Origin of the sequence: Streptomyces sp. NBC_01707 (assembly GCF_041438805.1) — a bacterium.
Classification (GTDB): Bacteria; Actinomycetota; Actinomycetes; order Streptomycetales; family Streptomycetaceae; genus Streptomyces.
In genome coordinates this window covers 2064706-2122208 of sequence record NZ_CP109190.1, presented here as the reverse complement: position 1 = coordinate 2122208, position 57503 = coordinate 2064706, and the positions used below count along the sequence as shown (strand labels likewise).

Sequence of the window (57503 nt, the reverse complement as noted above, 5' to 3'; positions counted from 1 at the left end):
CGACTCTCCGAGGACCCCACGGTCCGGGTCGCGCTCGTCGAGTCGGGCGGGCGCGACCGAAAGCCTGAGATCCGGATTCCGGCCGCCTTCCCGAAGCTCTTCAAGACCGCGTACGACTGGGACTTCAGTACGGTGGAGCAGCCGGCCCTCGGTGGCCGGGAGCTGTACTGGCCCCGGGGTCACACCCTCGGCGGATGCTCGTCGATCAACGCCATGATGTGGGTACGCGGGCACCGCGACGACTACGACGCCTGGGCCGGGTCCGCCGGCGCGGACTGGTCCCACGACGCGCTCGTGCGGTACTTCCGCCGAGCGGAGCGGTGGACCGGTCCGACCGACGAAGGCACGGTGTACGGCACCGAGGGCCCCCTCTTCATCTCGCCGCCCCGTGCCCCCAGCCCGCTGACGGCCGCCTTCCTCGACGCCTGCGCGTTGGAAGGCCTGCCCTTCCTGCCCGAGCTGAACGCTCCCGACCACAGTGGCAGTGCCCTCACCCCGGTGAGCGTCCGCCGGGGCCGCCGCTGGAGTGCCTCCGACGGCTACCTCAAGCCGGCCGGCCGCCGCGCCAACCTCGACATCCTCACCGGAACGCGCATCCGCAGCCTGGCCTTCGACGCCGACGACTCCACCCGCGTCACCGGCGTCGTCGCCGAACGCGGCCACGGGGCGGCCACGCTCACCGCACGCCGCGAGGTCATCCTCAGCGCCGGAGCCGTCGGATCACCGCATCTGCTCCTTCGCTCCGGCATCGGCGACCCGGACCAGCTGCGCGAGTCCGGCATCGAGGTGCGGGCGGCATCCCCGGACGTGGGCCGGCACCTCCAGGACCATCTGTCCTTCGCCGTGACCGTGCACTGCCCGCAGCCGGTGACCATGACCGGCGCCGACAGTCTCGCCAACGTCGGCCGCTTCCTGTTGGCGCGCCGCGGGCCACTCACCTCTAACCTCGCCGAAGCGGTGGCGTTCATCCGCTCCACCCCGGAACTCGCCGCCCCGGACCTGGAACTGATATTTGCCCCGGCTCCGTTCATCAACCACGGTCTGACCGCCCCGACCGAACACGGCATCACCATCGGCGTGGTCCTGCTCCAGCCCGAGAGCGCCGGCCGCATCACCCTGGACCCGGACACCGGCGAGAACGCGGACGGCACCCGGGACATCCGAATCGACCCCGGCTATCTGACCGCCGACTCGGACCTGCAGCGCATGATCGCCGGAGTCCGCCGCGCCGAGTCCCTGTTCGCCGCCGCGCCCCTGGCCGCGCACAGCTCGGGCCCGATGGGCCCGTACCCCGGTCCGGTCGACGACGCGCGCCTCGCCGAGGCGATCCGTACCGGAGCCGAGACGCTCTACCATCCCGTCGGCACCTGCAGGATGGGCGAGGACCCCGAATCGGTGACCGACCCCCGGCTGCGGGTGCGCGGCGTGTCGGGGCTGCGCGTGGTCGACGCCTCGGTGATGCCTCGCATCACCCGCGGCCACACCCATGCACCCACGGTGGCCATCGCCGAGCGGGCGGCCGAAATAATTCGTGAGGACGCACGGGTGGCAGCTGTCTGAGGGGCGCCTCGCAGTCCAAGGTGGATCGGCGCCGGTGTCGGATGCGGTGCATCGCAAGGCGGAGGGGCGTCATCGTACGGGGCGTACTCGGGCGTTCCGGCGACGCGGCGAGATGCCGTAGCCGTCGTCGTGCGCCCCGTCAGGGATTTCGGGAGAGCCCTGTGCCGCCTGGCCGGGCGGAAACGTGGACAGCGTTCACCGGGCCGTTCATGGCACTGGTGACGGGTGGTGGCTGCGCACGACGCAGTCCCCGCCGCATGCCGATGTCGCCGTCCCTGGCGGACCCAGCTGCGGCTGGCGCGCCAGCATCCGGTCCCCGACGTGCGCGACGCCGCCTACGCAGAGGTGACGGCCCACGAGTGAGCGGGCTCGTGGGCCGTCGGTGGGACGTGGGGTCGCGGGGCCGTGGGTCAGGCGCCCGCGCGGGCGGCCATCCGCGCCTTGCGCGCGGCCAGCTTCTCGTCGAACTTGGATGCCTCGCTGTCCAGGCCGCCCATGTACAGACCCAGTTCCTCCTGCGCCTTGAGCCCGTCCGGGCCCAGCCCGTCGATGTCCAGGACCTTCAGGTAGCGCAGCACGGGCTGGATCACGTCGTCGTGGTGGATCCGCATGTTGTAGATCTCACCGATCGCCATCTGCGCGGCGGCCCGCTCGAAACCGGGCATTCCGTGGCCGGGCATCCGGAAGTTGACCACGACGTCGCGCACGGCCTGCATCGTCAGGTCCGGGGCGAGCTCGAAGGCCGCACCGAGGAGGTTGCGGTAGAAGACCATGTGCAGGTTCTCGTCGGTGGCGATGCGCGCCAGCATGCGGTCGCAGACCGGGTCGCCCGACTGGTGACCGGTGTTGCGGTGCGAGACGCGGGTCGCGAGCTCCTGGAAGGCGACGTACGCCACCGAGTGCAGCATCGAGTGGCGGTTGTCGGACTCGAAGCCCTCCGCCATGTGCGCCATCCGGAACTGCTCCAGCTTGTCCGGGTCGACCGCGCGAGAGGTGAGCAGGTAGTCGCGCATCACGATGCCGTGCCGTCCCTCCTCGGCGGTCCAGCGGTGCACCCAGGTGCCCCAGGCGCCGTCACGGCCGAAGAGGGAGGCGATCTCGTGGTGGTAGCTGGGGAGGTTGTCCTCGGTCAGCAGGTTCACGACCAGGGCGATCTTGCCGATGTCGGAGACCTTGGACTGCTCGGCCTGCCAGGCCTCGCCGTCCTCGAAGATGCCCGGGAAGTTCCTGCCGTCCGAGAACGGTACGTACTCGTGGGGCATCCAGTCCTTGGCGACCTTGAGATGGCGGTTGAGCTCCTTCTCCACCACCTCTTCCAAGGCATACAGCAGCTGGGCGTCTGTCCACGCCTGCGAACTGCCGAGGTGGGGAGAGGTGATCGTCACGGGGGCTCCTGGGGACGGGAGAAGTACTTACGGCCTCGTAGGTTACGAAACCGTAGGTTAAGGCGGGAGTAAGGTCCCCGCCAAGCCCACTCACCCGAAGTTCGCTTACGTACCGTTATGTACGCAGGTCGCGCTGGGTGCACGGAGAGGTACATCACGCAGTCGCCGAGTGTTGCGAACTCACCGACGCGGGCGTACGGCGGCCGGTACCGCACCCCCGTGGCGTGAACTGCCACCCCACGTGCGGTCCTCACCCGTCCGCCGATCCGCCGACGTTCCTCACATCTCCGCGCGCACCGCCTCGGCTGTGGTGTCACGCAGTTCGCCGTCGAGGAGCAGCCAGCGCGTGATCCCGATCGACTCCAGGAACGGTACGTCATGGCTCGCCACGATCAGCGCCCCCTCGTACGACTCCAGAGCCGCCGTCAGCCGGCACACGCTCGCCATGTCCAGGTTGTTCGTCGGTTCGTCCAGCAACAGCAGTTGCGGCGACGGCTCGGCGAGCAGCAGCGCTGCCAGCGCCGCACGGAAGCGTTCCCCGCCCGACAGTGTTCCCACGGGCCGGCCGGCCCGCGCTCCCTTGAACAGAAAGTGCGCCAGCTTCGCCCTGATCCGGTTCTCCGTCGCATCCGGTGCGAACCGCGCCACGTTCTCCACGACGCTCAGCCCGTCGTCGAGCACGTCCAGGCGCTGCGGAAGAAAACGCAGCGGCAGATGGGCCGTAGCCTCACCGGACACCGGGGCCAGCTCGCCGGCCAGGGTGCGCAGCAGAGTCGTTTTGCCCGCGCCGTTGCGGCCCACCAGGGCGATCCGCTCGGGGCCGCGTACCTCGAACTCGCCGCGCACCCGCGCCCCGTGAGCGAGTTCCAGGTCGCGCAGTACGAGTACCCCCTGGCCCGGATGGACCTTCGTGCGGGGCAGTTCGATCCGGATCTCGTCGTCGTCGCGTACTGCCTCGACAGCCTCACCGAGTCGCTCCTTCGCCTCGGCGAGCTTCTCGGTGTGCAGGACACGGTGTTTGCCGGCCGACACCTGGGCAGCCCGCTTGCGGTTGCCCATGACCGCCTTCGGCTCGCGCTTGGTGTCCCACATCTTCTGCCCGTAACGCTTTCGCCGGGCCAATTTGAACTGGGCGTCGGCCAGCTCGCGCTTCTGGCGTTGTACGTCGGCCTCGGCGACCCGCACCATGCGCTCGGCCGCCTCCTGCTCCACGGCGAGTGCCCTCTCGTACGCGGTGAGGTTCCCGCCGTGCCAGGTGACCTGGCCGTCCCGCAGATCCGCGATCTGGTCGACACGCTCCAGGAGTTCACGGTCGTGACTGACGACGACCAGTACACCGGTCCAGGCATCGATCGCTTCGTACAGCCGGCGGCGGGCGTACAGATCCAGATTGTTCGTCGGCTCGTCCAGCAGCAGCACCCCCGGACGGGCCAGCAGGAGCGCGGCGAGACGCAGCAGCACGCACTCGCCGCCCGACAGCTCGCCGATGGTGCGGTCGAGCCCGATGTGACCGAGGCCGAGCTGATCGAGGGTGGCGCGGGCGCGCTCCTCCACGTCCCAGTCGTCACCCACCGCCGCGAACCACCCCTCGCGGACGTCACCCGCCTCGATGGCGCGCAGTGCGGCCCGGGTGTCCGCGACACCGAGCGCGGCATCGACCCGCAGTGCCGTGTCGAGGACCAGGTTCTGCGGCAGGTAGCCGATCTCGCCCGACGTTCGCACACGGCCTTCGGCGGGGGTGAGTTCACCGGCGATCAGCCGCAACAGCGTCGACTTTCCACAGCCGTTGAGACCGATCAGGCCGGTCCTTCCGGGGCCCACGGCCAGCTGGAAGTCGTCGAAGACGGCACTGCCGTCCGGCCAGGCGAAGGAGAGCGACGAACAGGCGATGTGAGTCATGGGGGCAGACATAGGGATCTCCCGGTTGCGAGGAAGGGAAGGAGGCAACGGGTGAGACACCGGTCCAGGGCGTTCCACGGACATGGCACACGGCCAAGGAGGAGCCCCGGTTGCGGAGGACGGCTCGAAGAGCTGAGGTCACACCCGGGCGCGCGGAAATGACAGACATGAACGGGCATGAACTGTCCGGACACGGCGCGCAACGCGGTGTCTCACGACCTCAGACGAGCAACGTCCTTCTCCGATCCGACGACAACAAGGACGTCACGAACGGTACGAGCGGACCTCGCGGCACAGCAAGCGATTTACGTCGATCCCGGCCGCGCCGACGCGCGGCGGAACCCGGCCGATCGAACCGGCGGGGGAGTCCGGGTCAGCAGGTTCCGCCGAGCAGGTCGGCCAGACTGCGGTCGAGATCCAGGTACCGGTGCTCATCGCCCGGCGCGACCAGCGCCTGCGCCCGCTGGAGGAAGCGGCGCAGCTCCCCCGTGCGGACATGCACCATCGCGATGCCCTCGGCGGCATGGAATTCCAGAACCGTGCGGTCGTAACCGAACGGCCTGATCCGTACGTCCCCGACACCGGCCGGCGCGTCCATGCCTGCCGACAGCAGTTCGCGGGAGAACTCCCAGGCCACCTCGGTGCCTTCCAGCGTCGCCGGGGCTGGGAACGCCATGCGTACGGCGAACGGGTCTCTGCGGTCGTACTGCAGCGTGGCGGGAAGGGTCTCCATACGCGGCGCGGACGCGACCATGCGGGCCTGCACGGACTGCTCGATAACGATGGACACGACCTGCTCCCCCTCGGGCCGGATGAACGGTAACCGGCACCGACAGAGACGACAGAAGTCGCCGAATCGTGCACTGGCGACAGCGTGAGCTACGTCACCGTGCGATGCCGCAGCGATCGAATATCCCCTTCGAGGGGGCGCACCCTGGACGGCGCACTGACGGTCGGTTAGCTTCCTGCGCCATGAGGCTCAAGGGGAAGACGAGACGACTGATGTCATGGGGAGTGTGCGGGGCGGCGCTGACCGCCGCACTGGCCACTCCGGCCGCGCAGGCGACACCGGGGGAGGGGCACGGGCCCGGCCACCGGCCTGCCTGGACGCTCACGGAGACGGGAACCGACGCCCGCTTCCGCGGCCTCGCCGCCGTCAGCAGCCGCACCGCCTGGGCCGCGGGCTCGAAGGGCACGGTCCTGCGTACCACCGACGGAGGCCGTCACTGGCGCGACGTGGCGCCGCCCGGCGCGGCGGAGGCGGCGCTGGAGTTCCGCGACATCGAAGCCTTCGACGCACGGCGCGCGGTGGTGCTGGCCATCGGGGAGGGCGACGCCTCCAGGGTGTTCCGGACGGACGACGGCGGGGCCACCTGGACCGAGTCCTTCCGCAACACCGACGCCCGTGCGTTCTACGACTGCCTCACCTTCTTCGACAGCCGGCACGGCCTCGCCATGAGCGATCCGGTGGACGGAAAGTTCCGCATCCTGTCCACCGCGGACGGCGGCCGCAACTGGAAGCTGCTGCCCACGGCGGGAATGCCGGACGCCCAGGCGGGCGAGGCGGGGTTCGCCGCCGGCGGCCAGTGCCTGGTCAGCTCGGGGCCGAAGGACGCCTGGCTGGCGACGGGCGGCGCGGCCACCGCCCGGGTGCTGCACTCCGCCGACCGCGGGCGGACCTGGACGGCGACCGAATCGACGATCCCGGCGGGAGACCCGGCCCGAGGCGTCTTCGGCCTGGCGTTCCGTGACCGTACGCACGGCATCGCGGTCGGTGGTGACTACCGGGCCGACCAGGCCTCACCGAACGCCGCTGCCGTCACGGGCGACGGAGGCCGCAGCTGGCGGCAGTCCACCACCCCGCCGCCCGCCTACCGCTCCGGAGTCGCCTGGATTCCGCACACCCGCTCGACGGCACTGGCGGTCGGCCCGACCGGGACGGACCTGACGACGGACGGTGGGCGCACCTGGCGCACGGTCGACACCGGTTCGTACGACACCGTGGACTGCACACCGGGCGGCGGCTGTTGGGCGGCCGGAGAGAAGGGGCGGATAGCCCGGCGGGGTTAGGGCCCGGAGTCAGGGCAACTGCTGCCGGTACGGCGCGAGTTCGTCCGACGTCTTCGTCGCGATGAACTCCGTGATCCGGTACGCGCACACACCCTCGGCCGCGAAGGGGTCGGCCGCCGCGATCTTCTCGATCTGCGTGCGGTCGTCCCCCACGGCGAGGATCACACCGCCGTCGCGCGGGTTCTTGCGGCCGGACGCGATGAAGACCCCGGCTGCGTACTGCGTGTCCAGCCAGGCGACATGCGCCTCCATCAGCCTGTCGACACGCTCGACGGGGGCGGTGTAGGTCAACTCGAGTACGAACATGAATGTCACCTTATCGACACCGCTTCGGAGCCCGCCCGGACGGGACTTCTAAGCTGGTCGGCACCATGACGACCTTCCGCACCCCCGCCGACGCAGCCGAAGCCCGCGCCATTCAGGACACCCTCCGCGCCCGCGTGGTGCTCGACGAGCCGGGGCCGCCGCCCGGGACGGGACGGGCGACCGGTGTCGATGTCGCCTACGACGAGGAACGCGATGTCGTGGTCGCGGCGGCGGTCGTGCTCGACGCTGCGACCCTGGACGTCGTCGCGGAGACCACCGCCGTCGGACGGGTCACCTTCCCCTACATCCCGGGACTCCTCGCCTTCCGGGAGATCCCGACCGTGCTGGCCGCGCTGGAGGCCCTGCCGGTCGACCCCGGTCTCGTCGTCTGCGACGGATACGGCAGGGCGCACCCGCGCCGCTTCGGGCTCGCCAGTCACCTGGGCGTCCTCACCGGACTCCCTGTCATCGGCGTCGCCAAGAACCCGTTCACCTTCACGTACGAACAGCCGGGCCTCCGGCGCGGCGACTCCTCGCCGCTCCTCGACGGGGACGAGGAGGTGGGCCGGGCGCTGCGCACCCAGGACGGCACCAAACCGGTGTACGTCTCGGTCGGACACCGGACCGGCCTGGACAACGCCTGCGCGCACACGCTCCTGCTGGCCAGGGACTTCCGTCAGCCGGAGACCACCCGCAGGGCCGACGCGCTGTGCAGGCAGGCGCTCCGGGAAGCGACGGCCTGAGTGCGCGCGACCGCCCGCACCTGAGTATGTGTACGGATACCGTCTGCCGATCATGACCGGCACCCTGGTACGCATGAACGATCATCGAACGTCCGCACGTACCGGCACCATCTATGTCGCCCAACGGCGCCTCGCCGTGGGAATGACCCTCGGCGTCCTCGCGGGCGTCGTATGGACCGTCGCGATGATCTGCACGCTCGTGTCCTGGATGTTCTGACCGGCGGCTCCGTCCTGCCGACTCCTCCCGCGACGGGCCGAGCGGCCGGGTCCGCTCAGCGGACCGCCGCGACCCGGAAGCGCAGCCCGGCCCCACGAAGCCGCTCGAGCAGCGCATCGCCCATCGCGACGGCCGTGGTGACCTGCCCCGATGTCGGCGGAAGCTCGTCCAGGGCGAGGCAGAGCGCCGCCTGTGCGAGCATCTTCGCCGTCTCGTCGTAGCCGGGGTCGCCGCCGGACACCTCCGTGAAGACCCGGCGGCCGCCGCCCTCGCCGACGAAACGCACCGTGAACCAGCTCCGCCTGCGGCGCTCCCCGTCCGGGCCCGCCCCCGGCTCGTACCGGCCCATCAGCCAGTTCCGTGCGGCCGGCAGTTGAGCCGCGCCGAGGAGGGCGCCGATCGCGGCCGTGCCGCCGAGCGCCACCGGCAGATGCTTCACCGAAGCGAAGTGGCGGTAGCGGAAGTCCGGCCCGTACCGCGCCAGCCGCCGCGCCGAGCGCTCGACGACCTGTGGGTCCAGTGTCGGCAGGGGCAGCGCCCAGGTGCCGGTCTCCGCACTGAAGTGAGGAGTGCCGAGCGATGCGCGGGCGCGGCGGCCGACCAGGCGTGGTTCGTGCAGCCGGCGCTCCTGGGCGGCGCGCAGCATCTGCGGGCCGCGGCCCATCGCGGTGAGTGCGGATGCGAACGTACCGCCGGAGAAAACGGCGTTGCTGCGGACGAAACCGTCGATCGTCAGCGGCACGTCCTGCGGCAGTTGCTTAACGGTGAAGTACGCCCCGAGGTCGTGCGGTACGGAGTCGAAGCCGCAGGCGTGCACGAGCCGGGCCCCGGTCTCGCGGGCCCGCGCGTCATGCTCCAGATACATCCGGTCGACGAATTCGGCTTCGCCGGTCAGGTCCGTGTAATCCGTCCCGGCCTCCGCGCAGGCGGCGACCAGCTTCTCGCCGTACCAGACGTACGGGCCCACGGTCGAGGCCACCACATGCGCCGATTCGGCGAGTTCGCGCAGCGCGTCGGGGTCGTCGGCGTCGGCGGTCAGCAGCGGAAGGTCCTCGCAGCGCGGATCGATCGCGGTCAGGCGGTCGCGCAGCTCGGTCAGCTTGGCCGGGCTACGGCCGGCCAGCGCCCAGCGGCAGCTCTCGGGTGCGTGGGCGGCGAGATATTCGGCGGTGAGGGCACCCACGAAGCCGGTGGCACCGAAAAGGACTATGTCATAGGGGCGTTGTGCCCCGTTCTGCCTGTTCACGAGTGCCTCCGCAGGGGCCGGCGCCGATGTAGCAGGCAGAGGTTAGCGGAGGGGGCCGTGGCGGTGTACAGCCGGGCGGCGATCGTGAGGGAGGATCCAGGGGAAAGAACTAAGCGCTTGCTCGGCTCAAAGGGTTGTGCGGAGCGCAGCACGTTCTTAGCATCATCGCTGTTACATCAGTTGTGTCACACCGCTGGGGGCTTGATGGCAACGACAGAGCACGGCCCACTGGCGGGCGTCCGCGTGGTGGAGCTGGCGGGCATCGGTCCCGGCCCGTTCGCCGCGATGCTCCTGGCCGACCTCGGCGCCGATGTCGTCAGGGTCGACCGGCCCGCCGGCCCGGGGCTCGGCATCGATCCCGCGTACGACCTCACCAATCGCAACAAGCGCTCCGTGCTCGTCGACCTCAAGGCCGAGGACGGCCCGGACCGCGTCCTCGACCTGGTCGAACGCGCCGACATCCTGATCGAGGGTTACCGGCCGGGCGTCGCCGAACGCCTCGGCGTCGGCCCCGACGCCTGTCTCGCCCGCAATCCCGGGCTCGTCTACGGACGGATGACCGGCTGGGGCCAGGACGGGCCGCTCGCCGAGCGGGCCGGACACGACATCGCGTACATCGCCCTCACCGGCACGCTCTCCATGATCGGCAAGCCCGGCGAGCCGCCCATCGTCCCCGCCAATCTGGTCGGCGACTACGCGGGCGGCTCGCTCTATCTCGTCGTCGGCGTCCTTGCCGCCCTCCAGCACGCCCGCACCCCCGGCGGCACCGGCCAGGTCGTGGACGCGGCGATCGTCGACGGCGCCGCCCATCTCGCGACGATGATCCACGGGATGCTGGCGGCCGGCGGCTGGCAGGACCGGCGCGGCTCCAACCTCCTGGACGGCGGCTGTCCTTTCTACGGCTCCTACGAGACCGCCGACGGTCAGTACATGGCGGTCGGCCCGTTGGAGCAGCAGTTCTACGACGAGTTCGTCAAGCTCCTCGGCATCGAGGACCGGGTCCCGGACCGCAAGGACGTCACCCGCTGGGAGGAGCTCCGCACGGTCGTCGCCGGCCGGTTCAGGAGCCGGACGCGCGCGGAGTGGACCGAGGTCTTCGAAACCACGGACGCCTGTGTGGCCCCCGTCCTCTCGCTCCGCGAGGCCCCGCATCACCCGCACCTCGCCGCCCGCTCCACCTTCGTCGAACACGGCGGCCTCACCCAGCCCGCCCCCGCACCCCGCTTCTCCGCCACACCCGTCTCCGTACGCAGCGGACCCGCGCGGCCCGGCGCGGACACCGAGGACGTCGCCCGCGACTGGGACGTACCGAGCATGCACCGGCCCCGGAAGGACACCACCGACTGATGGAACTCTCCCTGCCGCTGAACTACGCGGGCGACCCGCGCGAGGCCTGCGACCAGGTCGCCGCGCTGGAGTCCGCCGGACTCGACGCCGTCTGGGTCGCGGAGGCCTACGGCTTCGACTCGCCCACCCTCATGGGCTATCTGGCCGCCCGCACCGAACGCATGAAGATCGGTGCGGCGATCCTCAACGTCTACTCCCGCACCCCCGCCCTGATCGCCCAGACCGGCGCCGGACTCGACGCGATCTCCGGCGGCCGGGCGCTGCTCGGGCTCGGCGCGTCCGGACCGCAGGTCGTCGAGGGCTGGCACGGAAAGGCGTACGACAAGCCACTCGGCCGGACCCGCGAGACCGTCGAACTGTGCCGCCGGATCTGGCGCCGCGAGGTCATCGACCACCACGGCATCACCGACATGCCACTGCCCAAGGAGAAGGGCGGCCGGCTCGGCAAGCCGCTGAAGATCCTCACCCGTCCGGTGCGCGAGGAGATTCCGCTCTACATCGCCTCGCTCGGTCCCGCCAACGTCCGGCTGACCGCCGAGATCGCCGACGGCTGGCTGCCCACCCTCTACCTCCCCGAGAAGGCGCAGCAGGTGTGGGGCACCGCCCTCGCCGAAGGCGCCGCCGAGCGTGACCCGGCGCGCGGCCCGCTGCAGACCGTCGCCGGCGGACTCCTTGCCATCGGCGACGACGCGGCCGCGCTCAGGGACCTCGCCCGCCCGCAGATCGCACTGTACGTCGGTGGAATGGGTGCCAAGGGCAAGAACTTCTACAACGACCTCGCCGTCGCCTACGGGTACGAGAAGGAAGCCGCGCTCATCCAGGAGCTCTACCTCTCCGGGAAGAAGAGGGAGGCCGAGGCCGCCGTCCCGGACGAATTCTGCGAGCTCATGTCGTTGTGCGGACCCGAAGGGTACGTACGCGACCGCGTCGAGGCGTTCCGCGAGTCCGGCGTCACCATGCTCAACGTCATCCCGGTCGGCCCCGATCCGGCCCGGCTGATCTCCACCGTCAAGAACTGGCTCTAGGGGGCCCGCAGTGCAGCGGCAGATCTTCACCGAGGAGCACGACGCGTTCCGTGAGACCGTCCGGACCTTCCTGACCAAGGAAGTCCTCCCGCACTACGAGCAGTGGGAGAAGGACGGCATCGTCTCGCGCGAGGCCTGGCTCGCGGCCGGCCGGCAGGGACTGCTCGGCTTCGCCGTGCCCGAGGAGTACGGAGGCGGCGGCACCACCGACTTCCGGTACAGCGCCGTCCTCGCCGAGGAGTTCACCCGGGCCGGCGCCCCCGGACTCGCGCTCGGCCTGCACAACGACATCATCGGCCCCTACCTGACCGGGCTCGCCACCGACGAACAGAAGCGGCGCTGGCTGCCGGGCTTCTGCAGCGGCGAGATCATCACCGCCATCGCGATGACCGAACCCGGCGCGGGCTCCGACCTCCAGGGCATCCGCACCACCGCCGAGGACAGGGGCGACCACTGGCTGCTCAACGGCTCCAAGACGTTCATCTCCAACGGCATCCTCGCCGACCTGGTGGTCGTCGTGGCGAAGACCACCCCGGAGGGCGGCGCGAAGGGGCTCTCGCTGATCGTCGTCGAACGCGGCACGGAGGGCTTCGAGCGGGGCCGCAACCTCGACAAGATCGGTCAGAAGTCCCAGGACACGGCCGAGCTGTTCTTCAACGACGTCCGCGTCCCCAAGGAGAACCTGCTCGGTGAGCGCGACGGCGCGTTCATCCACCTGATGACCAACCTGGCCCAGGAGCGGATGGGCATAGCGGTCGCCGGGATCGCCGCCGCCGAGTACCTCCTGGAGATCACCACCGAGTACGTCAAGGAGCGCGAGGCCTTCGGGCGGCCGCTCTCCAAGCTCCAGCACATCCGTTTCGAGATCGCCGAGATGGCCACCGAGTGCGCCGTCACCCGGACCTTCGTCGACCGGTGCATCGTCGACCACTCGGACGGGAAGCTGGACGCCGTGCACGCCTCGATGGCCAAGTGGTGGGCCACCGAACTGCAGAAGCGCGTCGCCGACCGCTGCCTCCAGCTCCACGGCGGCTACGGCTACATGGCGGAATACCGGGTCGCCAAGGCGTTCACCGACGGCCGCATCCAGACCATCTACGGCGGAACGACCGAGATCATGAAGGAGATCATCGGCCGCTCGCTGCTCGCCTGACCCCGACGAACGATCACCCCCGAAAGGCTGCTGTCTTGAGTACCGAAGCATTTGTCTACGACGCGATCCGCACCCCGCGCGGCCGCGGCAAGGCCAATGGCGCCCTGCACGGCACCAAGCCGATCGACCTCGTCGTCGGCCTCATCCACGAAATCCGCAACCGCTTCCCCGGGCTGGACCCGGCCGCCATCGACGACATCGTCCTCGGCGTGGTCAGCCCGCTCGGTGACCAGGGCTCCGACATCGCCCGGATCGCCGCCATCGCCGCCGGACTCCCGGACTCGGTGGCGGGCGTCCAGGAGAACCGGTTCTGTGCCTCCGGTCTGGAAGCCGTCAACCTGGCCGCAGCAAAGGTCCGTTCCGGCTGGGAGGACCTGATCCTCGCGGGCGGTGTCGAGTCGATGTCCCGGGTGCCGATGGGCTCCGACGGCGGCGCCTGGGCGATGGACCCGATGACCAACTACGAGACCGGATTCGCCCCGCAGGGCGTCGGCGCCGACCTCATCGCCACCATCGAGGGCTTCTCGCGCCGCGACGTCGACGAGTTCGCCGCCCTCTCCCAGGAGCGGGCCGCCGAGGCGTGGAAGGACGGCCGCTTCGCGCGCTCCGTCGTCCCGGTCAAGGACCGCAACGGCCTCGTCGTCCTCGACCACGACGAGCACATGCGCCCCGGCACCACCGCCGACTCGCTGGCTGCCCTGAAGCCGTCCTTCGCCACCATCGGCGAGCTGGGCGGCTTCGACGCCGTGGCGCTGCAGAAGTACCACTGGGTGGAGAAGATCGACCACGTCCACCACGCGGGCAACTCCTCCGGCATCGTGGACGGCGCCGCACTCGTCGCCATCGGCAACAAGGAGACCGGCGACCGGTACGGCCTCACGCCGCGCGCCCGGATCGTCTCCGCCGCGGTCTCCGGCTCCGAGCCGACCATCATGCTGACCGGCCCCGCCCCCGCCACCCGCAAGGCCCTCGCCAAGGCCGGACTCACCATCGACGACATCGACCTTGTCGAGATCAACGAGGCGTTCGCCGGTGTCGTCCTGCGCTTCGCCCGGGACATGGGGCTCTCCCTCGACAAGATCAACGTCAACGGTGGCGCCATCGCGCTCGGACACCCGCTCGGCGCCACCGGCGCGATGATCCTCGGCACGCTCATCGACGAACTGGAGCGCCAGGACAAGCGGTACGGCCTCGCCACCCTCTGCGTCGGCGGCGGCATGGGCGTCGCCACCGTCATCGAGCGTCTCTGACCGTCCCCGGCCACCCCTTGCCTACGGAGAACACAGCAATGACCGAAAGCACGACCATCCGCTGGGAACAGGACGAGACCGGCGTCGTCACCCTCGTACTCGACGACCCCAACCAGTCCGCCAACACGATGAACCAGGCGTTCAAGGACTCCATCGCGGCCGTCGCCGACCGCGCCGAGGCCGAGAAGGACGCCATCCGCGGCATCATCTTCACCTCCGCCAAGAAGACCTTCTTCGCGGGCGGCGACCTCAAGGACATGATCAAGGTCGGTCCGGAGAACGCCCAGGACGCCTTCGACGTCGGCACCGACATCAAGCGCTCGCTGCGTCGCATCGAGACCCTCGGCGTCCCCGTCGTCGCCGCGATCAACGGAGCGGCACTCGGCGGCGGTTACGAGATCGCGCTCGCCTCCCACCACCGCATCGCGCTGGACGCGCCCGGCTCCCGCATCGGCCTGCCCGAGGTCACCCTCGGCCTGCTGCCTGCGGGCGGCGGTGTCACCCGGACCGTACGCCTCATGGGCGTCGCCGACGCGCTGCTGAAGGTCCTCCTCCAGGGCACCCAGTACACCCCGGAGCGCGCCCTGGAGAACGGCCTCGTCCACGAGGTCGCCGCCACGCCCGAGGAGATGCTCGACAAGGCGCGCGCGTTCATCGACGCGCACCCCGAGTCCCAGCAGCCCTGGGACGTCAAGGGCTACAAGATCCCCGGCGGCACGCCGTCCCACCCGAAGTTCGCCGCCAACCTTCCCGCCTTCCCGGCCAACCTGAAGAAGCAGCTCGCGGGCGCCCCCATGCCTGCGCCGCGTAACATCCTGGCCGCCGCCGTCGAGGGCTCCCAGGTGGACTTCGAGACCGCGCTGACCATCGAGGCCCGGTACTTCACCGAGCTCGTCACCGGCCAGATCTCGAAGAACATGATCCAGGCGTTCTTCTTCGACCTCCAGGCCGTCAACTCCGGCGCCAACCGCCCCAAGGGCATCGAGGAGCGCCAGGTCAGGAAGGTCGCCGTCCTCGGCGCCGGGATGATGGGCGCCGGCATCGCGTACTCCTGCGCCCGCGCCGGTATCGAGGTCGTCCTCAAGGACGTCTCCACCGAGGCGGCCGCCAAGGGCAAGGCCTACAGCGAGAAGCTGCTCGCAAAGGCGCTCTCCCGGGGCCGTACGACCGAGGCGAAGCGCGACGAGCTGCTGGCCCGCATCACCCCGACCGGCGACCCGGCCGATCTGGCGGGCTGCGACGCCGTCATCGAGGCGGTCTTCGAGGACACCGCGCTCAAGCACAAGGTGTTCCAGGAGATCCAGGACATCATCGAGCCCGACGCACTGCTCTGCTCCAACACCTCGACCCTGCCGATCACGGTCCTCGCCAAGGGGGTCACACGCCCCGCCGACTTCATCGGTCTGCACTTCTTCTCGCCCGTCGACAAGATGCCGCTGGTCGAGATCATCAAGGGCGAGCAGACCGGCGACGAGGCCCTGGCGCGCGCCTTCGACCTGGTCCGCCGGATCCAGAAGACGCCGATCGTCGTCAACGACTCGCGCGGCTTCTTCACCTCGCGTGTCATCGGCCAGTTCATCAACGAGGGCGTCGCCATGGTCGGCGAGGGCGTCGAGCCCGCGTCGGTCGAGCAGGCCGCGGCGCAGTCCGGCTACCCGGCGAAGGTTCTCTCGCTGATGGACGAGCTGACGCTGACCCTGCCGCGCAAGATCCGCAACGAGACGAAGCGCGCGGTCGAGGAGGCGGGCGGCACCTGGGCCGGGCACCCTGCGGACGCCGTCATCGACCGGATGGTCGACGAGTTCGGACGCACCGGCCGCAGCGGGGGCGCGGGCTTCTACGAGTACGGCGAGGACGGCCGGCGGGCCGGGCTGTGGCCGGGGCTGCGCGAGCACTTCGCCAAGCCGGACGCCGATGTCCCGTTCGATGACATGAAGGAGCGGATGCTCTTCTCCGAGGCACTGGACAGCGTGCGCTGCCTGGAGGAGAACGTCCTCATCTCGGTCGCCGACGCCAACATCGGATCCATCATGGGCATCGGCTTCCCGCCGTGGACCGGAGGCGTTCTCCAGTACATCAACGGGTACGAGGGCGGCCTGCCCGGCTTCGTGGCACGCGCCCGGGAACTCGCCGAGAAGTACGGCGACCGGTTCCTGCCGCCCGCGCTGCTGGTGGAGAAGGCCGAGAAGGGCGAGACCTTCCACGACTGATCGGCGTCCTGGCGGGCCAGGCCGGAGCTGCCGTATCCACGTCCTCCGGCCGGAAAATACCGGGTGGACAGCGGGACACCCTGCTAGCGTCGAAGCCATGAAGCGCGCTGCCATGACGACGACGCCGGAGAGTGTCCCGGCGCGCTGACAGATGTCTCAGTCCGAAGCCCCGGGGCGAGTGCCCCGGGGCTTCGGCACGGGGTCCCTCACCGCTCGAGCGAAGCCGAGAGCGTGCGGGAGGTCACTCGCCCGACGACCGCGAGGAGACCGCCATGCACGACCACCGCAAGCTCGGCCGCGAACTGGCCCTGTTCGACACCGACCCGCTGATCGGCGCGGGACTTCCGTACTGGCTGCCCGACGGGGCGACCGTGCGGCACACCCTGGAGGAGTACATCCGCACCGCCGAGCGGCGGGCCGGCTACCGGCACGTGTACTCGCCGGTGCTGGGAAAGCGCGAGCTGTACGAGATCTCCGGTCACTGGTCGCACTACAGCGACGACATGTTCCCGCCGATGGAGCTGGGATCGGAGCAGGTCGTCCTGCGGCCGAGTCTGTGCCCCCACCACGCGGTGATCTACCGCTCCCGTTCCCACAGCTACCGCGAGCTGCCGCTGCGCATGGCCGAGCTGGGCGGCATGTACCGCTCCGAACTGTCCGGCGTGCTCGGCGGGCTGACCCGTGTCCGGGCCATCCAGCTGAACGACGCGCACATCTTCTGCACCCTGGACCAGGTCGCCGACGAGGCGCGGGCCGCCCTGGAGATGATCCGCAGCGCGTACGAGGCACTGGGCATCCGCCCGGCCCGCTACCGGCTCTCCCTTCCCGGCCCCGGCGGCAAATACGTGGCCGCGCCCGAGAAGTGGCAGCGCTCCACCGCCCTGCTCACCGAGGTACTCGACCGCTCAGGCCTGCCCTACGACTCGGCGGAGGGCGAGGCGGCGTTCTACGGTCCGAAGATCGACGTCCAGGTCACCGACGGTGCGGGCAGGGAGTCCACCCTGTCCACCGTCCAGGTCGACTTCCATCAGCCCGAGCGGTTCGACCTGCACTACATCGGGGCGGACGGCGCGAAGCACCGGCCGGTCATGGTCCACCGCAGCATCATCGGCAGCGTGGAGCGGGCCGTCGCGCATCTCGTCGAACAGCACGGCGGCGCCTTCCCCGCCTGGCTCGCCCCGACCCAGCTGGCGATCCTCCCGATCTCCGAGGCGGAACTGCCGAACGCCGTTGCGCTGGCCGAGCGCTGCGCCGACCGCGGGCTGCGGGCGGAGATCGCCGGGCCGGAACGCGGCACCCTGGGCGCCCGGATCCGGGAGGACCGCCTGGTGCCGTATCAGGCCGTGATCGGAGCGAGGGAAGCCGTCGACGACCACGTCGCCGTACGGCTGCGTGACGGACGCCGCCTCGACCCGCAGCCCGCCGACGCCTTCCTCGACCGGATCGGCGCACTCATCGGCGCCCACACCACCGATCTGTGGGACGACGCCGTCTCGTGACGGACCACATGCCGGGAAGGGGCTGCGGCCGCCTGCGGCGGGGGCTCACTCCGCCGTGAACGCGGCCCGCAGCTCTTCCCTGAGCGACCGCTGGAACGCGGTCACCAGCGCCTGCAGCACCATCGGCTGCATATGGGCCGACAGCGACTTCATGGCCGCCACATGCTCCGGGTCCGACTCGCGCTCCCGGTACGGGTTCCACACCTCGTCCCGGAACAGTCGTGTCAGCTCGTGTGCAGCGGAACGGGTGTGCTCGAGCAGCACCGCGCGCGCCGCGAGGATCGTCTCGTCGGTGATGGGCACGTCGAGCAGCTCGACCCCCAGCCGCAGCATCCCCGGATCGACCCGGAAGCTGCCGTCCGCCGCCTCCGCGCGCTCCAGCGCGCCCATCGCGGCCAGCCGGTCCACGTCCTCCTCGGTCAGCGCCCGACCCGCACGCCGCTCCAGCTCCGCCCGGGTCATCTCCTCCGCCGAGTCCGGCGCCCAGGACGCCACCAGCGCCCGGTGGATCGCCAGATCGTGGGCGCTCAGATCGGGCGGCAGCTGCTCCAGATAGCGTTCGATCGCGGCGAGCGTCATGCCCTGGTGCCGGAGCTCCTCGATCAGCGCCAGACGGGACAGGTGGTCGTGCCCGTAGTGCCCGACCCGGCGCGGCCCGATCACCGGGGGCGGCAGCAGCCCTCGGGTGCTGTAGAAACGCACGGTGCGTACGGTCACGCCGGCGCGCGCCGCCAGCTCGTCGACAGTGAGCGTCGGCTCCTCGGTCCCGGTCGCCATGTCTGCTCCTCGCTGCTGACCGCTGGGCACTGCCGTCCCCGGTAACGCCGGTACCGACGGCACTGCCCGCATCCGTGTGCACCCGGTCCGGTTCAACAGTATTGCTGTCTCACCACTGTTGTGAAAGCCTCCGGCCCGACCGAGGCGCGGTCGAACCCGCTGTACGCGCCGTGGGGCGCTCACCGGCCCGGGAGCCGCCGGGTGATCCACAAAGAGTACGCAGCGCTCATCCAGGTGCTGGACACGACTACGAGCAGGGTGCGGGCGCCGAGCCCGCGTCACCGGTGATCCGACGCCCGCCGTAGGCTCCCGGCATGCGAACCGACAGCGCTCCGGGGGCCCGCGCCCTTCTGATCACCGGCACCGTCGGGGCCGGTAAGACGTCGGTGGCCGACGCTGCAGGAGACCTGCTCACCGGCTCCGGTGTGCCCAACGCCGTCATCGACATGGACTGGCTCCGCCGGAGCTGGCCCGCGCCCGCCGACGACCGCTTCAACTTCGCCCTGCTGCTGCGCAACCTGAGGTGCGTGGCCGGCAACTACCTCGATGCGGGCGTCACCCGGCTCGTTCTCGCGGGCGTCGTCGAGGACGCGGAGGACCGGCGGCAGTGCGAGAAGGCGGTGGGTGTCGGCCTGTCCGTGTGCCGGCTCCAGGTCGAGCTGCCGGTGGTCCGGCAGCGGCTGTCCCGGCGCCACGCGGACGAGCCCGGGGCGCTGCGGTGGCACTTGGACAGATCGGGGGAGCTCGACGGGATCCTCGACCGGGCCCGGGTGGAGGACTTCACGCTCGATGCCACCCACCACCGCGTCGACGAGGCCGCGGCCGCGGTGCTGGAGGCGGCCGGCTGGCGGTGACGGGCGGAACCGCCCTCCCGGGCAACAGTGGCCGCCGGCCGAACCGGTACCGCCACCCCCCGCTGCTCGTCGGCCCGCCCGCGATCGCATACTGGAAAACACATCTGCCGGGCAGCTTGGACCGCACGCCCGTCGACTGCTGGGAGCCCCCGCATGAGCAGCGAAGCACCCCGGGGCAGGGACCGGAAGCGGGAGCCCGAGCCGCCGCCGCCCGGCGGAGTGCTCTGGGGTCTCGCCGGCGACGTCCGCGCCCTGCTGATGCTGCCCGCGGCCCTCACCCTTCAGGTCGCCCACCCGGCGGTCGGCGCGGGCGTCGACGATCACTCGGTGTTCCGCACGGACCCGTGGGGGCGCGGCGAGCGGTCCCTGCGCTCGCTCCAGCTCTGGGTGTACGGGGGTGAGGAAGCCGCTGAGGAGGGGCGCAGGCTCCGCAAGCTGCACCGCACCATTCAGGGAACCGACACACGCGGGCGCCGCTACCACGCGCTGTCACCCGCGAACTATGCGTGGGTGCACGCCACGGGCTTCCCCATCTACCGGCACGGCACGCGGTATCTCGTCCGCCCGCTCACCGAGGCGCAGGAGCGGGCCCTCTACCGGGAATGGCTCCAGGTCGGCCGGATCCTCGGCATCAACGACCGGGACATGCCACAGTCGATCGAGGAGTTCTGGCCGTACTACCGCAAGGTGCTCGCCGACGAGATTGAAGCCACCGTCGTCGTCGAGGAGCTGGTCGCCACCGACCGTCCGGTACCGCCGCCGGACCGGGGTCCGTGGCCGGTCAGGCTGCTGGTCAAGGCCCTGTGGCCGGTCCTGTTCCCGCCGCTGGCCCGGTTCCGCAGGTTCATCACCATCGGGCTGATGCCGCCGGAGGCCCGCGAGGCGATCGGTCTGGAATGGACGGACGCGCAGGAGCGGAAGCTGCGGCGGTTCTGCCGTGTCGTCCGGGCCGTGGTGCCCGTGCTTCCCGAGCGGCTGCGCTATCTGCCGTACGCACGCCGGGCCCGAGCCGCGCACCGGATGCGGAGCACCCGCTGAGCTCACCCGGGCCGCGTGGTGTTCAGCTGCCCGATGCGCTTTCGGTGACCGCGGGCGCCTGCCCGCCGACCGTGGTCGCGCGGGCCCGTATGCGCGCGGGGGTGCCGGTGCCGATGGCGTCTCCCGGCCGGACGGATCAGGTCGAGGCCCGTCGGACCAGCTCGGTCGGTGTGATCACCGAATCGGTCTCCAGCCCCTCGCCGTTCAGCCTCTGCATCAGCAGCCGCACCATCAACCGTCCCATGCCCTCGACATCCTGACGGACGGTCGTCAAGGGAGGATCGGTCGCTTCGGCGACCTGCTCCATGTCGTCGAAGCCGACCAGCGCCACGTCCTCCGGCACCCGGCGGCCGTGCTCGCCCAGCACCCGAAGGGCACCGGACGCCATCAGGTCGTTGGACGCGAACACGGCGTCGAGGCCGGGGTGGCGCTCCAGCAGCTCGGCCATCGCCCGGGCGCCGCCCTCGACGGTGAAGTCACCCTCCACGACCAATGACGGATCGCTGTCGGGCAGCACATCGCGGTAGCCGTCGATCCGGTCGAGCGCCGACGTCTGGTCACGGGGCCCCGCGATGTGCCCGATCCGCTGCCTGCCGAGAGAGACCAGATGACGTACGGCTTCGCGGGCGCCGCCGCGGTTGTCGCAGTCGACGTAGGGGACGGCGTGTTCCGACGCGTCCCCCGGCGTGCCGGGGCGGCCACCGTAGACCGTGGGCACCCTGAACCGACGGATGACGGCAGGAAGTTCGTCGTCGGTGTGCAGCGAGAACGCCAGCACGCCGTCCACATGGCCACCGGCCAGATAGCGGGTGACCCGGTCGAAGTCCCCGCTGCCCTCCACCAGGAGGAGCACCAGCTGGGCGTCGTACACGTTCAGTTCCCGGCTGATGCCACGGATCTGCCGGGAGAAGAACGGGTCGGAGAAGATCCGGAACTCCGGCTCGTCGATGATCACGGCCACCGCGCCGTTGCGACGGGTGACCAGGGTCCGCGCGGCATGGTTCGGTATGTAGCCGAGCTCCTCGACCGCCTTGCGGACCTGGTCCACCAGCGGCTGCCGCACCCCCGCCCCGCCGTTCACGACCCGGGAGGCCGTCGCCCGCGAGACTCCGGCACGGGCCGCCACGGCCTCCAGCGTGGGGCGGGCATCACAGGAGGAAGGGGTCGGACCGGGCAAGGGACGCTCCTCGTACGCGCGGGAACCGGCCGGAGTCGGCCGAGGCTGGCGGAACAGCACGAACCCCACAAGCGTAAGCGCTGTCCCTGGATCCCTGGCGGGCGCCCGAGGGCAGTTACGGCGCCTCGCCGTGTTGTCGGATCGTCCGCACGCGTCCACTGTGCGGACGCCCCTGCGTCTCCCGATGCACCGCATCCGACGCCGCGCGCCGATCCATCGCGGATTGCGGGACCGCCCTCAGATCCTGGTGTGCGCCGGGTCCCGCCCGACCGGTGCCACCGGCACCCGACCGGGCGCCACCCCCGCCCCGGGGACAGGGGGCGCCGTCCGGGCCGAACCCCTGGGGTGCGAGGTGTTCCTGATGACTGCTGTCACACGGTGCGCGGTCCGGCCGTCATGGCAGCTCGACCGCTCTCACGTCACGTAGCCGCGGAATCGCCCCCTGTTGCCCAGGAGTTGACCGGGGTACCTTCCGCAGATGCCGATACGTGCGCGGGGCACCCGCTTGACGTACAGATCGCTGGTGGTGGCGGCCTCGGCCGCCCTGATGACCGTCCTGCTCTCACCGGCAGGCGCGCAGGGCGCGAGCCCGCGGGAGAGCAGACCCGTCTACTCGTACGGGAACGCCGTCCGTGAGTCCGTCTGGGTGGACACCGGACTGGACGGCGACGGCAACGGAAAGAGCGACCGGGTCGCCGTCGACATCGTGCGGCCGCGTGAACCCGCAGCACAGGGCCGGAAGATACCCGTGATCATGGACGCCAGCCCGTACTACTCCTGCTGCGGGCGCGGCAACGAGAGCCAGCTGAAGACGTACGACAGCCAGGGAAATCCGGTCCGGTTCCCGCTGCACTACGACAACTACTTCGTCCCGCGCGGCTATGCGTTCGTCGCCGTCGACCTGGCCGGTACCAATCGCTCCGACGGATGTGTCGACGTCGGGGGCCGCTCCGACATCCAGTCCGCCAAGGCGGTCATCGACTGGCTGAACGGCCGGGCGCGCGGCTACACCACCCGCACCGGCACCGAACGCACCGGAGCCGGCTGGTCCGACGGCCGCACCGGAATGATCGGCAAGAGCTACGACGGCACCATCGCCAACGGGGTGGCGGCGACCGGAGTCGACGGTCTGCGGACCATCGTTCCCATCGGGTCCATCTCTTCCTGGTACGACTACTACTTCGCCCAGGGCGCCCCCCTCTACGACAGCGGCCCCGAATGGCTCTCCGACTACGTCGAGAGCCCGGAGGCACGGGCGCGCTGCGCCGCCGTCCAGCAGAAGCTCGTCGACGAGGCGCCCCGCACCGGCGACCGGACGAAGCTCTGGAACGAGCGCGACTACGTGAAGGACGCCCGTAAGGTGAAGGCCAGTGTCTTCGCCGTCCACGGGATGCAGGATCTCAACGTCCGCACCAAGCACCTCGGTCAGTGGTGGGACGCGCTCGCGGACCGAGGCGTCGAGCGCAAGATCTGGCTCTCCCAGACCGGACACGTCGACCCGTTCGACTACCGGCGCGCCGAGTGGGTCGACACCCTGCACCGCTGGTTCGACCACTACCTCCTCGGTTACGACAACGGCATCGACCGCGAACCGATGGCCGACATCGAACGTCACCCCGACCAGTGGTCCACCGACAAGGTCTGGCCGCCCCGCACCACCGCGGTCACCACCGTGCGCCCCGGCACCGGCACCGCGCCCGGCGTCGGCACCCTCACGCGCAGTCCGGCCCGCCCCGGTGCCACCGAGACGTTCACCGACGACCCGAAGCAGAGCGAGACGGACTGGGCTGCCGACCTGGAGAGCACCACGGGCGCCAAGGCCGGTTTCCTCACCGCGCCACTCGCCCACGACCTGCGGCTCGCCGGCTCCTCGCAGGTGACCGTCACCGCGACCCCGACGACCGCCACCGCCCACCTCTCCGCGGTCCTCGTCGACGTCGGCCCCGACACCATCCGGGACTACGCCGCATCCGGCGAAGGCATCACCACCCTCACCGACCGCACCTGCTGGGGTGCGAGCACCGCCGGGGACAGCTCCTGCTTCAAGGCGACCGAGGCCAGGACCACCACCGTCGACCGGACGGTCTTCAGCCGCGGCTGGGCCGACCTCGGGACGTACGCCTCCGCCGGCAAGGGGCGCCCCCTCACCCCGGGCAAGCGCTACACGATCACCGTCGACCTTGCCGCGAGCGACCACGTCGTGCCGGCCGGACACCGCCTCGCCCTGATCGTCGCGGGCACCGACAAGGACCTCATCGACCCGCCGGACTCCACTCCCACGCTCACCCTCGACCTGGCCCGTACGTCCGCGAAGCTGCCGTTCGTCGGCGGCGCCACGGCGTTCGTGCGCGCCACCGCGGGCCCCGCGCCCGCGACAGCCACCCCCCGCGCATCCCGTCCCGAGGGCGTGGCACCGCCGCGTCCCGCACTCCGCATCCCGGGAGGCAGCCGCTCATGACACCCCGTATCCCGATCGTCCGTCAGCTCCGCGCCCGGCCCCGGTCTCGTCGCCCCGGCATCCGTCGGCCGGGACCTCGCTACCTGTCCCTGACGGCCGCGGCCGCGATTCTGGCCGTGCCCCTGGTCACGGTGCCTGCCGAGGCCGCGCACACCCCGCCCCGTACCGGTTTCGAGATCAGCGACGGGGCCCACTGGACCGGTCAGCCCGAGGAGCAGTCGTTCCTCACCGCGGTCGACCGGGGCAGCGACCGCGTCTCGATCGACCGGATAGGCACGACGAAACAGGGCCGCCCGCTCCAGCTCGTCCGTATCGGCAACCACCGCCCCACGTCCGACACGATGCTGCTGATCTGCAGCCAGCACGGCAACGAACCGTCCGGCCGCGAGGCCTGTCTGACCACGGTCCGGGATCTCGCGTACGCCAAGGACCCGGCGACCCGTGCCTTCCTCTCCCGGACCGACGTCCTCGTCGTCCCCACCGCGAACCCCGACGGGCGGGCGGCGAACACCCGCGGCAACTCCGACGGTCTCGACATCAATCGCGACCACATCGCCCTGCAGACCGCCGAGGCACGTGCCATGGCCGCGGTGATCCGCGACCGGAAGCCCGATGTGATCTACGACCTGCACGAGTACGGTGCCACCCCGCCGTACTACGACAAGGATCTGTTCGTCCTCTGGCCCCGCAGCCTCAACACCGACGACCGGGTGCACGGCGAATCGCAGACCCTGTCCGAGGGGTATGTGCGGCCCACCGTCAAGAAGGCCGGCTACAGCAGCGGTCTCTACGGGATCTGGACCGACCCGGTCACCGGCGACCCGATCAAGCAGACCGCGGGCGACGGACAGGAGCGCATTCTCCGCAACACCGCGGGCATCAAGCATGCGGTGGGCCTGCTCATCGAGTCCCGGGTCGACGCGCTCACCGATGCCGAGAAGGCCGACCCGGCCCTCAACAGCAGGCGTCGCGTCGACTCGCAGCTGGCCGCTCTCGACGGGCTGTTCAGCTTCACCGACGAGCGACGCGGGCGCATCGAGGCGGCCACGGCCGCGTCCCGCACGGCAGGGTTCAAGGACCGCGGTCCGGTCTACCTCGGCGGCGCCGACAACGAGGAGGCCGAGCCCGCCGAGATCCTGCAGGACCCGCCCTGCGGCTACCGGCTGACCGCCGCCCAGCTCGCCGACGTCAAGGACGAACTCGCCCTGCACGGTGTGACGTTCCGGCGCGACGGTGACGGAGTGTATGTACCGCTGCGCCAGTCGGCCCGGAACCTGGTCCCGCTCCTCCTGGACGAGCGGGCCACATATCACCTCACAAGCGGGCAAGCCGATAGCGCTTGTTGATCCCGCGAACGACACGACACGTGTGGTACTGCCTACGGAGAGCGAAATTTCGGCTTCCGTGAAAGGTGCCACTCGTGTCGCAGGACGAACAGGGAACGGGCGGCCGGGGGGATCTTCCGGTCACGGCGGATCTGCCCGGCGGGCCGGACCACGGCCGGCACCCCACGACCGACCGGGTGGTGTTCGGAGTCGCCGCGGTTCTCACCCTCGCCTTCGTGGTCTGGGGCGGCGCCGCCACCGACTCGCTGGAGGACGTCTCCAGCAAGATGCTCAACGGGCTCATCCACAACGGTGGTTGGGCATTCATGCTCGTCGCGTCGGGGTTCGTCGTCTTCGCCCTCTGGCTCGCCATCAGCCGCTACGGGAAGATTTCCCTCGGCCAGGAGGGTGAGGAGCCCGAATTCCACACCGTCTCCTGGGTCGCGATGATGTTCAGCGCCGGTATGGGCATCGGACTCATGTTCTATGGCGTCAGTGAGCCGCTGGCCCACTTCACCGACCCGCCGCCCGGCACTCACCCCTTCGACGCCGCCGACGCGATGCAGACGGCGATGGCCACCACCCTCTTCCACTGGACGCTCCACCCCTGGGCGATCTACGCGGTCGTCGGGCTCGCCATCGCGTACAGCACCTACCGGCGCGGCAGGCGCCAGACGATCAGCGCCGTCTTCGAGCCGCTCATCGGCGCCGGGCACGCCCATGGCGGCGTGGGCAGATTCATCGACATCCTCGCCATCTTCGCGACCCTCTTCGGCTCCGCCACCTCGCTGGGCCTCGGTGCACTCCAGATCGCCAGCGGTTTCCAGGTGCTGAACTGGCGGGAGGAGACCGGAACGGGCCTGCTCCTCCTGATCATCGGGGTCCTGACCGTCGCGTTCGTCGCCTCGGCGATCTCGGGTGTCGAGAAGGGCATCCAGTGGCTGTCCAACACCAATATGGTGCTCGCCGTCATCCTCGCCGTGTTCGTCTTCGTCGCCGGCCCCACCATCATCGTGCTGGATCTGCTGCCCACCTCGGTCGCCGCGTACTTCGGCAACCTTCCCCAGCTCGCCGGACGCACCGAGGCGACCGGGAAGGGCGAGGTGGCCGAATGGCTCGGCAGCTGGACCGTCTTCTACTGGGCATGGTGGATCTCCTGGACGCCCTTCGTCGGCATGTTCATCGCCCGTATCAGCCGCGGCCGGACGATCCGTCAGTTCGTCGGCGGCGTCATTCTGGTGCCCAGCACCGTGAGCCTCGTCTGGTTCGCGATCTTCGGCGGCACGGCGATCAAGCTTCAGGAGGCGGGCAGGCTCGGTGCCGCGAAAACACCGGAGGCCCAGCTTTTCGGCGTCCTGGCGAATTTCCCGATCGCCACCGTGATGAGCCTGCTGGTGATGATTCTGGTCGGCATCTTCTTCGTCTCCGGTGCCGATGCCGCCTCCATCGTGATGGGTACGCTCTCGCAGAAGGGCATCCTCGAACCCGCCAAGTGGGTCGTCGTCTTCTGGGGCGTCGTCACCGGCGCGGTGGCGGCGATCATGCTGTTGATCGGTCATGGCTCGGGCGATGCGCTCGCCGGACTGCAGAACCTGACGATCCTGGTGGCCGCACCGTTCACCTTCGTCATGATCGGCATGTGCGTGGCACTGATGCGCGACCTGCGCCAGGACCCGCTGATCGTGCGCCGGGAGTTCGGCGTCGAGGCCGTCGAATCGGCGGTGATCCAGGGGCATGCGAAGTACGACGGAGACTTCGAGATCCGGATCGGCCCGGGACAGGGCCCGATCACGGACCACCGCGACCATCCGACCGGCCCGGGAACGACGTCCGACGAGTGACGCCGTCCGCGGGCCCGGCGCTGTGGCCGGCGACAAGGCGTTGCTGAGATTTGGAAACGCCTGTCTGGTGTGTCGACGCCAGTCGATGGTCCACGGAGGTTGCCATGCCCGTGATCGCTACGTGGGCGACGTCTGTCAGCGCTGGACGGCTCCCGGCCGGGTGGCGGTGCCGTTCAGGCAGTGGTCGAGGAGTGCGTGCATGCGCGGAACGGGGAGGGCCGGATTGGACGCAGCGCCCTCGGCGGTTCTGGGGTCGGCGAGGAGGGCCTCCAGGGCTTCCCGTGACAGGCTCGGGTTGGCGGCCGCTGCCCGGCGGACCGACGCGTCGGGGTCACCCACCGGAGGGTCGGGCAAGGCGGGATCGGCTGAGGCCAGGGCCCGTACCTCGGGATCCGGGTGGTCGACGAGGTGAGACCGGCCGGTACGGGGGAACGCGGGCAGGGCCAGCAGGTGCGGACGGTGGGCCGGGCGGGTGACGAAGACATCCAGAAGGAGGTGCGGCGGAGCCAGAGGGTGGTGGCAGGCCAGCCGGATCCGTACCTCCTCGTCGTCGTCCTGCGCGAGCGTGTTGACGAGTTCCGCCGAAAGGCCCGGCCAACTTGCCGCAACCCGGCGGAGCACCGGTTCCTCGGACACCGCGCAGGCGGCGAACCAGTCGGGAGACGGCCCGACGGCCGGCTCGGTATTCGACTCGGTAAACGGCTCGGTGATCGGGCAGGTGCAGTCAGGACCGTGCCCGATGACCCGGCGGATCACGTCGTACTCGGCCCAGGTGCGGGGGAAGGAGTGGAGGCGCGCGCAGATCCGCACACCCTCGTCCGGATCCTCCCTCAACTTCGCCACCAGGTCCGGTCCCACGTCGGGCCGGGCGGCGACCAACGCGCGAACCTCCGCCTCGGGGTGGCGGGCGAGCCGGGCGACAGCGTAGGCCGGGGTGTGCCGGTTCCAGGTCAAGGGGTGCACCATGCCGTCCGCGAAGCACTGCTCGACGAGCGCGGGGGACAGGGCACACGTGCCGAACACGAATCCGTTGCGCGAACCGAAGGACGGCAGCCTGGCCTCCACCCGTTCCGGGTCCAGCTCCCAGTTCCTGTCCCGCGCCGCTTCACGGACCGAGGGGTCCGGATCGTCGAGCAGCCCCGCCCGCTGCGCCGGGGTGAGCAACTGCCACCTCCAAGTGGCCCGTATCCGGAGTTCGGGGGCCTCGTGGCCGGCCATGGAGCGGTAGAAGGACAGCGGGATCTGCCGGGACGATTCGAGCTCCCCGATGATCTCGTGCTCGGTGACCTTGCCGTCCTCGCCCCCGTCCCGGGCGGTCAAGAGGGTCACGAGGACGTCGTCCGGCAGCGGTCGGACCCATCGGGGGTGGTGACGGGGGCCGGCGGCGAGCCACCCGCGGACGACCCCCGACGGGTCCGTCGCCAAGGGGGCGAGCCGCGCCGGGTCGACGTACCGGTTGCGGGCGAGTGCGCGACGGATGACGTAGTCCGGATGGCGCAGGGCCGCGTCGATGACGGCGTCAGGCAGGTCACGACCCTCGCACATCAGCAGGCCGGCTTCACCGGCCGCTCGATCCAACAGGCGTATCAGTACGTCGGAGGGCGCCGCCGGATTGAAGGCGATGCCGCGCAGCCACGGTTCACGCAGAGAGTCGAGCACCGTGTCATCCTGTCACCTCGCCTCCTGAAGGCGTCTCCCCGCTCAGCGAAGACCCCGCTTCTCGCGTTCGGCTTCGACCAGCTCCTCCATGAGCTTCTCCGGGTCCACCGTGTACTCGGTGTCATCGAGGGCGTCGTAGTCCTGCGTGCTCAGCGGTAGGCCGAGCTCGGCGAGTTCGGCGGCCAGTTGCGTGAACGCGATTCGCTCATCGGGCTCGTCCTGGTAGCTTGCCTGCTCGGCGGCGGACCCCTCGGTCAGGGTGAGGCCGACCAGGCCCCAGAAGGTGAACTCGGTGTCCAGCTCTACGAGGTGCCAGGCACGGTCCGCGGGTTCGTCAGGGTGCAGCCAGTAGCCGATCCACCCCTTTCCGCCCCTCGCCACGAGCTGGACGTACTTGGCCATCTCCGCGGCTCCGGCGTTGACGGACTGCATCTCCGGGTCCGCGAGTTCGATTTCGCTCAGATAGCTGGTGTCCAGGAGCGGGTGGACCTCTCCCGCCTCGAAGAAGTCGAGGTCGAGAAGACGGGTGAAGTCGGTGCGGCCTTCCCACTGCGCCACCAGCAGCACGCGCAGATCGTCGGGTATTGGACGGCCGTCCAGCCGCTCGCGGGAGAACTCGGCGAGCCGTTCGTCGTACATACGCCCTCTCCAGAGGTCGAAGCAAGATCCTCACGGCAACGTAACAGCGGTCTGACAAGGGGTCGGGTATGCGGGGCGACTGGCGACCACCCCCGTGATCCGGACTCAGAACAAGTCCCGGCCGATGAGCCCGGCCGCTGCCCGGGCGCAGCCCAGAGCCACCGTCACCCCGGCACCCCCGTGCCCGTAGTTGTGCACCAACCGACCACCTCCGGGCAGTGGTTCGGCCTCGATCCGCACTCCGGCGTCGCGGGCCGGGCGCAGACCCACCCGGTGCCCGATGATCCGGGCCCGCGCGATCTCCGGCCGGACCCGCGCACACCTCGCCACGATCCGCTGCGCCGTGCCGGGATCCGGCTCCGCGTTCCAGTCGTCCGTCTCCGCCGTACCACCGAGCACCAGCCTTCCGGGCTGCGGGAAGAAGTACGTCGTCGCCTCCGACACCGGGTCCGTCTCGGTGAACCACTCCTCGATGCCCGGGTTCTCCACCAGCACCAACTGACCGCGCACCGGCCGCATCCCGGCATCAGGCACCAGCCCACGAGCGCCCAGACCCGTGCAGTTGATCACGACCGGAGCCTGCGCCGCCGCCTCGTCGAGGGAGGTGACCGTACGCCGCTCGATCACACCCCCGGCGGCTGCGAGCCGACGCTCCAACCAGCCCAGGTACACCGCCATGTCGATCAGCGGCAGCCGGGCCCGCAACCCTTCCTCGACCTCCACGAGGCTCGTCAGCTCCGCCGCCCACGGCCCCAGTGCGGCGAGCCGTTCGCCCCGGTGCACGCCGGAGACCAGCCGGACACCGGTCTCCTCCGGGCGGTCGGCCAGCTCCTGGTACCACCGCAGCGTGCTCAGAGCCCAGTTGCCGACGAGATCCTCCGGCTCGATCCGGTACGGCCACCACAGCCCTCCCGCCACCGCCGAGGTCGTGGCCGCGGCCGGCTCCCGGGACCAGACCCGCACCCGGTGACCGCGCTCGGAGAGCACCAGCGCCGTGGTCAGTCCGCTGACCCCGCCGCCCACCACGATCACGTCCGACACTTCTGCCCCGGCTGTCCCGACTGCCCGTGCGCTGCTCATGGGCGGACGCTAACGGAATGCCCGATGCCGCGCTCACGACGGGTCCGAGCCGGGAATACTCGGGTCATGTCTGCCGAGTACGCGACCTTCGGCCTTGCGCCGGCGATGCGAGCCGGTGGAGTCCTCGCCCATGGCGACTACCAGGTGCACCGGGACTTCATGGACTTCATCGTCGACGGCCGTCCGCTGCTGTTCCAGCTCACCGACCTGGACGCCGTGTCCCCGCTCGCCTCCGACGTACCGCCCGCGATCTTCACCACGCACGTGCGGCGACTGCTCCTCGAAGCGGAAGCCCCGCTCGCCGACGGGCGATACGTGATCTACGGCTGCCCCGAGTGCGAGAGCCTCGGATGCGGGGCGGTCACCGCTGTCATCGAACGCGACGGCGCCGACATCGTCTGGCGCGACTTCGCCTGGCAGACGTACGAGACCGTCGACCTGGAACGGAGCGGCTACCACGGCATAGGGCCGTTCCGCTTCGACGGCTTCCAGTACCGGCAGGAACTGGAACGACTGATTCCGCACGTGTCGGCGGACGGCGACGAGCCGGGTCCGGACATGCCCGCCGGGCGCCGAGTCCTGCTGATCGGCGCCCGCGTCGCCGTACTCGCCAAGCTCGCCGCCGCACTCCGCGCCATCGGGATCGGCGCCGACATCGCCCCCGACGTCGCCCAGGTGACGCCCGACGAGCTCCGCGGCTACCGCGCCGTGGCGTTCGGCCGCGCCATCACCGAAGACGAACGCGCCGCCGTGCGGCAGGCCTTCACCCGGGCCGGAGCGGACGTCGCCTACGTCGACGGGCTCGCTCCGGTCATCCCCGTGCTGGTCGCCCAGATCGAGCATGCCCTCGACCGCAGCGCACCCGCCCGGCGCCGCCTGGTCCGCCTGGTGGCGGCGGACGGCACGGCCGTCGTGCACGTCACCTCGTCCTGCCGGGTGAGCCTGGTCGCGTACCGACTCGACCGGCTGTACCGCACCCACATCCAGGCGGTCTTCGACGGCGTACTGGAACCGGGCGAGCACCGAATTCCACTGGACGCACGGGCGGTGAAGGGGCAATCCTTCATCGTGGCGCGCACCATGGGGAGCGTGCTGGTCGCACCGATGGTGCACCACTGAGCTGGAAGTCGATGGCCCCGGTGAGCCGCCAATCGCCGTACACGATGCCTCGTACGCACCACCACTCGTCCGGGAGGTCCGCCTCCGTGCCGCGATGAGCGGCGACCGGAGCGGGCCCGCGATCCGCACCCGTACCCGCACGGAACTCCGCCGCACCCGGCGTCCGCGCGCACACTCCTGCTGGGACCACCTCTACGCTGCTCCGCTCTGGCCGCTGCACGGCGCGAATCTCGGCACCCTGGCCCGCACCTGTGACGCCGTCGGCGCCTGCCTCACCGTGCCCCGCCACCCGTGGGTGCCCGAGGCCCTGGCCCGCGGCAACACCCTCCGCAAACCTCTTTGCACCCACTGGACCGGTGATCCCCTCGGCTGGCTGCAGAAGCAGCGCGAGCGCGGTCTGCGGATCGTCGGTGTCGAACTGGCCGACGAGGCGATCCGCCTCGCCGACCTGCCCGCGGCCCGCGAACCGACCGTGATGGTCCTCGGCCACGAACAGCAGGGCATCCCACCCGAGGCCCTGGATCTCCTCGACACCTGCGTCGAGATCCCGATGATCGGCACCGGCGCCAGCCTGAACGTCGCCGTGGCGGGATCCCTCGCCCTCTACCGACTGGCCGGCCTGCTCTGACACCGGTCGAGGGCGAGGCCGGGTGCCGATTAGGATCGGGACCCTGATGACTGCCACTCTCGTCGCCAAGGACCTCGCCGCCGGACACGGCGACCGCACACTCTTCGCCGGGCTCGACCTCGTCGTCGCGCCCGGCGACGTGATCGGTCTCGTCGGAGTCAACGGAGCCGGAAAATCGTCGCTGCTCCGGCTGCTCGCCGGGCTCGACCGGCCGGAGGAGGGCGAACTGCGGCTCTCCCCGCCCACCGCCACCGTGGGCCACCTCCCGCAGGAGCCGGAGCGGCGCAAGGACGAGACCGTGCGGGAGTTCCTCGCCCGCCGGACCGGGGTGGCCGACGCACAGGTGGCGATGGACGCCGCGACCCAGGCTCTGGTCGACGAGGCGCCGGGTGCCGACGACGCGTACTCCGACACCCTCGAACGCTGGCTGGCCCTCGGCGGCGCCGACCTGGACGAGCGTGCCGAGGAGATCGCCGCCGACCTCGGTCTGACCGTCGGCCTCGACCTGCCGATGACCGCACTCTCCGGTGGCCAGGCCGCCCGCGCCGGACTCGCCTCGCTGCTCCTGTCGCGGTACGACATCTTCCTGCTCGACGAGCCCACCAACGACCTCGACCTGGACGGCCTGGAGCGCCTGGAGCGGTACGTCTCCGGGCTGCGCGCAGGCACCGTCGTGATCAGCCACGACCGTGAGTTCCTGATGCGCACGGTCACCAAGGTCCTGGAACTCGACCTCGCCCAGCAGCAGATCAATCTGTACGGCGGCGGTTACGCGGCCTACCTGGAGGAGCGCGACCGCGCCCGCCGACACGCCCGCGAGGAATTCGAGGAGTACGCCGACAAGCGCTCCGCCCTCGAGGGGCGGGCGCAGATGCAGCGCGGCTGGATGGACAAGGGCGTCAAGAACGCCCGCCGCAAGGCCACCGACTCCGACAAGATCGGCCGCAAGTTCCGCAGCGAGGCGAGCGAGAAGCAGGCGGCGAAGGCCCGGCAGACCCAGCGCATGATCGAACGGCTCGATGTCGTCGACGAACCGCGCAAGGAGTGGGAGCTGCGGATGGAGATCGCGACGGCCCCGCGCTCCGGGTCGGTCGTCGCGACCCTGCGCGACGCACAGGTCGTACGCGGCGATTTCGCGTTCGGGCCGGCGTCGCTGCAGATCGACTGGGCGGACCGGGTGGCGATCACCGGCGCCAACGGAGCCGGTAAGTCCACTCTCCTCGCGGCGCTGCTCGGCCGCCTCCCGCTGGACTCGGGCCACGCGACGCTCGGCTCGGGCGTGGTGGTCGGTGAGGTGGACCAGGCACGGAAGCTGTTCCACGGCTCGGAGTCGCTGCTGGAGGCGTTCTGCGCGGCCGTCCCGGACACCGAACCCGCCGAAGTCCGCACGCTGCTGGCCAAGTTCGGGCTGCGCGCGGACCATGTGATGCGCCCCGCGACGACGCTCTCCCCGGGCGAACGCACCCGCGCGGCACTGGCCCTCCTGCAGGGCAGGGGCGTGAACCTCCTGGTCCTGGACGAGCCCACGAACCACCTCGACCTGCCCGCGATCGAGCAGCTGGAATCGGCGCTCGACTCGTACACCGGGACGTTGCTGCTGGTCACGCATGACCGGCGGATGCTGGAGGCGGTACGGACGACGAGGCGGGTCGAGGTGGCGGCGGGCAGGGTGACCGAGGCCTGACGGCCTTCCGGAGCTCTGTCCCGGCCCCGCGACTCAGCCGCCGGAGACGCCCGGAAGAGTCCTCGGACGCCGGAGGGCCCGGGCTGTCCCGCCCGGACGGGTCACCTTCGGCCGGTCCGGCGTACGGGTACCGGAGCCCCGGTTTCGATCAGGGGGCGGGGGTGGGGGCAGCCCGCTCGGCGGCCGCCCCCACCCCCGCCGCCGTCAGCGCTTCTTCCCGCCCTGCTGCGGATCCGCCAGTCCCGCCCGCCGCAGCGCATCAGCCATCGCGCTGTTCACCGGCGCCGGCGCCGGACGAGCGGAGCCACCGCCACCGCCGGCGCGCCGCTCGCGGTCCTGACCGCCCTGGCCCTGTCGCTGCCGCGGCGGCCGGCCACCCTGACCGCCACCCTGACCGCCGCGCTCGCCCCGCTCCCGCTTCGCTCCGCCGCTCTGAGGCGCCGCCCCCGTCGACGCCTCGTCGTCGAGCCGCAGTGTCAGCGAGATCCTCTTCCGCGGGATGTCGACGTCCATCACCTTCACCTTCACGATGTCGCCCGGCTTCACCACATCCCGAGGGTCCTTCACGAAGGTCTTCGACATCGCCGACACGTGCACCAGACCGTCCTGGTGGACGCCGATGTCCACGAACGCACCGAACGCGGCGACATTCGTGACGACGCCTTCCAGCACCATCCCGGACACCAGATCGCCGATCTTCTCGACGCCCTCCTTGAAGGTGGCGGTCTTGAACGCCGGCCGCGGGTCGCGGCCCGGCTTCTCCAGCTCCTTCAGGATGTCCGTGACCGTCGGCAGACCGAACTTCTCGTCCACGAAGTCGTCGGCCCGCAGCGACCGCAGCACCCCCGTGTTACCGATCAGCGAGGCGACGTCACTGCCCGTCCTCTTCACCATCGCCCGCACCACCGGGTACGCCTCCGGGTGCACGCTCGACGCGTCCAGCGGGTCGTCGCCCCGGATCCGGAGGAAGCCCGCGCACTGCTCGTACGCCTTCGGGCCGAGCCGCGCCACGTCCTTCAGCGCCTTCCGGGACCGGAAGGGCCCGTTCGCGTCCCGGTGCGCGACGATGTTCTCCGCGAGGCCGGAGCCGATGCCCGAGACCCGAGAAAGCAGCGGCGCCGACGCGGTGTTGACGTCGACACCGACGCCGTTCACACAGTCCTCGACCACGGCGTCCAGCGAACGCGACAGCTTCACCTCGGACAGATCGTGCTGGTACTGGCCGACACCGATCGACTTCGGGTCGATCTTCACCAGTTCGGCCAGCGGATCCTGCAGGCGCCGCGCGATGGACACCGCGCCGCGCAACGACACGTCCATGTCGGGGAGTTCCTGCGAGGCGAAGGCCGAGGCGGAGTAGACCGAGGCGCCGGCCTCGGACACCATCACCTTGGTGAGCTTCAGCTCCGGGTGCTTGTCGCACAGGTCACCGGCGAGCTTGTCCGTCTCGCGGGACGCGGTGCCGTTGCCGATCGCGATCAGGTCGACGGAGTGGTCCTTCGCCAGCCGCTCCAGCTTGGCCAGCGACTCGTCCCACTTGTTCGCCGGGACGTGCGGGTAGATGACGTCCGTCGCCACGACCTTGCCGGTCGCGTCGACGACGGCGACCTTCACCCCGGTACGGAAGCCGGGGTCGAGCCCCAGAGTGGCCCGCGTCCCGGCCGGCGCGGCGAGCAGCAGATCACGCAGGTTCGACGCGAAGACCCGTACCGCCTCGTCCTCCGCCGCCGTACGCAGCCGCAGCCGCAGATCGATCCCGAGGTGGACGAGGATCCGGGTCCGCCACGCCCAGCGCACGGTGTCGCCCAGCCACTTGTCGCCGGGGCGGCCGCGGTCGGCCACACCGAAGCGGCGGGCGACCATGTTCTCGTACGTCGACGGGCCCGGCTCGTCCGACGGCTCCTCCGGCTCCAGGACCAGGTCGAGAACATCCTCCTTCTCGCCCCGGAGCATCGCGAGCACGCGGTGCGAGGGCAGCGCGGTGAACGGCTCGGCGAAGTCGAAGTAGTCGGCGAACTTCGCGCCGGCCTCCTCCTTGCCGTCCCGTACCTTCGCCGCCAGTCGCCCACGCGACCACATGCGCTCGCGCAGCTCGCCGATCAGATCCGCGTCCTCCGAGAAACGCTCGGCCAGGATCGCGCGGGCGCCCTCCAGCGCCGCCGCCGCGTCCGCGACGCCCTTGTCGGCGTCGACGAAGGCAGCCGCAGCGGCGGACGGCTCGACCGACGGGTCGCCCAGCAGCCCGTCGGCAAGCGGTTCGAGTCCCGCTTCCCTGGCGATCTGCGCCTTCGTACGCCGCTTCGGCTTGAACGGCAGATAAATGTCCTCAAGACGGGCCTTGGTGTCGGCCGCCCGGATCTGCGCCTCCAGAGCCTCGTCCAGCTTGCCCTGCTCGCGGACGGAGTCGAGGATCGCGCTACGCCGGTCCTCCAGCTCCCGCAGATACCGCAACCGCTCCTCGAGCGTGCGCAGCTGCGCGTCGTCGAGCATCTCGGTCGCTTCCTTGCGGTAGCGCGCGATGAACGGCACGGTCGACCCGCCGTCGAGCAGCTCGACGGCCGCCTTCACCTGCCGCTCGCGTACGCCGAGCTCCTCGGCGATCCTGCCTTCGATGGACGTCGTCACGGTTTCTACCGACTCGCCTTCTCGTACTGGCTGTGCTTACCCGGGGCCAGGGCACGCCGTGGCTCCTTCGCCAGCATTGTGCCGCGTGGTCGGGCGCCGTGTCGCCCGACCACCCCGTTTGTCGACCGGTCGGCGGCTCAGCCCTTGCCGATCAGATCGGCCGGGAACGCACCCGCCGAAGCTGCCGTGAACAGGAAGCCGCGCGCCAGCTCGGTCAGCCGCGCCACGCCCTCCGCGCCGAGATGCTCGTACGGTGCCGCGTCCATCCGGTCGGTGGCGTCCTCCAGCTCCGCGCGGAGAGCCACGCCGGCCTCCGTCAACTCGCCCTCGCCGTCGAGCAGTCCACGCCCGCGCAGCCGCTCGGTCGCGTCCTCCCAGTCGCTGCGGCGCCAGCCGCGGGTGGCGAGAATCCAGCGAGGCGACATGCCCTTGCCGGTCGCGGTGTGGCTGGCCAGGGCCTCGACCGGGTCGAGACCGGCGGCGAGGAGCGCGGCGAGATGGCCGTCGCCGCGGTGTTCGCGCAGCAGTGTCGCGGCGTGCCAGTACGCCAGGTGCGGCTGCTCGGGCACGGGCAGATCGGCGTGGGCGGCGTACAGCGGCCGGGCGTGTCGGGTGCACGCCTCGGCGGCGCGCAGCGCCAGCTCCGCCGCCTCGGCCAGCTCGGGGGAGTCGATGGTCTCCGGGCCGAGCAGCCGGCGCAGCGTCGTGTCGACGGCGCGCAGCCGGGCCTCCAGGACCGCCTCCGGCGAGGCGACGGACCACACCGCGGGCAGGTGCCGGGCGACGAGGTCGTGATTGAAGTTGTAGAACGTCGCGGTGACGGTGCCCGGTCCGACAGTGCCCAGTGCCGCCCCGCGTGCGGCGAAGTAGGCGGCGTTCGCGTCGTCTATGCCGAGCTCCCCGAGCTCCTTGCCGAGGTCGGGCGAGAAGTAGACCGTCGAGTGCAGCGGGTTGATGGCGTTGTGGCAGCGGCGTCCGGCGAGCGGCGGCAGAGTACTCATGCGCGCACGTTACCGACTGGTCGGTACGTGACGGAACCCCAGGACCACGTCCGGTCCGCACCGGCTTCGCGATGGCAGGAAAGGTGGGTTCCTCGTCATTGCGGCCGTCTACGCGGCCCCTGAGGATGGAGGACATGACGCAGCGATCCGTACTCGTCGTCCTCTTCGACGGCGTCCAGAGCCTCGATGTGACCGGGCCCATGGAGGTCTTCGCGGGCGCCGCCCGCTTCCCGGACGTGACGTACGACCTCCGTACCGCCTCACTCGACGGCGCGCCGGTCCGCACCAGCGTCGGACTCACTCTCGTACCGGACGGCAGCCTCGCCGACGCCGAAACGCCCCACACCCTCCTCGTCCCCGGCGGCCAGGGCACCCGTAGCCCGGATCCGGCACTCGTCGACTGGCTGCGGGCACACGCCCCGCACGCCGAACGGCTGGTCTCGGTCTGCACGGGAGCCCTGCTGCTCGCGGAGGCGGGACTGCTGGACGGGCACCGGGCGACCACGCACTGGGTGGTCGCCGAGCACCTCGCCCGCACCTACCCGGCCGTCGAGGTCGACCCGGACCCGATCTTCGTACGCGACGGGAAGCTGGCCACGTCCGCCGGTGTCACCGCGGGCATCGATCTCTCCCTCGCTCTCGTCGAGGAGGACTTCGGCAGGCAGATCGCGCTCACCGTCGCCCGCCACCTCGTCGTCTTTCTGCGGCGGCCGGGCAACCAGGCCCAGTTCAGCGCGCAGCTCACCTCGCAGATCGCCCGCCGCGAACCACTGCGCGAGGTCCAGCACTGGATCACCGCGCACCCCGATGACGACCTCTCCGTCGAGGCTCTCGCCGCCCGCGCCCGCCTCTCACCCCGCCACTTCGCCCGCGCCTTCCAGGCCGAGACGGGACAGACACCGGGCCGGTACGTCGACCGTGTCCGGCTCGAACAGGCCCGGCGGCTCCTGGAGGACACCGCCGAGGGGGTCGCCCACATCGCGCACGCCTGCGGGTACGGCACCCCGGAGGCGATGCGCCGCGCCTTCGTCAAGACCCTCGGCACCGCGCCTGCGGAGTACCGGCGGCGGTTCCGTCCCCAGCCCATGACCAGCACCAGCTGAAAGGCATGCCATGCAGATCGCCATCGTCCTCTTCGACCGCTTCACGGCACTCGACGCCGTCGGCCCCTACGAAATCCTCTGCCGCACCCCCGGCGCCGAGACCGTCTTCGTCGCCGAGCGGACCGGCCCCGTGCGCAACGACAGCGGCAGCCTCGAGCTCGTCGCCGAGCGGACCCTCGCCGACGTACCCGCCCCGGATCTGGTGATCGTCCCCGGCGGCCCCGGCCAGAGCGCCCAGATGGAGAACGAGACGCTGCTCGGCTGGCTGCGCGCCGCCGATGCCACCAGCACCTGGACGACCTCCGTCTGCACCGGCTCGCTGCTGCTCGCCGCGGCCGGTCTGCTGGAGGGACGGCGCGCCACCTCGCACTGGCTCGCCCGGGACGTCCTGAAGACGTACGGCGCCGAGCCGACCGGCGAGCGCGTCGTCTTCGACGGCAAGTACGTCACGGCCGCCGGCGTATCGTCCGGCATCGACATGGGGCTCACCCTGCTCGGCCGGATCGCCGGCGACGAGCACGCCCAGGCGGTACAGCTGCTGACGGAGTACGACCCCCAGCCGCCGTACGACGCGGGGTCACCGGAGAAGGCGCCCGCCGCGCTCGTCGAGGAATTCCGCACCAAGAGCCGCTTCATCCTCCGCTGAGGGCCGTCCCGTCATCCCCGGCGGGCGCACGACGCCGGCCACGGCACCTCGCCGCGTTGTCGGAACACCCGGACACGACCGGTACGGGGACGCCACTCCGCCTTGCGATGCACCGGATCCGACACCGCGCGCCGATCCAGGGATCACGTGACCGCCTCGGGGCCGTCCCGGCCGGCGCTCAGGTCGACCAGGTGAAGCGCGGCGCCCGCCGCTCCAGAAAGGCGGCGACACCCTCCGCGGTATCGCCGCTGCGGCGCGCCTGCTCCGCCCAGTACGCGTCCCGGTCCTCACGTCCCGCCGCGAACTCCTTCGCCGCCGCCTGCGTCAGCTGCGAGCGCGAGGCCAGGGTCCGTACGTACGACTCCACGCGCTTGTCCAGCTCACCGGCCGGCAGCACCTCGTCGACCAGACCGGTCCGCAGCGCGCGCTCCGTCCCGATCAGCTCGCCGGAGAAGAGCAGATGCTTCGCCGCGGCCGGGCCGATCAGCGCGACCAGCCGCCGTGTCGACGACGCGGCATAGACGATCCCCAGCTTGGCCGGGGTGACGCCGAAGGACGCGCCCTCCTCGGCGAACCGCAGATCGCAGGCGGCCGCCAGTTGGCTGCCGCCGCCCACGCAGAAGCCGCGCACCGCGGCGACCGTCGGCCGGGGGAAGGCGGCGAGCGCCTCCTCGGCCGCCACGGCGAGAGCCTGCGGATCGAAGTCCGGATCGCGCGCCCCGTCCCGGAGCGAGGAGATGTCGGCACCCGCGCAGAAGGTGTCCCCGGCGCCGGTCAGAACCAGGGCGCGCACGGCGGTGTCGGCGGCCAGCTGCTCCAGCAGCGCGGGCAGCGCCTGCCACATCGCGGCCGTCATCGCGTTGCGCTTGGCCGGGTGGCTGATCACGACGGTGGCGACGCCGTCCGCGACGGTGTGCTTCAGCTGCGGTTCCTCACGGTCCATGCGCCGGATGCTATCCGTACTGTTCGAACCTATGATCAAGAAGGGGTCGCGAAGCGGGCACGCACCGTGAGGAGCTGTCGGATGACCGATCCCGCAGTCCGGGGCAGGGAGCTGAGCCGCAGTTTCGGCCTGCTCGCCCTGCTCGGCGCCCTTCTTGTCGTGGCGGGCCTGGTCGGTCTCGTCTACACCGGAGTCGCGACTCTCACCTCGATGATTCTCTTCGGCTGGCTGCTGCTGATCGGGGGCCTGGTCGGTCTGCTGCACGCCATCCAGTCCCGCGGTACCAACTACTTCTGGCTGGGTGTCGTGGTCGCCGCGCTGAACATCGCCGCCGGAGTCGTCGTCATCCGCCATCCGCACGGCACGGCCGAGGCGCTCACCATGTTCGCGGCGCTGCTCTTCCTGACCGGTGGGGTGTTCCGGCTGGTGGGGAGTGTCGTGGTGCGCGGACCGCAGTTCGGCTGGACGCTGCTGCAGGGTGCCTTCGGTCTGCTGCTCGGGCTGCTCGTGCTCTTCGACTGGCCGCACAGCAGCCTCTATGTGCTCGGCCTGTTCTTCTCGCTCGCGCTGCTCTTCGACGGTCTCGGCCTGATCGCGATCGGGGTGGGCGGCCGCCGCATCGTCTCGTTGGTCTCGGATCAGCAGACCGTGAGCGAGGAGCTGCCGGACAAGCCGTAGAAGAAGATCAGAAACAGTCCGAGAAGTGACGCTGTCCTACTCGATCGATCAAATTCTGTCGATAGAGGTCGACTTTTGTTCAGTAGTACGGTCCGGACCAACCACTCCCCGCACTCTGTACTCGACGTGCAGTGACCAACGAGTCGAGAGCGGGTGCCGGAACTATGGAGAGCCGCGGGAGTGTCCCGGCCCGGCCCGTGTCGTACGAGGGGGTCTGGCGCTTCACCGCGCCCGCCGTCGACGTCTCCGTACCGCAGGCCCGGCACGCCGTACGCGATCTGTTGAACCGCCAGGGCGTGCCGATGGACGAGGACATCGCCCAGGGTCTGCTGCTCATCGTCTCCGAGCTGGTGACCAACGCGGTGAAGCACGCGGCGCTGCTCTCGCCGGAGCTGGCCGTGGAGGTGGCCGTCGGCGCCGAATGGGTCAGAGTGTCCGTGGAGGACAACCATCCGTACCGGCCGACGGCCCTGGAGACGGACTACGCGCAGACCGGTGGGCGCGGGCTGCTGCTGGTCCGGGAGATCACGCTCGAAGCGGGTGGCACCTGCGACGTCGAGCACACCGCCGCCGGCGGCAAGATCATCTGGGCGGCGCTGCCGCTGAGCGCGAACCTCTGACGGCGCGTAGCCACCCGATCCGTCGGCCCGGGCTGTCCCCGGCCCGTCGGTTCCTGCCGCCGTCCCCGACCCGCCGGTCCACTCCTACCAGCCCGCGGACGAGCCGGTCAGCTCCCGGATCGCCGGGCGTGCCGCATCGAGCACCGTCATGAACCAGGCCGAGAACGGCGCCTCGTCATGTCGCTTCGCCAGCTCGTCCGCGGCCACGAACGCCGTCTCGCCGACCTCATCCGGGTCCGGCCGCAGCTGTGCCTGCGCCAGCCCGACGAAAAGGTGGTTGAACTCCTGCTCCACCAGTCCGGATGCCGGGTCGGGGTGGTTGTAGCGGACGGTGCCGGCCTCGGCGAGCAACGAGGGCGAGATGCCGAGCTCCTCGTAGGTGCGCCGGGCGGCAGCGGCGAAGGGCGCCTCGCCCGGATAAGGGTGACCGCAGCAGGTGTTCGACCAGACACCGGGGGAGTGGTACTTGCCGAGCGCACGGCGCTGCAGCAGCAGTCGGCCCTGCTCGTCGAAGAGGAACACGGAGAACGCGCGGTGCAGTTGACCGGGCGCCTGGTGGGCGGCGAGCTTCTCCGCCGTGCCGATGGTGGTGCCGTTCTCGTCGACCAGTTCGAGCATGATCGCTTCTGTTGTGCCGTTCGACGAGCTGTTCGCCGCGGTGGCTGGTGTGGTCGGCATACCCATCCTTCGCTATGGTCCCCGGCACCGTGCGCCGGACCCCTCGAGTCTGCTCAAGTCTGCCGTACAAAAGCGGCTTGTCCGTACTTCGGGTCCTGGCATGTCCGGTCCCACCGCACTGTACGGATGCGGTGGGACCGGACCACGCCTCAGACCCCGAATGCCGCCGGATACTGGATCATGCCCTGCGGCACCGGCGCGGAATCGTCGAGCGGCAGAGCCATCATCGCCTCGTCCGGTACGTCGAAGCCCGGGCGGATCCCGTACCGGGAAGCGGGTACGAAACCGAACCTCGGGTAGTACCCGGGATGCCCGAGCACCAGCACGAGCCGTTCGCCCCGCAGCCGGGCCGCATCCAGCACGGCCCGCACCACCGCCTGACCGGCCCCCTCGCGCTGCCGGTCAGGAACGGTCGCCACGGGTGCCAGTGCCAGCGCCGGTGTGTCACCGACCCGGCACCGGGTCAGCAGGGCGTACGCCACGATGTCACCGTCCGGCCCGTCCTGCGCCACGTACGACAGGCCGGGCAGCCAGGCCGACGGATCGGCCCGCAGCGCGTCGACGAGACCGGCCTCGTCCGGTGTCGGGAACGCGGCCGAGTTGACCGAGTGCACCGCCTCGATGTCCGCCGCCGTCTCCGGCCGGGTGGTCCAACGGGGGTCGGCGGGACGCAGGGCGTACGCGGCGTAGCCGTACTCCTCGCCGTGGTCGCGGCGCATGGCCAGTTCCGCACGGGTGGACGCGAGAGCCCATGCCATGCCGGGAGCCGACGGATCCGCCGCTTCGACGTGCCGGGCGAGCGGGACGTAGTACTCGTCCCAGTCGCTCTCGGGCTGCACCCGCACCCCTAGGACGTGATAGCCGGCCGCGACGGCGGCCGCGGTCTGCGCGGCGACCGGGAGCATCGGGCCGTCCTGGTCCCAGAAGGCGCGCGCCTCGTCCGACGGTTCGTCCGTCGTCCAGACGCAGTGGCTGACGACCAGGGAGCCACCCGGGGCGAGCAGTCGCCTCCAGTCCCGCAGCGCGGTGTCGAAGCCGATGATGTACGCGGACCCCTCGGCCCATACGAGATCGAACGACCCGTCCGCGAGGTCCGGTGTGCCGGGGCCGGAGAGCTTGCCCATATCGGCCCGGACGGTACGGATCCGGTGGCCGAGCCCGCGTGCCTCGGCGGCCACGCGCAGCTCGTCGAGGAACGGCTGGTGGGTGTCGACGGCTGTCACCTCGGCACCCGCCTCGGCGGCGAGCAGCAGCGCGGCCCTGCCCGGGCCGCAGCCCAGGTCGAGGACGCGCGGACGGTGCGGCAGCGGGCCGGTGAGGGCGAGCAGCTGCCGAGTGGTGGCGTCGGAGCCGGGGCTCTGCCGCGGCAGGTCGTGGTGCAGGGAGAAGAACGCCTCGTGACGAACGGCGTGGTCGTCACGAACGGCGTGATCGTTGTCGGTCAACGTGGGAAACCCTTGAGTGAGAGGGCTCCGGCCAACGTCGCGACTCGGTGTGAGTCGGGGTGCTAGCCGGGAACCCGGGAGCTGAAGAAGGACCGAATGCTGCGCCGGGCAGGCGCCGTCGTGTCGGTCATCAACCTCAGCTCCTCTCTCAGAAACGGGCGAGGCTCGAATGCCTCTGCGGGGACCCTACACCCGTCCCCCGAGGGGCCGTTCAGTGACAGAGCTTGGCCTCGTGCTCCGCATGACCGATGGGCTCGAGCTGGAATGTGCAGTGCTCGACATCGAAGTGGACACCGAGGCAGCCCTGCAATTCGTGCAGCAGCTTCTCGTGCCCCACCGAGTCGAGCAGTTCCTGGTTCACCACCACGTGGGCGGAGAGCACCGGCATGCCCGAGGTGATGGTCCAGGCGTGCAGGTCGTGGACGTCCAGTACCCCGGGCAGGGCGGTGATGTGGGCCCGTACCTCTCCCATGTCGACCCCCTTCGGGGCCGACTCCAGCAGCACATTGAGGGTCTCCCGGAGCAGCTTCACGGTGCGGGGGACGATCATCAGGCCGATCAGCAGCGAGGCGATCGGGTCGGCGGCCTGCCAGCCGGTCGCCAGGATGATGCTCGCCGAGACGAGGACGGTGACCGAGCCGAGCGCGTCCGCCAGCACCTCCAGATAGGCACCGCGCACATTGAGGCTCTCCTTCTGTCCACGCATCAGCAGCGACAGGGAGATCATGTTGGCGACGAGGCCGACCAGCGCGAAGACGATCATCAGGCCGCCCCGGGTCTCGGTCGGTGTGATGAAGCGCTCGACCGCCTCGAACAGCAGATAGCCGCCGACTCCGAGCAACAGCAGACAGTTGGCCAGGGCGGCGAGGATCTCCGCCCGGGCGTAGCCGAAGGTGAGGTGGAGCCCGGCCGGCTTGTTGGCGAAGTGGATCGCCAGCAGCGCCATGCCGAGCCCCAGTGCGTCGGTCGCCATATGGGCGGCGTCGGCGATCAGAGCCAGCGAGTCCGAGAGCAGTCCGCCGACGATCTCCAGGACCATCACGGTGAGCGTGATGCAGAGCGCGACCCGCAGTCGTCCCTTGTACGCGGCGGCCGCGGTGCCGGTCGGCCGCGGCCCCCCGTGTGTGTGTCCGTGATCGTGCCCAGCCCCCATGGGGACGCCTCCGGTCGTCTCGCGGACCCGGGCCCGTATCGGCCCGAGAAGGCCAGTGAACTACGGGTGGGGGGTATCGGGCAACACGGCACTGAACACCGTTGTCAACTGCTCTGACCTGCGGAAATGGCCGCAGGTCAGAGCAGTTGGGCGGTTAATGCGTGGGTCATGCGCCGAGTGCCTGGGGGTGGCGCAGGCACCAGCCTTCCCAGGCCGACTCGACCATCTCCCGCACCCCGCGCCGGGCCGTCCACCCCAGCTCCTCGGACATCCGCGTGGCGGAGGCGACGGCCCTGGCCGCGTCGCCGGGCCGGCGCGGCTCGGTCTCCGGCTTGATGCGGTGGCCGGTGATCTCGCCCACCAGATCGGCGAGCTCGCGCACCGAGACGCCTTCGCCGCGGCCGATGTTCACGGTCAGGTCCGCGGGACCGGCCTGCTCGGTCAGCCTGCGGGCCACCGCGAGATGCGCGTCGGCGAGGTCGGCGACATGGATGTAGTCGCGGATGCAGGTCCCGTCCGGCGTCGGATAGTCGTCGCCGAAGATCCGCGGGGCCTCGTCGCGGGTCAGCCGGTCGAAGAACATCGGAATGACATTGAAGACGCCGGTGTCCGACAGTTCCGGTTCGGCCGCTCCCGCCACATTGAAGTAGCGCAGACAGCCGGTGGACAGGGAGTGCGCCTTCCCGGCCGCCCGGACCAGCCACTCCCCGGCGAGCTTCGTCTCACCGTACGGATTGATCGGGGTGCAGGGGGTCTCCTCGGTGATGAGTTCCGCGTCCGGTACGCCGTACACCGCGGCCGACGAGGAGAAGACGAAGCGCTGCACGCCGGCCGCGACGACGGCCTCGAGCAGAACCGCGAGCCCCGAGACGTTCTCCCGGTAGTAGAGCAGAGGCTTCTCGACGGACTCCCCGACCTGCTTCTTCGCTGCGAGATGCACCACACCGGTCACGGCGTGCTCGGCGAGCACCCGGTCGAGCAGTGCGCGGTCGGAGGCCGAGCCGCGGACCAGCGGTACATCGGCCGGGAGCCGGTCGGGAATGCCGGTGGAGAGGTCGTCGAGGACGACCACCTTCTCTCCGGCGCCCGTCATGGCACGCACCACATGTGCCCCGATATATCCCGCTCCGCCTGTGATCAGCCATGTCATGTCTGTCAGCCTAGGTCCATGCCACCGCGGTACATCAGCCGAGGCGGGGGCCGTGGCCACCGCGGTTTGTCCGGCGAGGCAGGGATCGACGATGATGATCGCGGGCGGAGCCGCATGATGGCGACCCACCCCGAACGGAACATAAACGGGCGGTGAACTCCCGCTTCCGTTCATCAGATAGCCTCTGCCGACGTGCCGCCGGCCCGCATTCGGGCCGCACTGTCGCGCGCCGACCCTGTCAGCACCAAGGAGTGAGTTCGTCTGTCGACCGCCATCCTCACCGGTGCACCGGTACCCGGGTCGTCGCTCGAGGACGATCTGAGGTCGCTGGGCTTCGACGTACAGGCCGCCGCTGATGTCACCGAAGCCGCGGAGCTGCTCGCCGCGGCTCCCGCCGACGCCCGCGTCGCCCTGGTCGACCCCCGCTTCGTCGGGCATGTCCACGCCCTCCGACTCGGGCTGACCGACCCCCGCTTCCCCGCCGTCACCGTGCCCGGTGCACTCACCGCGCAGCCGGAGGCGCGTACCGCGCTCGCCCAGGCCCTGCGCAGCACCGCTGCGGCAGTCGGCGCGGGCGTCCCCGTGGGACGGGCCGGCGGCGCGGACACCGTGCCCGTCACCGACCGCACGGTGCCCGGCCGCATCGCCGTCGCGCTGGAGGCCGAGGGCACCGCTGTGCAGCGCCCCGAGCTCGGCTCGCTCGTCGCCGCCGTGCCCGCCGACCAGGCCGCCCGCGCCACCGCGCAGTCCGCCGTGGCCGCGGTCGACGACGAAGCGGTGCGGCTGCGCAGCGCCGTGAAGGCCCGCGACGGCTTCGTCACCACGTTCTTCATCAGCCCGTACTCGCGCTACATCGCGCGCTGGTGCGCGCGCCGCGGCCTCACCCCGAACCAGGTCACCACCGCCTCCCTGCTCACCGCGCTGATCGCGGCGGGCTGCGCGGCCACCGGCAGCCGCGGCGGCTACATCGCCGCGGGACTGCTGCTGCTCTTCTCGTTCGTCCTGGACTGCACCGACGGGCAGCTCGCCCGCTACTCGCTGCAGTACTCGACGATGGGCGCCTGGCTGGACGCCACGTTCGACCGCGCCAAGGAGTACGCGTACTACGCGGGACTCGCCCTCGGCGCCGCCCGCAACGGCGACGACGTATGGGCGCTCGCGCTCGGCGCGATGGTGCTGCAGACCTGCCGCCATGTCGTCGACTTCTCTTTCAACGAGGCCAACCACGACGCGGTCGCCAATTCGAGCCCGACGGCGGCGCTCTCCGACAAGCTCGACAGCGTCGGGTGGACGGTCTGGCTGCGCCGGATGATAGTGCTGCCGATCGGCGAGCGGTGGGCGATGATCGCCGTGCTGACCGCGGTGACCACCCCGCGGATCGTCTTCTACGCCCTGCTGATCGGCTGCGCCGTCGCCGCCTGCTACACCACCGCCGGCCGCCTGCTGCGTTCGCTGACCCGCAAGGCCCAGCGCACCGACCGGGCCGCCCTGGCACTCGCCGACCTCGCCGACTCCGGGCCGCTGGCCCAGTTCGTGGCGGCGCGGGGACCCCGTGTCGGGAGCGGCTGGGCCGCGCCGACGGCCGCCCTCGTCGGCGCCCTCGCCCTGGTCGCCGCTGCGCTGACGCAGCCGTTCGGCGGCCGGCAGATGATCGTCGCCGCGGTCTTCTACGCGGTCTGCTCAGGCGTCGCCGTGGCCCGCCCGCTCAAGGGCGCACTCGACTGGCTCGTACCGCCGATATTCAGGGCGGCGGAGTACTGCACGATCCTCGCTCTGGCCGCCCGCAGCGATGTCGATCAAGCACTTCCGGCGGCTTTCGGGCTGGTTTCGGCCGTCGCCTACCATCACTACGACACGGTGTACCGCATCCGCGGGGGCACCGGCGCGCCGCCCCGGTGGCTGGTGCGGACGATCGGTGGGCACGAGGGCCGGACCTTGGTGGTGGCCGTACTCGCCGCCGTATTCACTCAGCATTCGGGCTTCACCGTGGCACTCACCGCTCTCGCAGTGGCCGTGGCACTGGTGGTGCTCGTCGAGTCCATCCGTTTCTGGGTCTCCTCCGGAGCACCTGCCGTTCACGACGAAGGAGAACCCGCATGATCGGCCTCGTACTCGCAGCCGGTGCCGGACGGCGTCTGCGCCCCTACACCGACACGCTTCCGAAGGCCCTCGTGCCGGTCGACGGCGACAAGACGGTGCTCGACCTCACGCTGGCCAACTTCGCGGAGATCGGCCTCACCGAGGTCGCGATCGTCGTCGGCTACCGCAAGGAGGCCGTCTACGAGCGCAAGGCCGCGCTCGAGGCGAAGTACGGGCTGAAGCTCACCCTCGTCGACAACGACAAGGCCGAGGAGTGGAACAACGCCTACTCCCTGTGGTGCGCCCGTGACGTGCTCACGCGAGGCGTGATCCTCGCCAACGGCGACACCGTGCACCCGGTCTCCGTCGAGAAGACGCTCCTCGCCGCCCGCGGCAACGGCCAGAAGATCATCCTCGCCCTCGACACGGTGAAGAACCTCGCCGACGAGGAGATGAAGGTCATCACCGACGGTGACAAGGGCGTGCGGCGCATTACCAAGCTGATGGACCCGGCCACCGCGACCGGCGAGTACATCGGCGTCACCCTCATCGAGGCCGAGGCCGCCGCGGAGCTGGCCGACGCCCTGAAGGCGACGTTCGAGCGCGACCCCGACCTGTACTACGAGGACGGCTACCAGGAGCTCGTCAACCGCGGCTTCACCGTCGACGTGGCCTCCATCGGCGAAGTGACGTGGGTCGAGATCGACAACCACGACGACCTCGCCAAGGGCCGGGAGATCGCATGCCAGTACTGAGCCGGCTCATTCCGTCGCCGGTCGTCGTCGACATCCGGCGCGGCGCCCTGGACGATCTGGCGTCCCTCCTCGCCGACCAGCGGATCTCCGCCTCCGGCAAGCTCGCCGTCGCGATCAGCGGCGGTTCCGGCCTGGCCCTGCGCGAGCGGCTCGCCCCGGCGCTGCCCGGCGCCCACTGGTACCAGGTCGCCGACGGCACGATCGACTCGGCCGTCAAGCTCGCCGACGACATCAAGGGCGACCGGTACGACGCGGTGGTCGGCCTCGGCGGTGGCAAGATCATCGACGTGGCGAAGTACGCCGCGGCGCGCGTCGGCATGCCGATGGTCGCGGTCGCGACGAACCTCTCGCACGACGGTCTCTGCTCGCCGGTCGCGACCCTGGACAACGACAACGGACGGGGCTCGTACGGCGTCCCCACCCCGATCGCCGTCGTCATCGACCTCGACATCATCCGTGAGGCGCCCACCCGCTATGTGCGCTCCGGCATCGGCGACGCGGTCTCCAACATCTCCTGCGTGGCCGACTGGGAACTCGCCCACCAGGTCAACGGCGAGGAGATCGACGGACTCGCCGCGGCCATGGCCCGGCAGGCCGGCGAGGCCGTGCTGCGCCACCCCGGCGGGGTCGGCGACGACTCCTTCCTGAAGGTACTGGCCGAGGGCCTGGTGCTGACCGGCATCTCCATGTCGGTCGCCGGGGACTCCCGGCCGGCCTCCGGCGCCTGCCATGAGATCAACCACGCCTTCGATCTGCTGTATCCCAAGCGCGCCGCCAGCCACGGCGAGCAGGTCGGCCTCGGCGCCTGCTTCGCCATGCACCTGCGGGGAGCGCGGGACGAGTCGCTGCTCATGGCGGCCGCGCTGCGTCGCCACGGGCTGCCGGTCCTGCCCGACGAGATCGGCTTCACAGCCGACGAGTTCGTCCAGGCCGTCGACTACGCCCCGCAGACGCGCCCGGGACGCTTCACGATCCTGGAACACCTCAACCTGTCCACCGACCAGATCAGGGACGCGTACGCCGACTATGCCAAGACCATCCGTAGCTGAACTCCGTCCGGTCGTTCACCCTCCGGGCGTCAAGGACCGGCGCAGCGGTGAACACTGGGCGGGCCGGCTCTACATGCGTGAGCTCTCACTGCGTGTGGACCGGTATCTGGTGAACACCAAGGTGACGCCCAACCAGCTGACCTACCTGATGACCGTCGCCGGTGTGCTCGCCGCTCCGGCCCTGCTCGTCCCGGGTATCCCCGGCGCGCTGCTCGGGGTTCTCATGGTCCAGCTCTACCTGCTGCTCGACTGCGTCGACGGCGAGCTGGCGCGCTGGAAGCAGCAGTTCTCCCTGGGCGGCGTCTACCTCGACCGCGTCGGCGCATACCTCTGCGACGCGGCCGTGCTGGTCGGGTTCGGCCTGCGCGCCGCCGACCTGTGGGGCAGCGGACGGATCGACTGGCTCTGGGCCTTCCTGGGTACTCTCGCGGCCCTGGGCGCCATCCTGATCAAGGCGGAGACCGACCTCGTCGGGGTCGCACGGCACCAGGGCGGGCTGCCGCCGGTCAAGGAGGCGGCGTCCGAGCCGCGCTCGTCCGGCATGGCGCTCGCCCGCCGGGCCGCCGGTGCGCTCAAGTTCCACCGGCTGATCCTGTGCGTCGAGGCGTCACTGGTGATCCTGGTCGCGGCCGTCCTGGACTCGGTCCGGGACGATCTCTTCTTCAGCCGCATCGCGGTCGCGGTCCTGGCGGGTGTCGCCCTGCTGCAGACCCTGCTCCACCTCGTGTCGGTCCTGGCCTCGAGCAGGCTGAAGTGAGCACGCCGATGAAGCTCGGCGCGGTCATCATCACGATGGGAAACCGTCCTGACGAGCTGCGCGCCCTCCTCGATTCGGTCGCCAAGCAGGACGGCGACCGGATCGAGACGGTGGTCGTCGGCAACGGCGCCCCCGTACCGGACGTCCCCCCGGGCGTCCGGACGGTCGAGCTCCCGGAGAACCTGGGCATCCCCGGCGGCCGCAACGTCGGCATCGAGGCCTTCGGCCCGTCCGGCGCCGACGTCGACGCCCTGCTCTTCCTCGACGACGACGGACTGCTGCCGCTGACCGACACTGCCGAGCTGTGCCGGCAGGCGTTCGAGGAGGACCCGAAGCTGGGGATAATCAGCTTCCGGATCGCCGACCCGGACACCGGTGTCACCCAACGCCGGCACGTCCCGCGGCTGCGCGCCGCCGACCCGATGCGCTCGTCGCGGGTGACGACCTTCCTCGGCGGCGCCAATGCCGTCCGGACCCGGGTCCTCGCCGAGGTCGGCGGGCTGCCGGGCGACTTCTTCTACGCGCACGAGGAGACCGATCTCGCCTGGCGGGCGCTGGACGCCGGCTGGATGATCGACTACCGGGCCGACATGGTGCTCAACCATCCGACCACTGCCCCGTCGCGGCACGCGGTTTACCATCGCATGGTGGCCCGCAACAGGGTCTGGCTGGCACGCCGTAATCTGCCGGCGCCGCTGGTGCCGGTCTACCTCGGCGTCTGGCTGCTGCTGACCCTGCTTCGTAAGCCCTCGGGCCCCGCCCTGAAGGCGTGGTTCGGCGGATTCCGGGAAGGCTGGGCGAAGCCCTGCGGACCGCGCCGTCCGATGAAGTGGCGTACGGTATGGCGGCTGACCAGACTCGGCCGACCTCCCGTGATCTGAGAAGCTCTCCTCTGAGAGCATGAGCCGTATTTTTTCTTTACGGGACCTGTCCGCCTGAACCGCGCCGGCGACTGGCTGCGCATCTTGAATACGAGAGTCTCATCTGGTGAGTGACACAACCCATGATGGTGCGGTCGCGCTGAGCACCCCGCCATCCGCCGACGACGGCCTGAGCGCCGCCGAGCGGGCCGGAAAGTACGGCCTGACGGTGAGCGGAGCCCGGCCCGGGCTGTTCGAGTACGTGCAGGAGCTCTGGGGGCGCCGCCACTTCATCATGGCGTTCTCCCGGGCGAAGCTGACCGCGCAGTACAGCCAGGCCAAGCTCGGCCAGCTGTGGCAGGTGGCCACGCCGCTGCTCAACGCCCTGGTCTACTTCTTGATCTTCGGGCTGATTCTGGGCACCAGGAAGGGAATGCCCCAGGAGGTATTCATCCCCTTCCTGGTGACGGGCGTATTTGTCTTCACCTTTACGCAGAGCTCGGTCATGGCCGGCGTACGGGCGATCTCCGGAAACCTCGGACTGGTCCGCGCGCTGCACTTCCCGCGCGCCTCGCTGCCCATCTCGTTCTCGCTGCAACAGCTCCAGCAGCTGTTGTACTCGATGATCGTGATGGCGGTCGTGGTGGTCGGCTTCGGCAGCTATCCGTCGCTGTCCTGGCTGCTGATCGTCCCCGCGCTGGTCCTGCAGTTCGTCTTCAACACCGGCCTCGCCCTGATCATGGCCAGGCTCGGCAGCAAGACCCCGGACCTGGCCCAGCTGATGCCGTTCGTCATGCGCACCTGGATGTACGCGTCCGGTGTCATGTTCTCCATCCCGGTGATGCTCCAGGACAAGCCGGAGTGGATCGCCAGGGTGCTGCAGTACAACCCGGCGGCCATCTACATGGACCTGATCCGCTTCGCGCTGATCGACGGGTACGGCTCCGAGAACCTGCCCCCGCACGTGTGGATCGTCGGGCTCGCCTGGGCGGCCTTCATCGGTGTCGCGGGCTTTGTGTACTTCTGGAAGGCAGAGGAACGGTACGGCCGTGGCTGAGGAAAAGACTTCGGGGCGCGTCCCGACCGTCATCGCCGACGATGTGCACATCGTGTACCGGGTCAACGCCGGCGGCGGAGGCAAGGGCAGTGCCACCGCGGCGCTGAGCCGGATACTGCGCCGCGGCAAGGGCGAGGCGCGCGGAGTCCGTAAGGTGCACGCCGTTCGCGGCGTCTCCTTCACCGCCTACCGGGGCGAGGCCATCGGCCTCATCGGCTCCAACGGCTCCGGCAAGTCGACCCTGCTGCGGGCCATCGCCGGTCTGCTGCCGACCGAGCACGGCAAGGTGTACACGGACGGCCAGCCGTCGCTGCTCGGTGTGAACGCGGCGCTGATGAGCGACCTGACCGGTGAGCGGAACGTGGTGCTCGGCGGGCTGGCGATGGGCATGACGCGCGAGGAGATCCGCGAGCGCTACCAGGGGATCGTCGACTTCTCCGGCATCAACGAGAAGGGTGACTTCATCACCCTGCCGATGCGGACGTACTCCTCCGGCATGGCCGCCCGGCTGCGCTTCTCCATCGCCGCCGCCAAGAAGCACGACGTCCTCATGATCGACGAGGCGCTGGCCACCGGCGACCGCAAGTTCCAGATCCGCTCCGAGAAGCGCATCCGCGAGCTGCGCAAGGAAGCGGGCACGGTCTTCCTGGTCAGCCACAGCAACAAGTCCATCAGGGACACCTGCGACCGGGTGCTGTGGCTGGAAAAGGGCGAGCTGCTGATGGACGGCCCCACCGACGAGGTACTCAAGGCGTACGAGCGGGAGACCGGGAAGTAGTACCTCCACGGCTCTCCGACACCGCGGCGGCCTCTGCCGGAGCACTCCGGCAGAGGCCGCCGCCGTGTCCGGATCGTGGACGCCTCGGGGGGCGTGCGCCGCGTCGACGCACGCCCGGGGAAGATCTCCTCCCGCCGGATGACGTCAATTTCCTTGCACACGGGGAAGGTTGGCGGAGAACGCGGCGTTGTTGTAATGCGCGCTACACCCTGGCGTATGCCTGGGCGTTGTACAACGTAAGCTGTACCGGTGCTGATTCGTGGCAAGTGGGGCGATACCGCCTGGGCGTACCGCCCGTAGGTGGTCCTCCGCACTCGGGAGAGCGGGCGGCGTGTCCGGAATGGGATGTTTTGGGTCAGCAGTGTAGAACGGGAGATGTGACGGCAATGACGGAAAATCTCCAGCTCCGAGGTGTATATGCCGTCCCCGCGCCGGACGGTCAGTGGTGACCCGTACCCGGCAGGCGCGAAATGACGCCGCCGTACCCGCCACGCTCGACAAGGCCGCGGACGAGAACTTCCCTGTGGCCCCTTTCTTCCTGCCACGCGCCTGGCGTAACGATCTGATGGCGGTGTACGGCTACGCCCGCCTGGTCGACGACATCGGTGACGGCGATCTCGCCCCCGGCGGCGCCGACGCCCGCGACCTCGGGCTGGACCCCGCGCAGACCGATGACCGGCTCGCGATGCTCGACGCTTTCGAAGCGGACCTGCACCGGGTCTTCGACACCACGGGCGACGGCCCGCGCCACCCGCTGCTTCGCGCGCTGCGCCCCACCGTGCGGCGCTGCGCCCTCACGCCCGAGCCGTTCCTCGGGCTCATCGAGGCCAACCGGCAGGATCAGAAGGTCCGGCGGTACGGGACGTACGAGGAGCTGCTGGCCTACTGCGAACTCTCCGCCAACCCGGTCGGTCGCCTGGTCCTCCAGATCACCGGCACCGCGAGCCCCGAGCGGATCCGCCGCTCCGACGCCGTCTGCACCGCCCTGCAGATCGTCGAGCATCTCCAGGACGTCACCGAGGACCTCGGCCGCGACCGGATCTATCTGCCGGTCGACGACATGGCGAGGTTCCACGTCACCGAGGCCGACCTGGCGACCCCCTCCGGGGGCGCATCGGTGCGTGCACTGGTTGCATACGAAGCAGAACGCGCCCGGAACCTGCTGAATGAAGGCACCCCCTTGGTGGGTAGCGTCCACGGCAGGCTCAAGCTGCTTCTCGCCGGATTTGTGGGAGGGGGGCGTGCCGCCCTCACCGCGATCGCGGCCGCCGGGTTCGATGTACTGCCCGGACCGCCCAAGCCCACCAAGCCCCGCTTGCTGCGCGAGGTGGGAGTTGTCTTGCGAAGAGCGCGTAGAGAGGGGTGAGCCGGACCGTGGAGGGACAGACGACGTACATGTCGGCGCCGGTGCAGGCCGCATACAGTTACTGCGAGGCCGTCACCGGACAGCAGGCGCGTAACTTCGCGTACGGAATCAGGCTGCTGCCGGCCGAGAAGCGGCAGGCCATGTCGGCGTTGTACGCCTTCTCCCGCCGGGTCGACGACATCGGCGACGGCGAGCTGGATCCGGAGACCAAGCGGCTCCGGCTGGAGAGCACCCGCACCCTGCTCGACCGGATCCGGGACGGCGCGATCGACGAGGACGACACCGACCCGGTGGCGGTCGCGCTCGCCGACGCCGCGAACCGTTTCCCGCTGCCGCTCGGCGGGCTCGACGAGCTGATCGACGGCGTGCTCATGGACGTGCGCGGCACGACGTACGAGACGTGGGACGACCTCAAGGTCTACTGCCGGTGTGTCGCAGGGGCCATCGGGCGGCTCAGCCTGGGCGTCTTCGGTACGGAACCGGGCGCACCCGGCGCCGACCGTGCCGCGGAGTACGCCGACACCCTCGGCCTCGCCCTGCAGCTGACCAACATCCTGCGCGACGTCCGGGAGGACGCGGGCAACGGGCGTACGTATCTGCCCGCCGACGACCTCGCCAAGTTCGGCTGTTCCGCCGGCTTCCAACGGGCCACCCCGCCGCCCGGCTCCGACTTCGCGGGCCTGGTCCACTTCGAGGTGCGGCGCGCCCGCACCCTCTTCGCCGAGGGCTACCGGCTGCTGCCGATGCTGGACCGCCGCAGCGGCGCCTGTGTGGCTGCCATGGCCGGTATCTACCGCCGCCTGCTCGACCGGATCGAGCGCGACCCCGAGGCGGTGCTGCGCGGCCGGGTGTCGCTGCCGGGCCACGAGAAGGCGTACGTCGCGGTGCGCGGCCTGTCGGGTCTGGACGCGCGGTACATCTCGCGCCGGACGGCCCGGGGGCGTGTCTGATGCGTAATGCAGATATCTCGCGCACCATGTCCATCACGGACTGTCGGTCCGCACCGTGGGCAACCCTGCGGTGGTCCGACGCGTCCCTGACTGAAGCAGCGTGCCTGAACGAGAAGACGAGCCCGGCCGGACCGGCCGCGCCGACCGGAGCGACCCGGCGAAAGGGGGACGCGTGACCGACGAGGCCCTGCGTTCCTCCCGCGCGGTCGTGATCGGCGGCGGACTGGCAGGCATCACCGCGGCCCTACGTCTCGCCGACGCCGGGCTTGACGTGACCCTGCTCGAAGGACGGCCGAGGCTCGGCGGACTCGCCTTCTCCTTCAAACGCGGCGAACTGACGGTGGACAACGGTCAGCATGTCTACCTCCGCTGCTGCACCGCCTACCGCTGGTTCCTCGACAGGGTCGGCGGTGCCCGTCTGGCCCCCCTGCAAAACCGTTTGGACGTGCCCGTTCTCGATGTCGGACGCGCCTCGGGGCCGCGGCTCGGACGGCTGCGCCGCAACGCCCTGCCGGTGCCGTTCCACCTCGCCGCCGGTCTCGCGGGCTACCCGCATCTCTCGCTCGCCGAGCGGGCAGGTGTCGGGCGCGCCGCACTGGCACTCGGCCGGCTCGACCCGGACGACCCGGCACTCGACGCCGTCGACTTCGGCAGTTGGCTGACCCGCCACGGGCAGTCCCCGCGCACCATCGAGGCACTCTGGGACCTCGTCGGCGTCGCCACCCTCAACGCCACCGCTCCGAACTCCTCGCTGGCCCTCGCCGCGAAGGTCTTCAAGACCGGACTCCTCTCCGAGCCCGGCGCCGCCGACATCGGCTGGGCGAGCGTGCCGCTCGGCGAGGTGCACGACACGCTGACCCGCAAGGCGCTGGACTCCGTCGGCGTGCGGACCGAGCTGCGCACCAAGGCCGACAGCGTCACCCGCACCGACGACGGGCGCTGGATCGTCGACACGGGCACCGAACGGATCGAGGCGGACACCGTCGTCCTCGCCGTCCCGCAGCGCGAGACGTACGACCTGCTGCCCGAAGGCGCACTCGACGAGCCGGACAGGCTGCTCGCCATCGGCACCTCGCCGATTCTCAATGTGCACGTCGTCTACGACCGCAAGGTGCTGCGCCGCCCGTTCTTCGCCGCGCTCGGCTCCCCGGTCCAGTGGGTCTTCGACCGTACGGACGCCTCGGGGCTGACCGGACCCGGACAGTACCTCGCGGTCTCCCAGTCCGCGGCCGACGACGAGATCGACCTGCCCGTCGCCGAACTGCGCGGACGCTACCTGCCCGAGCTGGAACGACTCCTGCCGGCCGCCCGCGGAGCCGGCATCAGGGACTTCTTCGTCACCCGGGAACGCACAGCGACCTTCGCCCCCGCTCCCGGCGTCGGCCGGCTGCGCCCCGGGACCCGCACCCGTGCCCCCGGCCTCTGTCTCGCCGGAGCATGGACCGCCACCGGCTGGCCCGCGACGATGGAGGGCGCGGTGCGCAGCGGGTGCAGCGCCGCGGACGCCGCGCTCCGTGCGCTCGGCCGCACCCATGAACTTCCGCTGCAGGAGGCGGCATGAGCAGTACCACCGGAACAAGAGGAGAGTCAGTGACCCCGGCGAATCCGGCTTTCGACACCG

At 70.5% G+C, this 57503-nt stretch carries 50 protein-coding genes (2 of these 50 only partly in view); 33 read left to right on the top strand and 17 right to left on the bottom strand.

What is annotated here, in order from left to right; genetic code table 11:
- On the top strand, positions 1-1560 hold the 3' portion of the coding sequence (locus tag OG963_RS09660) for a GMC family oxidoreductase (RefSeq protein WP_093779464.1). The gene continues 60 nt to the left of window position 1, outside the view; only the last 1560 of its 1620 coding nucleotides appear in the window; its start codon lies off the left edge, out of view; the stop codon is at positions 1558-1560.
- A 410-nt stretch (positions 1561-1970) separates the two neighbouring features.
- On the opposite strand, the gene OG963_RS09655 is transcribed toward OG963_RS09660, so the two are convergent.
- The 3 genes from OG963_RS09655 to OG963_RS09645 form a co-directional block, all read right to left on the bottom strand.
- Positions 1971-2945, bottom strand: a complete 975-nt coding sequence (locus tag OG963_RS09655; protein ID WP_030930070.1) for an acyl-ACP desaturase — start codon at positions 2943-2945, stop codon at positions 1971-1973.
- A 279-nt stretch (positions 2946-3224) separates the two neighbouring features.
- A complete protein-coding gene (locus OG963_RS09650) occupies positions 3225-4856 on the bottom strand; it encodes an ABC-F family ATP-binding cassette domain-containing protein (protein ID WP_093931421.1) in 1632 nt (543 codons plus the stop codon).
- Positions 4857-5217: 361 nt separating this feature from the next.
- Positions 5218-5634, bottom strand: a complete 417-nt coding sequence (locus tag OG963_RS09645) for an SsgA family sporulation/cell division regulator (protein WP_030930076.1) — start codon at positions 5632-5634, stop codon at positions 5218-5220.
- 182 nt (positions 5635-5816) lie between these two features.
- Between OG963_RS09645 and OG963_RS09640 the strand changes: the two genes are divergently transcribed.
- Complete coding sequence (locus OG963_RS09640; protein WP_093779468.1) at positions 5817-6914, top strand: oxidoreductase; 1098 nt, start codon at positions 5817-5819, stop codon at positions 6912-6914.
- A gap of 9 nt (positions 6915-6923) precedes the next feature.
- Here OG963_RS09640 and OG963_RS09635 read toward each other — a convergent pair whose 3' ends face one another.
- Positions 6924-7220, bottom strand: a complete 297-nt coding sequence (locus OG963_RS09635) for a YciI family protein (RefSeq protein ID WP_093779469.1) — start codon at positions 7218-7220, stop codon at positions 6924-6926.
- A 65-nt stretch (positions 7221-7285) separates the two neighbouring features.
- Between OG963_RS09635 and OG963_RS09630 the strand changes: the two genes are divergently transcribed.
- Positions 7286-7963, top strand: a complete 678-nt coding sequence (locus OG963_RS09630; RefSeq protein ID WP_093779471.1) for an endonuclease V — start codon at positions 7286-7288, stop codon at positions 7961-7963.
- A gap of 73 nt (positions 7964-8036) precedes the next feature.
- Positions 8037-8180 (top strand): morphogenic membrane protein MmpA, encoded by a 144-nt coding sequence (gene mmpA / locus OG963_RS09625; RefSeq protein WP_176902402.1) that lies wholly within the window; start codon positions 8037-8039, stop codon positions 8178-8180.
- A gap of 55 nt (positions 8181-8235) precedes the next feature.
- Here mmpA and OG963_RS09620 read toward each other — a convergent pair whose 3' ends face one another.
- Complete coding sequence (locus OG963_RS09620; RefSeq protein ID WP_093931420.1) at positions 8236-9426, bottom strand: trans-acting enoyl reductase family protein; 1191 nt, start codon at positions 9424-9426, stop codon at positions 8236-8238.
- Between the two features lie 204 nt (positions 9427-9630).
- On the opposite strand from OG963_RS09620, the gene OG963_RS09615 reads away from it, so the two are divergent.
- The 6 genes from OG963_RS09615 (at position 9631) to thrS (ending at position 17910) form a co-directional block, all read left to right on the top strand.
- The gene (locus OG963_RS09615; protein ID WP_093779477.1) at positions 9631-10773 is read left to right on the top strand and encodes a CaiB/BaiF CoA-transferase family protein; all 1143 of its coding nucleotides are present in this window, start codon (positions 9631-9633) and stop codon (positions 10771-10773) included.
- Positions 10773-11798 carry an LLM class F420-dependent oxidoreductase gene (locus tag OG963_RS09610; protein WP_093779479.1) on the top strand — a complete coding sequence of 342 codons (1026 nt, stop codon included), beginning with the start codon at positions 10773-10775 and terminating at the stop codon, positions 11796-11798. Before OG963_RS09615 ends, OG963_RS09610 begins: the two co-directional genes overlap by 1 nt.
- 10 nt (positions 11799-11808) lie before the next feature.
- Entirely contained in the window at positions 11809-12951 is a 1143-nt protein-coding gene (locus OG963_RS09605) for an acyl-CoA dehydrogenase family protein (protein ID WP_030930096.1), read from the top strand.
- A gap of 35 nt (positions 12952-12986) precedes the next feature.
- Complete coding sequence (locus tag OG963_RS09600; RefSeq protein WP_030930098.1) at positions 12987-14201, top strand: acetyl-CoA C-acetyltransferase; 1215 nt, start codon at positions 12987-12989, stop codon at positions 14199-14201.
- Positions 14202-14239: 38 nt separating this feature from the next.
- Positions 14240-16411: a 3-hydroxyacyl-CoA dehydrogenase NAD-binding domain-containing protein gene (locus OG963_RS09595; RefSeq protein WP_093779481.1), complete on the top strand. Its 2172-nt coding sequence runs from the start codon at positions 14240-14242 to the stop codon at positions 16409-16411.
- 131 nt (positions 16412-16542) lie between these two features.
- Positions 16543-17910, top strand: a complete 1368-nt coding sequence (thrS, locus tag OG963_RS09590; RefSeq protein ID WP_256224088.1) for a threonine--tRNA ligase — start codon at positions 16543-16545, stop codon at positions 17908-17910.
- A 45-nt stretch (positions 17911-17955) separates the two neighbouring features.
- On the opposite strand, the gene OG963_RS09585 is transcribed toward thrS, so the two are convergent.
- On the bottom strand, positions 17956-18687 hold the full coding sequence (locus tag OG963_RS09585) for a MerR family transcriptional regulator (protein WP_093779485.1): 732 nt from the start codon (positions 18685-18687) through the stop codon (positions 17956-17958).
- 314 nt (positions 18688-19001) lie between these two features.
- Between OG963_RS09585 and OG963_RS09580 the strand changes: the two genes are divergently transcribed.
- Together OG963_RS09580 and OG963_RS09575 are read left to right on the top strand one after the other, a co-directional pair.
- Positions 19002-19541: a hypothetical protein gene (locus tag OG963_RS09580; protein WP_093779488.1), complete on the top strand. Its 540-nt coding sequence runs from the start codon at positions 19002-19004 to the stop codon at positions 19539-19541.
- Between the two features lie 153 nt (positions 19542-19694).
- Entirely contained in the window at positions 19695-20579 is an 885-nt protein-coding gene (locus tag OG963_RS09575; protein ID WP_093779491.1) for an oxygenase MpaB family protein, read from the top strand.
- 136 nt (positions 20580-20715) lie between these two features.
- Here OG963_RS09575 and OG963_RS09570 read toward each other — a convergent pair whose 3' ends face one another.
- Positions 20716-21756, bottom strand: coding sequence for a LacI family DNA-binding transcriptional regulator (locus OG963_RS09570; RefSeq protein WP_093779548.1), 1041 nt, complete (start codon positions 21754-21756; stop codon positions 20716-20718).
- Between the two features lie 478 nt (positions 21757-22234).
- Between OG963_RS09570 and OG963_RS09565 the strand changes: the two genes are divergently transcribed.
- From OG963_RS09565 to OG963_RS09555, 3 genes are all read left to right on the top strand, one after another.
- Complete coding sequence (locus OG963_RS09565) at positions 22235-24214, top strand: Xaa-Pro dipeptidyl-peptidase (protein ID WP_093779493.1); 1980 nt, start codon at positions 22235-22237, stop codon at positions 24212-24214.
- Positions 24211-25560 carry a M14 family metallocarboxypeptidase gene (locus tag OG963_RS09560; protein WP_371798756.1) on the top strand — a complete coding sequence of 450 codons (1350 nt, stop codon included), beginning with the start codon at positions 24211-24213 and terminating at the stop codon, positions 25558-25560. Before OG963_RS09565 ends, OG963_RS09560 begins: the two co-directional genes overlap by 4 nt.
- Positions 25561-25634: 74 nt before the next feature.
- Complete coding sequence (locus OG963_RS09555; protein ID WP_093779497.1) at positions 25635-27380, top strand: BCCT family transporter; 1746 nt, start codon at positions 25635-25637, stop codon at positions 27378-27380.
- 135 nt (positions 27381-27515) lie between these two features.
- Here OG963_RS09555 and OG963_RS09550 read toward each other — a convergent pair whose 3' ends face one another.
- The 3 genes from OG963_RS09550 to OG963_RS09540 form a co-directional block, all read right to left on the bottom strand.
- A complete protein-coding gene (locus tag OG963_RS09550; RefSeq protein WP_371798755.1) occupies positions 27516-29039 on the bottom strand; it encodes a hypothetical protein in 1524 nt (507 codons plus the stop codon).
- 42 nt (positions 29040-29081) lie between these two features.
- Positions 29082-29678 carry a hypothetical protein gene (locus OG963_RS09545; RefSeq protein WP_371798754.1) on the bottom strand — a complete coding sequence of 199 codons (597 nt, stop codon included), beginning with the start codon at positions 29676-29678 and terminating at the stop codon, positions 29082-29084.
- 105 nt (positions 29679-29783) lie between these two features.
- A complete protein-coding gene (locus OG963_RS09540; RefSeq protein WP_093931415.1) occupies positions 29784-30758 on the bottom strand; it encodes an FAD-dependent oxidoreductase in 975 nt (324 codons plus the stop codon).
- 66 nt (positions 30759-30824) lie between these two features.
- Here OG963_RS09540 and OG963_RS09535 point away from each other — a divergent pair, with 66 nt between their 5' ends.
- The 3 genes from OG963_RS09535 (at position 30825) to OG963_RS09525 (ending at position 34189) form a co-directional block, all read left to right on the top strand.
- Positions 30825-31877 (top strand): oxidoreductase, encoded by a 1053-nt coding sequence (locus OG963_RS09535; RefSeq protein ID WP_093779505.1) that lies wholly within the window; start codon positions 30825-30827, stop codon positions 31875-31877.
- A gap of 94 nt (positions 31878-31971) precedes the next feature.
- Positions 31972-32505, top strand: a complete 534-nt coding sequence (locus OG963_RS09530; protein ID WP_030930134.1) for a TrmH family RNA methyltransferase — start codon at positions 31972-31974, stop codon at positions 32503-32505.
- A 46-nt stretch (positions 32506-32551) separates the two neighbouring features.
- Positions 32552-34189, top strand: a complete 1638-nt coding sequence (locus OG963_RS09525) for an ABC-F family ATP-binding cassette domain-containing protein (RefSeq protein WP_093779507.1) — start codon at positions 32552-32554, stop codon at positions 34187-34189.
- Between the two features lie 204 nt (positions 34190-34393).
- On the opposite strand, the gene OG963_RS09520 is transcribed toward OG963_RS09525, so the two are convergent.
- A complete protein-coding gene (locus OG963_RS09520) occupies positions 34394-36814 on the bottom strand; it encodes a Tex family protein (RefSeq protein WP_093779509.1) in 2421 nt (806 codons plus the stop codon).
- Between the two features lie 137 nt (positions 36815-36951).
- Positions 36952-37815 carry a hypothetical protein gene (locus tag OG963_RS09515; protein WP_093779511.1) on the bottom strand — a complete coding sequence of 288 codons (864 nt, stop codon included), beginning with the start codon at positions 37813-37815 and terminating at the stop codon, positions 36952-36954.
- Positions 37816-37949: 134 nt separating this feature from the next.
- Here OG963_RS09515 and OG963_RS09510 point away from each other — a divergent pair, with 134 nt between their 5' ends.
- Both OG963_RS09510 and OG963_RS09505 read left to right on the top strand, forming a co-directional pair.
- Positions 37950-38918 carry a GlxA family transcriptional regulator gene (locus OG963_RS09510; RefSeq protein WP_371798753.1) on the top strand — a complete coding sequence of 323 codons (969 nt, stop codon included), beginning with the start codon at positions 37950-37952 and terminating at the stop codon, positions 38916-38918.
- 10 nt (positions 38919-38928) lie between these two features.
- Positions 38929-39564, top strand: coding sequence for a DJ-1/PfpI family protein (locus OG963_RS09505; RefSeq protein ID WP_030930141.1), 636 nt, complete (start codon positions 38929-38931; stop codon positions 39562-39564).
- A 178-nt stretch (positions 39565-39742) separates the two neighbouring features.
- On the opposite strand, the gene OG963_RS09500 is transcribed toward OG963_RS09505, so the two are convergent.
- Positions 39743-40507: an enoyl-CoA hydratase/isomerase family protein gene (locus OG963_RS09500; protein WP_093779515.1), complete on the bottom strand. Its 765-nt coding sequence runs from the start codon at positions 40505-40507 to the stop codon at positions 39743-39745.
- 81 nt (positions 40508-40588) lie between these two features.
- On the opposite strand from OG963_RS09500, the gene OG963_RS09495 reads away from it, so the two are divergent.
- Positions 40589-41185, top strand: a complete 597-nt coding sequence (locus OG963_RS09495) for a DUF308 domain-containing protein (protein WP_362277993.1) — start codon at positions 40589-40591, stop codon at positions 41183-41185.
- 164 nt (positions 41186-41349) lie between these two features.
- Positions 41350-41805: an ATP-binding protein gene (locus OG963_RS09490; RefSeq protein WP_093779519.1), complete on the top strand. Its 456-nt coding sequence runs from the start codon at positions 41350-41352 to the stop codon at positions 41803-41805.
- An 84-nt stretch (positions 41806-41889) separates the two neighbouring features.
- Here the strand turns inward: OG963_RS09490 and idi are convergent, their stop codons facing one another.
- The 4 genes from idi to galE form a co-directional block, all read right to left on the bottom strand.
- On the bottom strand, positions 41890-42483 hold the full coding sequence (idi, locus tag OG963_RS09485; protein ID WP_371798752.1) for an isopentenyl-diphosphate Delta-isomerase: 594 nt from the start codon (positions 42481-42483) through the stop codon (positions 41890-41892).
- A gap of 149 nt (positions 42484-42632) precedes the next feature.
- Entirely contained in the window at positions 42633-43928 is a 1296-nt protein-coding gene (locus tag OG963_RS09480; protein WP_371798751.1) for a bifunctional class I SAM-dependent methyltransferase/N-acetyltransferase, read from the bottom strand.
- A gap of 211 nt (positions 43929-44139) precedes the next feature.
- The gene (locus OG963_RS09475) at positions 44140-45081 is read right to left on the bottom strand and encodes a cation diffusion facilitator family transporter (protein ID WP_030930156.1); all 942 of its coding nucleotides are present in this window, start codon (positions 45079-45081) and stop codon (positions 44140-44142) included.
- Between the two features lie 166 nt (positions 45082-45247).
- Positions 45248-46231, bottom strand: coding sequence for a UDP-glucose 4-epimerase GalE (gene galE / locus OG963_RS09470; RefSeq protein WP_093779525.1), 984 nt, complete (start codon positions 46229-46231; stop codon positions 45248-45250).
- A gap of 318 nt (positions 46232-46549) precedes the next feature.
- On the opposite strand from galE, the gene OG963_RS09465 reads away from it, so the two are divergent.
- The 11 genes from OG963_RS09465 to OG963_RS09415 form a co-directional block, all read left to right on the top strand.
- Entirely contained in the window at positions 46550-48331 is a 1782-nt protein-coding gene (locus OG963_RS09465; RefSeq protein WP_371126494.1) for a DUF5941 domain-containing protein, read from the top strand.
- The gene (locus tag OG963_RS09460) at positions 48328-49065 is read left to right on the top strand and encodes a sugar phosphate nucleotidyltransferase (protein WP_093779529.1); all 738 of its coding nucleotides are present in this window, start codon (positions 48328-48330) and stop codon (positions 49063-49065) included. The genes OG963_RS09465 and OG963_RS09460 overlap by 4 nt, the downstream gene beginning before the upstream one ends.
- Positions 49053-50114 (top strand): iron-containing alcohol dehydrogenase family protein, encoded by a 1062-nt coding sequence (locus OG963_RS09455; protein WP_030930168.1) that lies wholly within the window; start codon positions 49053-49055, stop codon positions 50112-50114. Before OG963_RS09460 ends, OG963_RS09455 begins: the two co-directional genes overlap by 13 nt.
- Positions 50092-50871 (top strand): CDP-alcohol phosphatidyltransferase family protein, encoded by a 780-nt coding sequence (locus tag OG963_RS09450; protein ID WP_078879109.1) that lies wholly within the window; start codon positions 50092-50094, stop codon positions 50869-50871. Before OG963_RS09455 ends, OG963_RS09450 begins: the two co-directional genes overlap by 23 nt.
- Positions 50868-51752 carry a glycosyltransferase family 2 protein gene (locus OG963_RS09445; RefSeq protein WP_030930173.1) on the top strand — a complete coding sequence of 295 codons (885 nt, stop codon included), beginning with the start codon at positions 50868-50870 and terminating at the stop codon, positions 51750-51752. The genes OG963_RS09450 and OG963_RS09445 overlap by 4 nt, the downstream gene beginning before the upstream one ends.
- Before the next feature lie 106 nt (positions 51753-51858).
- Positions 51859-52788, top strand: a complete 930-nt coding sequence (locus OG963_RS09440; RefSeq protein ID WP_030930176.1) for an ABC transporter permease — start codon at positions 51859-51861, stop codon at positions 52786-52788.
- Positions 52781-53566, top strand: a complete 786-nt coding sequence (locus OG963_RS09435; RefSeq protein WP_093779531.1) for an ABC transporter ATP-binding protein — start codon at positions 52781-52783, stop codon at positions 53564-53566. Before OG963_RS09440 ends, OG963_RS09435 begins: the two co-directional genes overlap by 8 nt.
- Before the next feature lie 445 nt (positions 53567-54011).
- Complete coding sequence (gene hpnC / locus OG963_RS09430) at positions 54012-54932, top strand: squalene synthase HpnC (RefSeq protein ID WP_093931440.1); 921 nt, start codon at positions 54012-54014, stop codon at positions 54930-54932.
- A gap of 29 nt (positions 54933-54961) precedes the next feature.
- Positions 54962-55882: a presqualene diphosphate synthase HpnD gene (hpnD, locus tag OG963_RS09425; RefSeq protein ID WP_177309394.1), complete on the top strand. Its 921-nt coding sequence runs from the start codon at positions 54962-54964 to the stop codon at positions 55880-55882.
- Between the two features lie 172 nt (positions 55883-56054).
- A complete protein-coding gene (gene hpnE / locus OG963_RS09420) occupies positions 56055-57443 on the top strand; it encodes a hydroxysqualene dehydroxylase HpnE (RefSeq protein ID WP_093779534.1) in 1389 nt (462 codons plus the stop codon).
- A protein-coding gene (locus OG963_RS09415) for a polyprenyl synthetase family protein (RefSeq protein ID WP_030930199.1) crosses the window boundary here: on the top strand, positions 57440-57503 show its beginning. It continues 1040 nt past the right edge of the window; only the first 64 of its 1104 coding nucleotides appear in the window; the start codon lies at positions 57440-57442; its stop codon lies off the right edge, out of view. Before hpnE ends, OG963_RS09415 begins: the two co-directional genes overlap by 4 nt.

Bases quoted from the DNA above. Each gene is read 5' to 3' on its own strand.
- OG963_RS09535 (WP_093779505.1), top strand. From the start codon at position 30,825: ATGTCTGCCGAGTACGCGACCTTCGGCCTTGCGCCGGCGATGCGAGCC.
- OG963_RS09510 (WP_371798753.1), top strand. From the start codon at position 37,950: ATGACGCAGCGATCCGTACTCGTCGTCCTCTTCGACGGCGTCCAGAGC.
- idi (WP_371798752.1), bottom strand. From the start codon at position 42,483: ATGCCGACCACACCAGCCACCGCGGCGAACAGCTCGTCGAACGGCACA.
- OG963_RS09525 (WP_093779507.1), top strand. From the start codon at position 32,552: ATGACTGCCACTCTCGTCGCCAAGGACCTCGCCGCCGGACACGGCGAC.
- OG963_RS09580 (WP_093779488.1), top strand. From the start codon at position 19,002: ATGCGAACCGACAGCGCTCCGGGGGCCCGCGCCCTTCTGATCACCGGC.
- OG963_RS09450 (WP_078879109.1), top strand. From the start codon at position 50,092: ATGCCAAGACCATCCGTAGCTGAACTCCGTCCGGTCGTTCACCCTCCG.
- OG963_RS09635 (WP_093779469.1), bottom strand. From the start codon at position 7,220: ATGTTCGTACTCGAGTTGACCTACACCGCCCCCGTCGAGCGTGTCGAC.
- OG963_RS09560 (WP_371798756.1), top strand. From the start codon at position 24,211: ATGACACCCCGTATCCCGATCGTCCGTCAGCTCCGCGCCCGGCCCCGG.
- OG963_RS09585 (WP_093779485.1), bottom strand. From the start codon at position 18,687: ATGGCGACCGGGACCGAGGAGCCGACGCTCACTGTCGACGAGCTGGCG.
- OG963_RS09595 (WP_093779481.1), top strand. From the start codon at position 14,240: ATGACCGAAAGCACGACCATCCGCTGGGAACAGGACGAGACCGGCGTC.
- galE (WP_093779525.1), bottom strand. From the start codon at position 46,231: ATGACATGGCTGATCACAGGCGGAGCGGGATATATCGGGGCACATGTG.
- mmpA (WP_176902402.1), top strand. From the start codon at position 8,037: ATGAACGATCATCGAACGTCCGCACGTACCGGCACCATCTATGTCGCC.
- OG963_RS09650 (WP_093931421.1), bottom strand. From the start codon at position 4,856: ATGTCTGCCCCCATGACTCACATCGCCTGTTCGTCGCTCTCCTTCGCC.
- OG963_RS09615 (WP_093779477.1), top strand. From the start codon at position 9,631: ATGGCAACGACAGAGCACGGCCCACTGGCGGGCGTCCGCGTGGTGGAG.
- OG963_RS09545 (WP_371798754.1), bottom strand. From the start codon at position 29,678: ATGTACGACGAACGGCTCGCCGAGTTCTCCCGCGAGCGGCTGGACGGC.
- OG963_RS09500 (WP_093779515.1), bottom strand. From the start codon at position 40,507: ATGGACCGTGAGGAACCGCAGCTGAAGCACACCGTCGCGGACGGCGTC.
- OG963_RS09460 (WP_093779529.1), top strand. From the start codon at position 48,328: ATGATCGGCCTCGTACTCGCAGCCGGTGCCGGACGGCGTCTGCGCCCC.
- hpnD (WP_177309394.1), top strand. From the start codon at position 54,962: ATGTCGGCGCCGGTGCAGGCCGCATACAGTTACTGCGAGGCCGTCACC.
- OG963_RS09515 (WP_093779511.1), bottom strand. From the start codon at position 37,815: ATGAGTACTCTGCCGCCGCTCGCCGGACGCCGCTGCCACAACGCCATC.
- OG963_RS09540 (WP_093931415.1), bottom strand. From the start codon at position 30,758: ATGAGCAGCGCACGGGCAGTCGGGACAGCCGGGGCAGAAGTGTCGGAC.
- OG963_RS09455 (WP_030930168.1), top strand. From the start codon at position 49,053: ATGCCAGTACTGAGCCGGCTCATTCCGTCGCCGGTCGTCGTCGACATC.
- OG963_RS09630 (WP_093779471.1), top strand. From the start codon at position 7,286: ATGACGACCTTCCGCACCCCCGCCGACGCAGCCGAAGCCCGCGCCATT.
- OG963_RS09640 (WP_093779468.1), top strand. From the start codon at position 5,817: ATGAGGCTCAAGGGGAAGACGAGACGACTGATGTCATGGGGAGTGTGC.
- OG963_RS09565 (WP_093779493.1), top strand. From the start codon at position 22,235: ATGCCGATACGTGCGCGGGGCACCCGCTTGACGTACAGATCGCTGGTG.
- OG963_RS09575 (WP_093779491.1), top strand. From the start codon at position 19,695: ATGAGCAGCGAAGCACCCCGGGGCAGGGACCGGAAGCGGGAGCCCGAG.
- OG963_RS09490 (WP_093779519.1), top strand. From the start codon at position 41,350: ATGGAGAGCCGCGGGAGTGTCCCGGCCCGGCCCGTGTCGTACGAGGGG.
- OG963_RS09505 (WP_030930141.1), top strand. From the start codon at position 38,929: ATGCAGATCGCCATCGTCCTCTTCGACCGCTTCACGGCACTCGACGCC.
- OG963_RS09475 (WP_030930156.1), bottom strand. From the start codon at position 45,081: ATGGGGGCTGGGCACGATCACGGACACACACACGGGGGGCCGCGGCCG.
- OG963_RS09530 (WP_030930134.1), top strand. From the start codon at position 31,972: ATGAGCGGCGACCGGAGCGGGCCCGCGATCCGCACCCGTACCCGCACG.
- OG963_RS09610 (WP_093779479.1), top strand. From the start codon at position 10,773: ATGGAACTCTCCCTGCCGCTGAACTACGCGGGCGACCCGCGCGAGGCC.
- OG963_RS09495 (WP_362277993.1), top strand. From the start codon at position 40,589: ATGACCGATCCCGCAGTCCGGGGCAGGGAGCTGAGCCGCAGTTTCGGC.